42 protein-coding genes are annotated in these 48,267 nt (G+C 71.8%); 20 read left to right on the forward strand and 22 right to left on the reverse strand.

Translation table 11 applies throughout. The annotated features are described in order from the left end of the window. Positions 1-614: 614 nt before the first annotated feature. The 4 genes from HII36_RS20675 to HII36_RS20690 form a co-directional block, all read right to left on the reverse strand. Complete coding sequence (locus HII36_RS20675; RefSeq protein ID WP_328807802.1) at positions 615-1,319, reverse strand: DegV family protein; 705 nt, start codon at positions 1,317-1,319, stop codon at positions 615-617. 1,162 nt (positions 1,320-2,481) lie between these two features. Beyond that, a complete protein-coding gene (gene hutI / locus HII36_RS20680) occupies positions 2,482-3,690 on the reverse strand; it encodes an imidazolonepropionase (protein WP_173524876.1) in 1,209 nt (402 codons plus the stop codon). A gap of 426 nt (positions 3,691-4,116) precedes the next feature. Further along, complete coding sequence (gene hflX / locus HII36_RS20685; RefSeq protein WP_173524910.1) at positions 4,117-5,529, reverse strand: GTPase HflX; 1,413 nt, start codon at positions 5,527-5,529, stop codon at positions 4,117-4,119. An 82-nt stretch (positions 5,530-5,611) separates the two neighbouring features. Next, positions 5,612-6,301 carry a DUF4097 family beta strand repeat-containing protein gene (locus HII36_RS20690; RefSeq protein WP_173524877.1) on the reverse strand — a complete coding sequence of 230 codons (690 nt, stop codon included), beginning with the start codon at positions 6,299-6,301 and terminating at the stop codon, positions 5,612-5,614. A gap of 156 nt (positions 6,302-6,457) precedes the next feature. On the opposite strand from HII36_RS20690, the gene aceB reads away from it, so the two are divergent. The 5 genes from aceB (at position 6,458) to HII36_RS58710 (ending at position 12,739) form a co-directional block, all read left to right on the forward strand. Continuing rightward, on the forward strand, positions 6,458-8,035 hold the full coding sequence (aceB, locus tag HII36_RS20695) for a malate synthase A (protein ID WP_173524878.1): 1,578 nt from the start codon (positions 6,458-6,460) through the stop codon (positions 8,033-8,035). 75 nt (positions 8,036-8,110) lie between these two features. Beyond that, positions 8,111-9,550, forward strand: coding sequence for an FAD-linked oxidase C-terminal domain-containing protein (locus HII36_RS20700; protein ID WP_173524879.1), 1,440 nt, complete (start codon positions 8,111-8,113; stop codon positions 9,548-9,550). A gap of 25 nt (positions 9,551-9,575) precedes the next feature. Beyond that, a complete protein-coding gene (locus HII36_RS20705; RefSeq protein ID WP_173524880.1) occupies positions 9,576-10,772 on the forward strand; it encodes an FAD-binding oxidoreductase in 1,197 nt (398 codons plus the stop codon). Between the two features lies 1 nt (position 10,773). Continuing rightward, a complete protein-coding gene (locus HII36_RS20710; protein WP_173524881.1) occupies positions 10,774-11,976 on the forward strand; it encodes a (Fe-S)-binding protein in 1,203 nt (400 codons plus the stop codon). A gap of 28 nt (positions 11,977-12,004) precedes the next feature. Beyond that, positions 12,005-12,739 carry an IclR family transcriptional regulator gene (locus tag HII36_RS58710; protein ID WP_407940820.1) on the forward strand — a complete coding sequence of 245 codons (735 nt, stop codon included), beginning with the start codon at positions 12,005-12,007 and terminating at the stop codon, positions 12,737-12,739. Here the strand turns inward: HII36_RS58710 and HII36_RS20720 are convergent. Beyond that, entirely contained in the window at positions 12,736-13,503 is a 768-nt protein-coding gene (locus HII36_RS20720; RefSeq protein ID WP_173524883.1) for a VOC family protein, read from the reverse strand. The genes HII36_RS58710 and HII36_RS20720 overlap by 4 nt on opposite strands. 46 nt (positions 13,504-13,549) lie before the next feature. Here HII36_RS20720 and HII36_RS20725 point away from each other — a divergent pair, with 46 nt between their 5' ends. The 3 genes from HII36_RS20725 to HII36_RS20735 are packed head-to-tail and all read left to right on the forward strand — an operon-like array spanning position 13,550 to position 16,476. Then, positions 13,550-14,287 carry an IclR family transcriptional regulator gene (locus tag HII36_RS20725; protein WP_173524884.1) on the forward strand — a complete coding sequence of 246 codons (738 nt, stop codon included), beginning with the start codon at positions 13,550-13,552 and terminating at the stop codon, positions 14,285-14,287. A gap of 3 nt (positions 14,288-14,290) precedes the next feature. Further along, on the forward strand, positions 14,291-14,503 hold the full coding sequence (locus HII36_RS20730) for a DUF2277 domain-containing protein (RefSeq protein ID WP_173524885.1): 213 nt from the start codon (positions 14,291-14,293) through the stop codon (positions 14,501-14,503). 59 nt (positions 14,504-14,562) lie between these two features. Further along, positions 14,563-16,476, forward strand: coding sequence for a hypothetical protein (locus tag HII36_RS20735; RefSeq protein ID WP_173524886.1), 1,914 nt, complete (start codon positions 14,563-14,565; stop codon positions 16,474-16,476). Between the two features lie 37 nt (positions 16,477-16,513). Here the strand turns inward: HII36_RS20735 and HII36_RS20740 are convergent, their stop codons facing one another. Then, positions 16,514-16,975, reverse strand: coding sequence for a hypothetical protein (locus tag HII36_RS20740; protein WP_173524887.1), 462 nt, complete (start codon positions 16,973-16,975; stop codon positions 16,514-16,516). A 93-nt stretch (positions 16,976-17,068) separates the two neighbouring features. Here HII36_RS20740 and HII36_RS20745 point away from each other — a divergent pair, with 93 nt between their 5' ends. From HII36_RS20745 to HII36_RS20755, 3 genes are all read left to right on the forward strand, one after another. Beyond that, positions 17,069-17,746: a response regulator transcription factor gene (locus tag HII36_RS20745; protein ID WP_173524888.1), complete on the forward strand. Its 678-nt coding sequence runs from the start codon at positions 17,069-17,071 to the stop codon at positions 17,744-17,746. Between the two features lie 77 nt (positions 17,747-17,823). After that, the gene (locus tag HII36_RS20750) at positions 17,824-19,053 is read left to right on the forward strand and encodes a sensor histidine kinase (protein WP_173524889.1); all 1,230 of its coding nucleotides are present in this window, start codon (positions 17,824-17,826) and stop codon (positions 19,051-19,053) included. Positions 19,054-19,089: 36 nt separating this feature from the next. Then, complete coding sequence (locus tag HII36_RS20755; protein ID WP_173524890.1) at positions 19,090-19,437, forward strand: PepSY domain-containing protein; 348 nt, start codon at positions 19,090-19,092, stop codon at positions 19,435-19,437. Positions 19,438-19,522: 85 nt separating this feature from the next. Here the strand turns inward: HII36_RS20755 and HII36_RS20760 are convergent, their stop codons facing one another. The 6 genes from HII36_RS20760 to HII36_RS20780 form a co-directional block, all read right to left on the reverse strand. Beyond that, a complete protein-coding gene (locus tag HII36_RS20760) occupies positions 19,523-20,308 on the reverse strand; it encodes a hypothetical protein (RefSeq protein ID WP_173524891.1) in 786 nt (261 codons plus the stop codon). 154 nt (positions 20,309-20,462) lie between these two features. After that, the gene (locus tag HII36_RS20765) at positions 20,463-21,113 is read right to left on the reverse strand and encodes an HNH endonuclease family protein (protein WP_236003691.1); all 651 of its coding nucleotides are present in this window, start codon (positions 21,111-21,113) and stop codon (positions 20,463-20,465) included. Between the two features lie 59 nt (positions 21,114-21,172). Next, a complete protein-coding gene (locus tag HII36_RS20770) occupies positions 21,173-24,328 on the reverse strand; it encodes a 2Fe-2S iron-sulfur cluster-binding protein (protein WP_217369747.1) in 3,156 nt (1,051 codons plus the stop codon). Continuing rightward, complete coding sequence (locus HII36_RS55740) at positions 24,325-24,567, reverse strand: sarcosine oxidase subunit delta (RefSeq protein WP_217369748.1); 243 nt, start codon at positions 24,565-24,567, stop codon at positions 24,325-24,327. Before HII36_RS55740 ends, HII36_RS20770 begins: the two co-directional genes overlap by 4 nt. Continuing rightward, the gene (locus HII36_RS20775; protein ID WP_173524892.1) at positions 24,567-25,769 is read right to left on the reverse strand and encodes a sarcosine oxidase subunit beta family protein; all 1,203 of its coding nucleotides are present in this window, start codon (positions 25,767-25,769) and stop codon (positions 24,567-24,569) included. The genes HII36_RS55740 and HII36_RS20775 overlap by 1 nt, the downstream gene beginning before the upstream one ends. Next, positions 25,766-28,183: a GcvT family protein gene (locus tag HII36_RS20780; protein WP_173524893.1), complete on the reverse strand. Its 2,418-nt coding sequence runs from the start codon at positions 28,181-28,183 to the stop codon at positions 25,766-25,768. Before HII36_RS20780 ends, HII36_RS20775 begins: the two co-directional genes overlap by 4 nt. 138 nt (positions 28,184-28,321) lie before the next feature. Between HII36_RS20780 and HII36_RS20785 the strand changes: the two genes are divergently transcribed. Next, the gene (locus HII36_RS20785) at positions 28,322-29,803 is read left to right on the forward strand and encodes an MFS transporter (RefSeq protein ID WP_173524894.1); all 1,482 of its coding nucleotides are present in this window, start codon (positions 28,322-28,324) and stop codon (positions 29,801-29,803) included. Here the strand turns inward: HII36_RS20785 and HII36_RS20790 are convergent. From HII36_RS20790 to HII36_RS20815, 6 genes are read right to left on the reverse strand one after another with little or no spacing between them, the layout of a single operon-like run. Beyond that, entirely contained in the window at positions 29,796-30,554 is a 759-nt protein-coding gene (locus HII36_RS20790; RefSeq protein ID WP_173524895.1) for an SDR family NAD(P)-dependent oxidoreductase, read from the reverse strand. The genes HII36_RS20785 and HII36_RS20790 overlap by 8 nt on opposite strands. 17 nt (positions 30,555-30,571) lie before the next feature. After that, positions 30,572-32,848, reverse strand: coding sequence for a tetratricopeptide repeat protein (locus HII36_RS20795; protein WP_173524896.1), 2,277 nt, complete (start codon positions 32,846-32,848; stop codon positions 30,572-30,574). Between the two features lie 19 nt (positions 32,849-32,867). Then, positions 32,868-33,623, reverse strand: coding sequence for an SCO6745 family protein (locus HII36_RS20800; RefSeq protein ID WP_236003692.1), 756 nt, complete (start codon positions 33,621-33,623; stop codon positions 32,868-32,870). A gap of 50 nt (positions 33,624-33,673) precedes the next feature. Beyond that, positions 33,674-34,486 carry a diaminopimelate epimerase gene (gene dapF, locus HII36_RS20805; RefSeq protein ID WP_173524897.1) on the reverse strand — a complete coding sequence of 271 codons (813 nt, stop codon included), beginning with the start codon at positions 34,484-34,486 and terminating at the stop codon, positions 33,674-33,676. A 9-nt stretch (positions 34,487-34,495) separates the two neighbouring features. After that, entirely contained in the window at positions 34,496-35,401 is a 906-nt protein-coding gene (miaA, locus tag HII36_RS20810; protein ID WP_173524898.1) for a tRNA (adenosine(37)-N6)-dimethylallyltransferase MiaA, read from the reverse strand. 36 nt (positions 35,402-35,437) lie between these two features. Further along, positions 35,438-35,953: a methylated-DNA--[protein]-cysteine S-methyltransferase gene (locus HII36_RS20815; RefSeq protein ID WP_173524899.1), complete on the reverse strand. Its 516-nt coding sequence runs from the start codon at positions 35,951-35,953 to the stop codon at positions 35,438-35,440. Here HII36_RS20815 and HII36_RS20820 point away from each other — a divergent pair. Next, positions 35,952-36,872, forward strand: a complete 921-nt coding sequence (locus HII36_RS20820; RefSeq protein ID WP_173524900.1) for a ribonuclease Z — start codon at positions 35,952-35,954, stop codon at positions 36,870-36,872. The genes HII36_RS20815 and HII36_RS20820 overlap by 2 nt on opposite strands. Here the strand turns inward: HII36_RS20820 and HII36_RS20825 are convergent. The 3 genes from HII36_RS20825 to HII36_RS20835 form a co-directional block, all read right to left on the reverse strand. Then, a complete protein-coding gene (locus tag HII36_RS20825) occupies positions 36,848-37,492 on the reverse strand; it encodes a class III extradiol ring-cleavage dioxygenase family protein (protein WP_173524901.1) in 645 nt (214 codons plus the stop codon). The genes HII36_RS20820 and HII36_RS20825 overlap by 25 nt on opposite strands. A 94-nt stretch (positions 37,493-37,586) precedes the next feature. Beyond that, positions 37,587-38,327, reverse strand: a complete 741-nt coding sequence (locus HII36_RS20830; RefSeq protein ID WP_173524902.1) for an isocitrate lyase/PEP mutase family protein — start codon at positions 38,325-38,327, stop codon at positions 37,587-37,589. Positions 38,328-38,412: 85 nt separating this feature from the next. Further along, positions 38,413-38,949, reverse strand: coding sequence for a flagellar basal body-associated FliL family protein (locus HII36_RS20835; RefSeq protein WP_173524903.1), 537 nt, complete (start codon positions 38,947-38,949; stop codon positions 38,413-38,415). Between the two features lie 630 nt (positions 38,950-39,579). Between HII36_RS20835 and HII36_RS57965 the strand changes: the two genes are divergently transcribed. Next, positions 39,580-39,708, forward strand: coding sequence for a hypothetical protein (locus HII36_RS57965; RefSeq protein WP_268959569.1), 129 nt, complete (start codon positions 39,580-39,582; stop codon positions 39,706-39,708). Positions 39,709-39,760: 52 nt separating this feature from the next. On the opposite strand, the gene miaB is transcribed toward HII36_RS57965, so the two are convergent. Next, positions 39,761-41,257, reverse strand: coding sequence for a tRNA (N6-isopentenyl adenosine(37)-C2)-methylthiotransferase MiaB (miaB, locus tag HII36_RS20840; RefSeq protein ID WP_173524904.1), 1,497 nt, complete (start codon positions 41,255-41,257; stop codon positions 39,761-39,763). A 162-nt stretch (positions 41,258-41,419) separates the two neighbouring features. On the opposite strand from miaB, the gene HII36_RS20845 reads away from it, so the two are divergent. The 6 genes from HII36_RS20845 to HII36_RS20870 all read left to right on the forward strand — a co-directional run. Beyond that, positions 41,420-42,175 carry an amino acid ABC transporter ATP-binding protein gene (locus tag HII36_RS20845; RefSeq protein WP_328807803.1) on the forward strand — a complete coding sequence of 252 codons (756 nt, stop codon included), beginning with the start codon at positions 41,420-41,422 and terminating at the stop codon, positions 42,173-42,175. 32 nt (positions 42,176-42,207) lie between these two features. Beyond that, the gene (locus tag HII36_RS20850; protein ID WP_173524905.1) at positions 42,208-43,068 is read left to right on the forward strand and encodes a glutamate ABC transporter substrate-binding protein; all 861 of its coding nucleotides are present in this window, start codon (positions 42,208-42,210) and stop codon (positions 43,066-43,068) included. Positions 43,069-43,125: 57 nt separating this feature from the next. Beyond that, a complete protein-coding gene (locus HII36_RS20855; protein ID WP_173524906.1) occupies positions 43,126-43,797 on the forward strand; it encodes an amino acid ABC transporter permease in 672 nt (223 codons plus the stop codon). Further along, on the forward strand, positions 43,794-44,693 hold the full coding sequence (locus tag HII36_RS20860) for an amino acid ABC transporter permease (protein WP_173524907.1): 900 nt from the start codon (positions 43,794-43,796) through the stop codon (positions 44,691-44,693). Before HII36_RS20855 ends, HII36_RS20860 begins: the two co-directional genes overlap by 4 nt. 201 nt (positions 44,694-44,894) lie before the next feature. Continuing rightward, entirely contained in the window at positions 44,895-46,754 is a 1,860-nt protein-coding gene (locus HII36_RS20865; protein WP_236003693.1) for a S9 family peptidase, read from the forward strand. A 94-nt stretch (positions 46,755-46,848) separates the two neighbouring features. Beyond that, positions 46,849-48,267, forward strand: a 1,419-nt coding sequence (locus HII36_RS20870) for a serine/threonine-protein kinase (protein ID WP_173524909.1), incomplete at its 3' end; no start/stop codon positions are given.

Here is a 48,267-nt window from a genome sequence, read left to right on the forward strand (position 1 = left end):
GGCGGGACTTGTGCGTGGGCGCGAGGATCGACCGCAGCCGGGATTCGGCTATGGCTTGCTCCACGGTTGGGGGTTGGGCGCGCACGTGGAGAACCTAAGTGTTCGGGGCGCGCCGCTCTGGCTTCGAACGGGGTTCTGGGGATAAGTCGGCGGCGGGTTCGAGTGGTTGTGGACGGCGGTGTTGGATTGGCTGAGTGCTCGCAATTGCGGGGTCTGGCTGACTGTCGCTGATGAGTCAGCCGTTGCCGCTGATGAGCCGCCCGCTGCTGCTGACGAGTCACCGGCTCCTCACACGCCTCCTGCTGCAGGGCCTCCTGGTAAAGGGCCTCCCGGTGAAGGGCCTCCTAGGGAAAGGCTTCTCGCTGCGGGCCTCTGCATGAAGAGCTTCCGATTGAAGCGCTTCCAGTTGCTGGGCCTGTCGTCTGTGGCGGCTACCGGCTTTCATCGGTGAAGCTCAAGCGGCCGGTTTCGCTTTGCTGCCGGGCGCCTCGCCGCTGGGCCTCCCCCTCCGCCCGGTCTTTCCCGCTGGCTGCCGCTTCTGTTGGTCGCAGGGGTTCCTGGGGACGGAGGCCGGTGTTGCTCGGGCGGTGTGGGGTTCTGAGCGAGTGCGGTCCTTACGTGGACGCGGGGGTGACGGTCAGGCCGAGGAGGCCGGGGCCGACGTGGACGCCGATCACCGTGCCCATCTCCACCACTCGCAGTTCCACCAGGCCGGGCAACCGTTTGGGGAGGCGTTCGGCCAGGGCTTCTGCTCGTTCCCGTGCGGCGAGGTGTTGCACAGCGACCTCCACCGGGCCGTCGCCTGCCGCCGCGACGGCCAGGTCTTCGAGACGGGCGATGGCGCGGGCGGACGTACGGACCTTCTCCAGCAGGGTGATGCGGCCGTCGGTGAGGTGCAGCAGGGGTTTGATCATGAGGGCCGAGCCGAGCAAGGAGGCGGCCGTGCCGATGCGGCCGCTGCGGCGCAGGTATTCGAGGGTGTCGACGTAGAAGAACGTCCGGGTGGCGGCGGCTTGGCGGCGGGCCGTCCTGGCGACCGACTCCAGCGTGCCGCCTGCCGCGGCCTCCCTGGCGGCGGCCAGTACGGGGTAGCCGAGGCCCATGGCGATCGAACGGCTGTCGATGACCTCCACCGGGATGGGGGCGTCCTTGGCGGCCAGCATCGCGGACTCGACTGTGCCGGACAGTTCGCCTGATAGGTGGATCGAGACCACTCCTGTGGCGCCGGCCTCGGCGAGTGCGGCGTAGCAGGCGGCGAAGCGGGACGGTGACGGGCGGGACGTGGTGGCGGCGGACAAGTCCCCTACGATGCCGCTCACACTCCCACGACGCTCCTCGTGACCATCCCTACGGCCTTCCCCGTGGCCTTCCCCGCGAACTTCCCCATGATCCTCTCTCTGGGCTTCCCTCTGAGCTTCCCTGCGGCCTTCCTCAGGCCCGCTCCCAGGCCAGTTCCCGGGCCCGTTCCCAGGTCCCTTCAGGGGGCCTCTCTCCAAATGGCCCACAGAATCGCCTGCCGAGGGCCCTGTGGTCATGTCCGCAGCGGCTGCCGTGTCCATGGCTGAAGAGGCTGTGGAGGCTGTGGAGGCGGAAGTGCAGGTGTGGGGGCGACCGTCATCACCTCGGGGGTGGCCGTCAGCTTGGGACCCGCTCTCGGCATGAGGGTAGCCGCCGCTTTCGGGGTCGTCCTCGGCGTGGGGGTAGCCGCCGGTCTGGGAGCGACCCTCCCTACGAAGCCCGCCCTCAGCATGGGAGCGACCACCGGTGTGGGGACCGCCCTCGGCGTGGGAACCGTCCGCGGCGTGCGGGTAACCGACAGTTTGGGGACCCATGGCGTGGGAGCCACCCCCGGCTTGGGGCTGGTCGCCGGCTTGGGCGTGACCCTCCGTTCGCTGGCCACCCTCAGCACGGGAACCGCCCTCAGCATGGGAACTGCCATCGGCACGGGAACTGCCATCGGCACGGGAGCGACCACCGGTGTTGGGGCCACCCTGGGCATGGGCACCGCCCTCGGCGTGCGAGCGGCCCTCTACGTGCGGGTGGCCGTCGGTGTGCGAACGACCATCGGTGTGGGGGCCGCTCTCGGCGTGAAGGCCGCCCTCCACGCGGGCACCGCCGTCCACACGGGCACCGCCGTCGGCACGCGCATCGCGGTCCGCACGCAACCGGCCGCTAGCGGGGAGGCCTTCCGGGTGCTCGGCCTCGGCGTGAACGTGGCCGTGCGCGCGGAAACGACCGCCCGCATCGGGACGAACGTCCCCCGCCACGGACACACTCTCCCAGCCCAAAGCGTCCTCGTCGTACGACTCGCCATCGGACAGCACCTGTACCGGCACCACCACGACCCCCGGCACAGCAGGCAGGTAAGCGGTCGAATCCGTGACGATGAACACCGAAGGCGGCATACTCCGAGATTAGCCACTCGACGGGATCAGCCACCCGGCGAGATCAGCTACCCGGCCGATCGCCCAGCGAGCCCGGCTACTGCACCGGCGTCCCGCCCCGCCACACCCGGCGCGGCTTCAGTCCGAACGACCACGCGAACGCGCCTTCGTGGTCGGCGTCCCACTGGACGATGTCCGCCAGCCGCCCCGGCGCCAGCACGCCGCGGTCCGGCGCGCCCAGCACGGTGGCCCCGCCCAGCGTCGCGGCGCGCAGCGCGTCGTTGACGCTGATGCCGAAGGCCGACACCGCCATCGCGATGACCAGCGACATCGACGTGATGCCGCAGTATCCGGGGTTGTGGTCGCTGCCGAGCGCGATCTGCACGCCGTGCTTGATCATCTGGCGGACCGGCGGCAGGTGGCCGCGCTGGAGCGCCGTCGCGGGGCAGACCACGGCGGGCACCCCGTACCTGGACATGATCGCGATGTCCTCGTCGGACATGTGGTGCAGGCCGTCGGCGGAGGCGCAGCCGAGTTCGGCGGCGAGTTGGACGGCGCCGCGGCGGCTGTACTGGCCGGCGTGGATGCGCGGCAGCAGTCCGACGTTGCGGCCGGAGGCGAGGACCCAGCGGGATTCCTCGGTGGTGAAGTGGCCCTCGTCGCAGTAGACGTCGACGCTGTCGGCCCCGGCGGCGGCCGCGTCGGCGCACCAGGCGCCCACGGCCTCGACGTATTCGCGCTGACGGCCGAAGTATTCCGGCGGGACGACGTGCGCCGCGAGGAAGGTGACGTGCACCCGCGGCATCATCGGCTCCTTCTCCAGCTCGCGCAGGAGCCGGACGTCGGCCAGTTCGCCGTCGCGGGTCAGGTGGTAGCCGGTCTTGGCCTCGACCGTGGTGGTGCCGCTGAGCAGCCAGCCGCGCAGGCGTTCGCGCACGCCGTTGCACAGGGTCCACGGGTCGGTGCCGCGGGTCACGGTGACGGTGGAGCCCACGCCGCCGCCGGCCGCGGTAATGGACGCCGCGCTGGAGCCGCCGGTGCGGATGGCGAGCTCGGCGTAGCGGTTGCCGGCGTAGACCGGGTGGGTGTGCGCGTCGATGAGCCCGGGCGTTACGAGCGCGCCGCCGAGGTTCTCGACGTGGTCGACGTCCACGATGTCGTCGACGACGCCGGGCACGCTCTGCGGCAGGTCGGGCGCGCGCCCGACCCAGGCGATGCGGTCGTTGTGCACCAGGATGGCCGCGTTGCTCAGGACTTCGTTGCCGGTCCAGAGCCGGCCGATGTTGGTCAGCAGCCGAACGGTCACGGCATCACCGCCCCGCGCGGACGCGGCACCCAGCGCACGGCCTGGGCCGCGCCCACTGAGTCCGCTCCGGGTCCGGACGACATGGGGGGTCTCCTGCTCTCATCCGCGAAAAGCTGTGCGGTGACCGTATCGCCGGAAGCCATGATCCGGCGATTTCAGTTCAGTTACGTTATTTCACAGGTGGGCTTGCTGTACAGGGTTATTCGGAAGAAAGACCACTCATCCCAACCGTCACCCAGCCCCACCTTGTCACCACTGCCCCCGCTGTCGATGTGTTGTGCAGCAGGCATCATCCGTACCAAAGAAGCTAGAACACCCAAGACCAGCCCAATATCAGGTCTGGTCTAGACAATCCTATCAACCCACAGGTTCTGGGACCACTGCGGCATTTGGGCAGCTCTGACATCAGAGCTGCCCAAAAAGGGACTAAAAGACCCTTTCGACCGGCTTACCCACCCGCTCAAGTTCCTGGAACAGGCTGGGCAGCACGCGGGCGTGCAGGATCGTGCCGTCCTCGACGTGCTCGACCGCGAGCACCTCGCCCTCCTTGTGGGCCCGGGAGATCAGGTCGCCCCGCTGGTACGGCACCAGGAGCAGCACCTCGTGGTCGAGCCTGGGCAGCTCGCGCTCGATCAGCGCCATCAGCTCGGGGACGCCCTTGCCGGTGCGCGCGGAGACCACGATGCTGTCGCGCTCGCGGCGCATGATCCGGTCGAGCACCTCCTGGTCGGCGGCGTCGGCCTTGTTGATCACGACGATCTCGCGGACGTCGGACGCGCCCTCGATGTCGGCGAACACCTCGCGCACGGCGGCCAGCTGGCCCTCCGGGTCGGGGTGCGAGCCGTCGACCACGTGCAGGATCAGGTCGGCGTCGGCGACCTCCTCCAGCGTGGAGCGGAACGCCTCGACGAGCTGGTGCGGCAGGTGGCGCACGAAGCCGACGGTGTCGGCGATCGTGAAGAGCCTGCCTTCCGGCGTGCGCGCCCGGCGCACGGTCGGGTCGAGGGTGGCGAACAGCGCGTCCTCGACCAGCACGCCCGCACCGGTGATGCGGTTGAGCAGCGAGGACTTGCCGGCGTTGGTGTAACCGGCGATCGCCACGGCGGGCACCTCGCGGCTCTGGCGCCGCTGGCGCATGGTGTCGCGCGAGGTGGACATGCCGGCGATCTGGCGGCGCAGCTTGGACATGCGCTCGCGGATGCGGCGCCGGTCGAGCTCGATCTTGGTCTCACCCGGGCCACGGCCGCCGATGCCCACGCCGCCCGCGGCGCGGCCGCCGACCTGCCTGGACAGGTTGCCACCCCAGCCGCGCAGGCGCGGCAGCAGGTACTGCAACTGGGCCAGCTCGACCTGGGCCTTGCCCTCGCGGCTCTTGGCGTGCTGGGCGAAGATGTCGAGGATCAGCGCGGTGCGGTCGATGACCTTCACCTTGACGATGTCTTCGAGCTGGCGGAGCTGACCCGGGGTCAGCTCGCCGTCGCAGATCACCGTGTCGGCGCCGGTCGACTCGACCACGTCACGCAGCTCAAGGGCCTTGCCCGAGCCGATGTAGGTGGCCGGGTCGGGCTTCTGGCGACGCTGGACGAGCCCTTCGAGCACCTCGGAACCCGCGGTCTCGGCCAGCAGCTTCAGCTCCAGCAGCGAGTTGTCCGCGTCTTCCACGGTGCCTGAGGTCCAGACGCCGACCAAGACGACCCGCTCGAGCCGCAGCTTCCGGTATTCGACCTCGGAGACATCCTGGAGTTCGGTGGAGAGGCCCGCCACGCGGCGCAGCGCCTGGCGCTCCTCGAGGTCCATGTCGCCGTTCTCGAACTCGTCGAGCGCGGTGTATTCGTGCATTCGTGTCATCTCTATGAGGGAACGTCTGGACACCTCGGTGTCTTCCCACATCGTGGCAGACATCCCCGAGGTAATCACCCGGTTATCCGGCCAACACGCTGACGTCGCCGGACCCCGACCGAAGCGTCATCGCGCGCGGCGCACCAGGGTCGTTCTTGACGTCGACCTTGGTGTCGCCCGAGCCCAGGTCGGTCCGCACGTTGTAGCCCTCGTTGGGCACGCGCAGCGTGATGTCGCCCGAGCCGGTCTCGACCTCGACGCTCTCCGGCGCCGAGGCGTACTTCAGCTCCAGGTTGCCAGAACCGCTCTCGGCCAGGAACTTCTTGCCCGCCAGCCCGTTGCCGTCGATCTCCCCCGAGCCCACGTTGACCTCGAGGTCACCGCTCAGCGACCGGAGCGTGAGGTCGCCCGAGCCGGAGTCCAGTTTGACGCGCAGCCCCTTGGGCACCTCGATCACGTAGTTCACGCCACAGTTGCCCCAGCTGCTCGGGCACTTGTAGCTGACCACCAGCGTGTCGCCCTCGACCCGGTGCTCGGCCTCGGGCTTGTCGTCGTTCCAGTAGAGGTTCTCGGTGACCTTGATCTCGGTGGTCCCCGTCTCGGTGATCTCGACGTCACCCGCGCCGGTCTCGACGCGCAGCGTGGCCACCTTCTCCTTGACCGCGTACGAGACGTTGTCGTGGTTGGTGGGACCGCCGATGGCGGAGATGCCGCAGCCCGTGAGCAGAGCCGCGGAAGCCAGGAAGCCGCCCGCGATCAGAGTCTTCTTCATGCCTGCCATCCTCGCGCGATCCCGGCCGCCCGGCATCCGGGATCACCCCGACCCGACCCAGGGCCGACCCCCTGACCTTTGACCGGGATCCCCCTATGAAGTAGCTTCACTTCCATCATTCAGAACTCGTTTTCCATATAGCGGAAAGGGGCCATCGTGGAGATCACCGGCCCGATGCTCGACCGGTTCGACGAGATCCTCACGCCGCAGGCGCTCGACTTCGTCGCGACGCTGCAGCGGGAGTTCGGCGCCAGACGGCTGGAGCTGCTCGACGCCCGTCAGGCGCGGCAGGCGGAGCTGTCGGCGGGCGGCATGCTCGACTTCCTGCCGGAGACCAAGGAGGTCAGGGAGTCCGACTGGCAGGTCGCGCCCCCCGCGCCCGGCCTGGAGGACCGCCGCGTCGAGATCACCGGCCCGGTCGACCGCAAGATGACCATCAACGCGCTCAACTCCGGCGCCAAGGTGTGGCTGGCCGACTTCGAGGACGCCAACTCCCCGCTCTGGGAGAACTGCGTCGCCGGCCACGTCAACCTGCGTGACGCGCTCGACCGGACGATCGACTTCGAGTCCGGCGGCAAGACGTACGCGCTCAGGCCGGACGCCGAGCTGGCCACGATCGTGGTGCGGCCGCGCGGCTGGCACCTGGACGAGAAGCACGCCCAAGTCGACGGGCGGCCGGTGGCGGCCTCCCTGTTCGACTTCGGCCTCTACTTCTTCCACTGCGCCAAGCGGCAGATCGACAAGGGCAAGGGGCCGTACTTCTACCTGCCCAAGATGGAGTCGCACCTGGAGGCGCGGCTCTGGAACGAGGTGTTCACGCGCGCCCAGGACCTGCTCGGCATCCCCCGGGGGACGATCAGGGCGACCGTGCTGATCGAGACGTACCCGGCGGCGTTCGAGATGGAGGAGATCCTCCACGAACTGCGCGACCACTCGGCGGGGCTGAACGCCGGCCGCTGGGACTACCTGTTCAGCGTGATCAAGAAGTTCCGCACCAGGGGCCGCGAGTTCCTGCTGCCCGAGCGCAACGCGGTCACGATGACCGCGCCGTTCATGCGGGCCTACACCGAGCTGCTGGTGCGCACCTGTCACAAGCGCGGCGCGCACGCGATCGGCGGGATGGCGGCGTTCATCCCCTCGCGGCGCGACGCCGAGGTGAACGCGGTGGCGCTGGAGAAGGTGCGGGCGGACAAGACGCGCGAGTCCGGCGACGGGTTCGACGGCTCGTGGGTGGCACACCCCGACCTGGTGCCGGTCTGCCGCGAGGTGTTCGACGGCGTGCTCGGCTCGCGCCCGAACCAGCTCGACCGGCTGCGCGAGGACGTCGCCGTCTCGGCCGCCGACCTGCTGGCCGTCTCACAGACCCCGGGCGACATCACCGAGGCGGGGCTGCGCAACAACGTGGACGTGGCGCTGCGCTACCTGGCCGCCTGGATGGGCGGGCTGGGCGCGGTCGCGATCCACAACCTCATGGAGGACGCCGCCACGGCCGAGATCTCCCGTTCGCAGATCTGGCAGTGGATACACAACGACATCACCCTGGCCGACACCGGGCAGACCGTGACGAAGGAACTGGTCGAGCGGATCATCGGCGAGGAACTGGCCAAACTCGCCGCCGAGCCCGGCTACGACGAGGCCCTGTACGCCCAGGCCACGGCCCTGTTCAAGCAGGTGGCCCTGGACGACGACTTCGCCGAGTTCCTGACCCTGCCGGCGTACGAGCAGATGCCCTGACCGTACCGGTATAACCAGAGATGACCGGCCCCACCCCGGGGCCGGTCACGGGACGGCGATCGCGCGGGAGGCACCATGCTCGACACGCTGACGGCGGCGCTGCGCACCCTGCTGCCCGCCGACTCGGTGATCACCGATCCGGTGCGCCTGCGTACCTACGAGTGCGACGGCCTGACCAACCACCGGGCCACCCCGGGCGTGGTGGTGCTGCCGGAGACCGCCGAGCAGATCGCCAGGATCGTCCGGGTCTGCAATGACTTCGGGGTGCCCTTCGTGGCCCGCGGCTCGGGCACCGGGCTGTCGGGCGGCGCGCTGCCGCACGAGGACGGCGTCCTCATCGTCACCTCCAGGATGCGCCGGATCCTGGAGATCGACCTGCCCAACCGGCGCGCGGTCGTCGAGCCCGGCGTGACCAACCTGGCCATCACCGAGGCCGTGCGCGACCAGGGCTACTACTACGCCCCCGACCCCTCCAGCCAGCAGATCTGCTCGATCGGCGGCAACGTGGCGGAGAACTCGGGCGGCGCGCACTGCCTCAAGTACGGCTTCACCGTCAATCATGTCGAGGCGTGCGAGATCGTCACGCCGGAGGGCGACCTGGTCACGCTCGACCGGATGGACCCCGGCTACGACCTGCTCGGCGCGTTCGTCGGCGCGGAGGGCACGCTCGGCATCGCCACCAGGATCACCGTCCGGCTCAGCCGCGCGCCGCAGGCCGTCACCACGGTGCTGGCCGCGTTCGAGAGCATCGAGCAGGGCGGCAAGGCGGTCTCGGCGATCATCGGCGCGGGCATCGTGCCCGCCGCGATCGAGATGATGGACGCGCTGTCCATCGAGGCCGCCGAGGCGGCCGTGGCCTGCTCCTACCCGCGCGGGGCCGGCGCGGTGCTGATCGTGGAGCTCGACGGGCCCGAGCCCGAGGTGGCCGGGCAGTTCGAGCAGCTCAGGGAGATCTGCTCGGCGGCGTTCGAGCTGCGGGTGGCCGCAGGCGCCGAGGAGCGGGCGGCGATCTGGAAGGGCCGCAAGTCGGCGTTCGCGGCGGTCGGGCGCATCAGCCCGGCCTACATCGTCCAGGACGGGGTGGTGCCCAGGACGTCGCTGCCCGCGGTGCTGGCCGCCATCGACCGGCTGTCGGCCGAGCACGGCATCAGGGTGGCCAACGTCTTCCACGCCGGAGACGGGAACCTGCATCCGCTGGTGCTGTTCGACGACGCCGAGCCTGGCGCGGCCGAGCGGGCGGAGACGGTCTCCGGCGCGATCCTGGACCTGTGCATCGAGCACGGCGGCTCGATCACGGGCGAGCACGGGGTTGGGGTGGATAAATCCCGATATATGCCCAAAATGTTTACGGACGATGACCTGGACACGATGCAGCTCGTCCGGTGCGCGTTCGATCCGCGCGGCCTGTCGAACCCGGGCAAGGTGTTCCCCACGCCCCGGCTGTGCGGCGAGGTCCCCGGGGTACGCAAAGGCGTGCATCCGCTGGTCGAGTCGGGAAAGGCGGAACAGTTCTGATGTCGGGGAAGGCGGAACAGTTCTGATGCCCGACGAGGCGCTCTCGCGCACGGGTGTGACCCTCAGGCGGGCCGGCGCCGACGACGCGGTGGCCGGCGTTCGGCCGCGCTGGGTGGCGCTCCCCGAGTCCGTCGAGGAGATCGCCGCCGTCCTGCGTGCCTGCGCCGAGCACGACCTCGCGGTGGTCCCCGCCGGCGGCGGCACCAAGCTGCACTGGGGACACCCGCCCGAGCGGTGCGACGTGCTGCTCGACCTGTGCTGCATGAACGAGATCCTGGAACACGCCGCGGGCGACCTCGTGGTGCGGGTGCAGGCCGGGGTGACGATGTCCGCGCTGGCCGAGACCCTGGCGGGCGAGGGCCAGGAGCTGGCGCTGGACGTGCCGTTCACCGAGCACACGACGGTCGGCGGCACGCTGGCGACCGCGACGGACGGCCCGCGCGCGTTCCGCCACGGCGGCGCCCGCGACCTGCTCATCGGCATCACGGTCGTGCTGCCCGACGGCACGATCGCCAGGTCGGGCGGCAAGGTGGTCAAGAACGTCGCCGGCTACGACCTGGGCAAGCTGTTCACCGGCTCGTACGGCACGCTCGGCGTGATCGCCGAGGCCACGTTCCGCCTGCACCCGCTGCCTGCCGACCGCCGCTGGTTGGTCGCCGAAACCAGGGCGGCCGAGCTGTCCGACGACCTGCTCGGCGCGCTGGCCGCCGCTCAGGCCGAGCCGGCCGCGGTCGAGATCGACTGCCTGGACGGCCGCCAGGCGACGCTGGCCGTGCTGGTGGAGGGCGCGGCGGCCGAGCAGCGCGCGCTGGCCCTGCGCGACGTGCTCGGCCGGGGCACGCTGACCACCGAACCGCCCGAGTGGTGGGGCCTGGTCCTCAACGACGACCTGCTGATCGAGCTGCGCTTCCCGCCCGCGTGCGCCGGCCGGGTGCTGGCCGAGGTCGCCGGCACCGGCTTCTCGCCGCGCGGCTCGTCCGCGCGCGGCCGCTTCCGCCTGGAGCTGTGGGGCGACATCGAGCCCGGCGCGCTGAACGCCGCGGTCGCCGGGCTGCGCGAACGGCTCGAACCGCTGGGCGGCCGGGTGGTCGTGCTCGCCACGCCGCACGACGACGTCGACCGGTGGGGGCAGGTGAGCGCCCTGCCGCTGATGCGGCGGGTCAAGGAACGGTTCGACCCGGGGCGCAGGATGTCTCCCGGCCGGTTCACGGGAGGCATCTGAAGTGGACCCGAAACTGATCAACGACTGCGTGCACTGCGGGTTCTGCCTGCCCACCTGCCCCACGTACGTGTTGTGGGGCGAGGAGATGGACTCGCCGCGCGGCCGGATCCACCTGATGCGACAGCACGTCGAGGGCACTCCGGTGACCCCGGAGATGGCCGGGCACTTCGACGCCTGCCTGGGCTGCATGGCCTGCGTCACGGCCTGCCCTTCCGGGGTGAAGTACGACCGGCTGATCGAGCTGACCAGGGCCGAGGTGGAACGCACGCACGTGCGCGACCCGCAGGAGCGTGCCGTGCGCGGCCTGGTGTTCGGCCTGTTCCCCTACCCGCGCAGGCTCAGGCTGCTGCGCCCGGGGATGGGGCTGGCCGGGCGGCTGGCGCCGTTCCTGGCGCGGGCGCATCCGAGCCTCGGGGCGATGGCCGCGCTCGCGCCCCGGGTGACGCGCCGCCAGCGGCTGCCCCGGCTGGTGCGGGCCAGGGGTGAGCGCCGCGCGGTGGTGGGGATGCTCACCGGCTGCGTGCAGGGCGAGTTCTTCCCGCAGGTCAACGCGGCCACCGCGCGGGTGCTCGCGCTGGAGGGCTGCGACGTGCTCATCCCGCCGGGCCAGGGGTGCTGCGGCGCGCTCAGCGTCCATTCCGGACGTACCGACCAGGCGAAACGGCTCGCCAGGCGGACGATCAGGGCGTTCGAGCGGGCCGGAGTCGACACGGTCGTGGTCAACGCGGCCGGGTGCGGATCGTCCATGAAGGAATACCGCGACCTGCTCGGCGCCGAGCCCGGGTTCCGGGTCGCCGACCTGTCGGAGTTCCTGGCCGAGCTGGGACCCGTGGCCGAGCGGCATCCGCTGCCGCTGACCGTCGCCTACCACGACGCCTGCCACCTGGCCCACGCGCAGGGCGTCCGGGCGCAGCCGCGCGAGCTGCTGTCGGCCATCCCGGAGCTGGAGCTGCGCGAGGTTCCCGAGTCGGCGATCTGCTGCGGCTCGGCGGGCACGTACAACATCTTCCAGCCCGAGGCGGCCCGCGACCTGGGCGACAGGAAGGCCAAAGCCGTCGGCTCGACCGGCGCGCAGCTGCTGGTGTCGGCCAACCCCGGCTGCACCATGCAGATCGCGGCCGCGATGCGCAGAGGCGGGGCGGACATCAAGGTGGCGCACACGGCCGAGGTGCTGGACGCCTCGCTGCGCGGGGTGCGCCTGTGAACGGGGAATCGGGGGTGTGCGCGTGAGCGTGCAGTCGGTCGAGCGAGCGCTCGACGTGCTCGAGGCGCTGGCCGAGCACGGCGGCGAGGCCGGGCTGTCGGAGATCGCGGCCAGGACCGGGCTGCCGTACGGGACCATTCACCGGCTGTTGCAGACCCTGCTGTCACGCGGGTACGTGCGCCAGGAGTCGGACCGGCGCTACGCGCTGGGCGGCGGCCTGGTCCGGCTGGGCGGCATCGCCGAGAGCATGGTCGCGGTGTGGGCGCAGCCGTACCTGTCGAGGATGGTGGAGCTGTCGGGCGAGACCGCGAACCTGGCCGTGCTCGAAGGCGACTTCATCGTCTACGTGGCGCAGGTGCCCTCGCCGCGCAGGCTGCGCATGTTCGCCGAGGTCGGCAGGCGGGTGCTGCCGCACAGCACGGCCGTGGGCAAGGTGGTGCTGGCCTGGCGGCCGGCCGCCGAGGCGGTCACGGTCTTCGAGCGTACGGGCATGCCGCGGCGCACGCCGAACACCATCACCGACGTCGCCGCCATGCGCACCGAGCTCGACCTGGTCAGGTCTCGCGGCTACGCGATGGACCTGGGCGAGGAGGAGCTGGGCGTGCACTGCCTGGCGGTGCCGGTGTGGGACGGAGACCGGGTGATCGCGGCCATGTCGGTGTCGGGCCCGGCCGAGCGCATCGACGCGCTGGACCGCGACGAACTGGCCGAGGGCATGCGGAAGATCGCGCTCGACTTCGGCGCCGAACTCAGCCCGCCCTAGGCGTGTTCGGGACCCGCGGGCTGGCGCAGGGTGAGGAAGCCGCCGGTCGGGTCGTTGACGACGGCCAGCCGGCCGTGCGGCGTGTCGAACGCGGGCACCGGGACCGCCCCGCCCAGCTCGGCCACCTTGGCCGTGGCGGCGGCGAGGTCGGCCACGTCGAAGTAGATCATCCAGTGCGGCGGCACGCCCGCCCAGTGCTCGTCCATGAGCAGCCGCCCGGACACGGCCCGGCCGCCGGCGGAGTAGACCGCGTAGTCGATGCCGCCGGGCACCTGCTCGTGCTCGTAGGAGAAGAGCGCGGTGTAGAAGGCGTCGGCGGCCGAGCCGTCGGGCACGTTGACCTCGGCCCAGCTCATCGCGCCCGGCTCGGCCAGCGCGCCGGCCCCGGCGAACGCGCCGGGCTGCAACAGCGCGAACGTGGCCCCGGCCGGGTCGGCGACCAGCGCGTAGCCCTCAGCGTGGCCCTCGACCGTGCCTTGGACCGGGCCTTCGAGCGGCTTGCCGCCCCCGGCCTCGACCCTGGCCAGCGCGGCGGTGAGGTCGGCGGTGGCCAGATGGACCGTCCAGGCCGCGCGGTCGGCGGCCGGATCAGGGGTGATGGCGGCCACCGGGCGGCCGCCCAGCAGGCACATCGCCCAGCCGCCCCGGTCGCGGCACTCCCAGCCGAACAGCCCGGCGTAGAAGCGCTCGGCGGCGCCGGCGTCTCGGGTGAGCAGCTGCGCCCAGCAGGGCGCGCCATCGGGATGACCGATTGTCTCTGCCATGGAATCGAGGCTCTCACAGCCCGCCGACAGATTATCCTGTTGCGCTATGAGCAACAGCTCGGTTCAGTCCGTCGATCGGGCCATCGCGATCCTGGAGATCCTGGCCCGTGAGGGCGCGACGCGGGTGACGGACCTCGCGATCGAGCTCGACGTGCACAAGTCCACCGCGTTCCGGCTGCTGGCCGCGCTGGAGCAGGGCGGCCTGGTGGAGCAGAGCGGCGACCGGGGGCGCTACCGGCTCGGGTTCGGCGTCGTACGCCTGGCCGGGGCCGCCACCGCCCAGCTCGACCTGTCGCGCGAGAGCCGGCCGGTGTGCCTGCGCCTGGCCGAGTCCATCGGCGAGACCGTCAACATCGCGGTGCCCCAGGACGGCGACGCGGTGAACGTCAGCCAGGTCCGCGGACCGGCCGCGATCAGCGGGCACAACTGGGTCGGCCAGCGCACCCCCTCGCACGCCACCTCCAGCGGCAAGGTGCTGCTGGCCTTCGGCGCGCTGCTGCTGGCGGCCGAACTGGAACGCTACACCCCGCGTACGATCACCTCGGCCGCCGCGCTCGGGCTGGAGGAGATCAGGCAGCGCGGCTGGGCCGTCACCGTGGAGGAGCTGGAGGTCGGGCTGAACGCGGTGGCCGCGCCGATCCGGGGCGGCGACGGGGCCGTGGTGGCCGCCGTGAGCGCGTCGGGGCCGTCGTACCGGCTGACGCCCGAGCGGCTGCCCGAGGTGGGCGCGTTGCTCGCCGAGGGCGCGCGGGAGATAAGCCAGCGAATCGGCTATTACCGTTGAGGCATGTGCAGGAGCATCAAGACACTTCGCCCGCCGTACACCGAGGACGTCACGGAAGAGGACGTCCGCGCCGCGGCTCTGCAGTACGTCAGGAAGATCTCCGGATTCCGCGCGCCCGCCGCGCACAACGCCGAGGCGTTCGACCGGGCCGTTGAGACAATCACCAAGGCCTCCGAGGAACTGCTCGCGGCGCTGCAGGTGCGCGGGAGCCGTTGACATGGCGGGTCGTCGGGAGAAGTCTCCCGGGTAGGACGACGATTCCCCAGGGAGCTGCCATGATCAGCGGGCTGTACCAGGGACAGGACGGCGACTCGCGGCTGGAGCTCAGGGTCGACGTCGACGGCACCCGTCCGACCGGGCGGGTCAGCGGTGACCTGTTCACCGTGGCCGGCGCGACGACCTCGTACGCCGGCTCGTTCGTGGTCGGCTCCCCCACCGTCCAGGCCGAGGGCGAGCAGGCGCGCATCGAGGGCCGGGGCGTCTTCACGTTCGCCACCCCGGCCAAGGACGTCGGCATCACGATCACCGGCGGGTCGGGGCGGGCCGAGGTGGCCGGGCGGACGTACGAGGTGGCGTTCGCCTCGCCGTTCTTCCGCAGCGTGCTGCTCGAACAGGACTCGGTGCTGGGGACCGTGCCGTTCGTCTCGTACGACACGGGCACCCTGCCCGGGCCGACCGGCTCGCCGGCGCGCCCGCTGGACGTGGCGGCGGCGTGGGCCGAGGCGGGCGTCGAGCTGACCGTGGCCGAGCCGGGCGTGATCCCGGTCGACGGCTCGGGCGCCGACCTGGCCTGGGACGACGCCGAGCTGCACCACGCGATGACCCAGCAGTTCAGCAGGTTCGGCGACGCCGTGGCGTGGCGGGTGTGGCTGCTGGTCGCCGACAAGCACGTGGGCGGCTACCGGGGCATCATGTTCGACTACAACGACGGCCACCAGCGGCAGGGCGCGGCCGTGTTCTACGACGCGATCAAGGGCGACTCGCCGCAGGCGCAGCGGGCCCAGTTACGCACGTACGTGCACGAACTCGGGCACGCGTTCAACCTGCTGCACTCCTGGCAGAAGAACCTGGCCAGGCCGCCGCAGCCGCTCGGGCCGCACGGCGGGTTCGGCGACCTGTCGTGGATGAACTACGTGCAGAACTACCAGCCGGGCGGCGAGCCCGGCTACTGGGCGGCGTTCCCGTTCCAGTTCACCGAGGCCGAGCTGGTGCACCTGCGCCACGGCTTCTACCGCGACGTGGCGATGGGCGCCAACGCGTTCGGCACCGGGGCGGCCGAGATCGAGCCGTTCGAGCAGCCCGTCGAGGACCACTCCGGGCTGCGGCTGGAGCTGCGGGCCAAGGAGTCGTTCGCGTTCGGCGAGCCGGTGGTGGTCGAGCTGCGGCTGTCGTGCGCGGGCGAGCCGCGCGTGGCGCACGGCCACCTGCATCCCGACACCGAGTTCACCCAGGTGTGCATCACCCGTCCAGGCGGCGGGACCGTGCTGTACCGGCCGATGATCAGGCACTGCGTCGACACCGCGACGTCGGTGCGGCTCGACGCGGGCAACCCGGCCATGTACCGCAGCGCCTACATCGGGCACGGCCGCGACGGTCACTACTTCCAGCAGCCCGGCGACTATCACGTGCGCGCCCAGTACGTGGCCGCCGACGGCTCGCGCATCGTCTCGCCCGACTGCCTGATCAGGGTCGGCTACCCGGTAACCGGCGACGACCACCGGGTCGCCGAGCTGATGCTGGGCGAGGACCAGGGCAAGCTGTTCTCGCTGCTCGGCTCGGACTCGCCGGTGCTGCGCGCGGGCAACGCGGCGCTCGACGAGCTGATCGACAGGTACGGCACGCACCCGCTGACCACGTACGCCCGCATGGTCAAGGGGCTCAACGCCGAACGCGAGTTCAAGGCGCTGACGCCGGGCAGCCGGCTGCGGGTCAGGCCGCCCGACCCCAAGCAGGGCATCGAGCAGCTCACGGCGGTGGCCCGCGAGGCCCGCATCGACAACATCACGCTGAACCTGGTGATGCGCCGCCTGGCCAGGGCCGAGGCCAGGCAGGGCGAGTTGGGACGGGCGAACGCGGTGCTCGACGAGATGGTGGCCGTGTTCGAGTCGAAGGGACTGAACCCGATCGTGCTCGCCCAGATCAGGCGGCAGGCCGAGCTGACCAAGGCGGCACTGAGCGCGGAGGCGTGACGGCGCGTGCTGAGCGCGGAGGCGTGACAGCGCGCGGTCAGGTTCTGCGGGCGACCGGGCGGCCCGACACGCAGGTGATCCTCAGCTCCACGTCGTCGCCCTCGTCCGGTTCGAACTCGACCTTGGCCGTGGTGGCCGGGCCGGGCTCGACGCCGTCCACCGAGTAGCCCTGCGCCGGGCTCCACGAGCGGAGGGTGACGAGATCGCCCGCGCAGGTGGCCACCACGGTGCCGCCGGCGCTGCGCAGCAACCGGCCCGCCGCCGACGGCTCCGCACTCGGCCCGTCGGTGGGAGTGGCGGTGGCAGTGGCAGTGGGCGTGGGAGTGGCGGTAACGGTGACGGTCGCCGTCGCCGACGCCAGGGCGGCGCGGGCCTCCGGCTGGCTGATCACCCGCTGGGACGTGCCGCTCAGCCCGGTGCCGAGCAGGCCGAGCACCGCCACTCCCGCGCCGGTGGCGGCGATGGCGGTGACGGCCCAGGCCAGCACGAGTCGCTTCACCGCTCCAGCTTCCCCCACGCCGGGCTAAGACCGGGTTAAGACGACGATAAGGCGGCCCGCCGCGGCCCCCGCGCCGGGCTACGGTTTGGGGTAATGGCTGACATCCTGCTCATCGAGGACGACGTGGCGATCCGCATGGCCCTGACCAGGGGTCTGCGGGAGCTCGGCCATGCCGTCTCCTCCTCCCCCACGGCCATGGACGGGTTGCGGCTCGCCGTCCAGGATCGTCCTGACCTGATCGTGCTCGACCTGGGGCTGCCCGACCTCGACGGCGCGGAGCTGCTGCGGATGTTGCGCGCGGTGAGCCGTATCCCGGTGATCGTGGCGACCGCCCGCGACGGCGACGCCGAGATGGTGCCGGTGCTGGACGCGGGGGCCGACGACTACGTGGTCAAGCCGTACAGCGCGGCGCAGCTCGACGCCAGGATCAGGGCGGTGCTGCGCAGGACGGGCGGCGCCGCGCCGGAGCCGTTGCAGGTGGGGGCGCTGCGGGTGGATCCGCGCGCCCGCACGGCCACGCTCGACGGCGCGCCGCTGGACCTGACGCCGCGCGAGTTCGACGTGTTGCACTACCTGGCCGCGCGTCCCGGCGAGGTCGTCACCAAGCGCGAGCTGCTGACGGAGGTGTGGCAGCTCCCCTACGGCGGCGCCGACAAGACGGTGGACGTGCACCTGTCGTGGCTGCGCAGGAAGCTCGGCGAGACCGCGGCGGAACCGCGCTACCTGCACACCGTGCGCGGCGTCGGGGTCAAACTGACGGAGCCCGCGTGACCAGGGCGGCGACGTGAGACGGTGTTCGGCGCTGCTGGGGGCGACGTGAGACGGTGGCCGACGCCGCTGGGGGCGGCGTGAGACGGTGGCTGGCGCTGCTGGTGGCGGCGACGACCTCGCTGGTGCTGATCGCGCTGCTGGTGCCGATGGCGCTGCTGATCCGCGCCGTGGCCGAGAACGGCGCGATGAGCCGGGCCACCGCGGCGGCCGAGTCCGTGGCCGTGTCGCCCGATCCGGCGCTGGCCGCGCAGCAGGCGTCGGGTCCCGTGACGGTCTTCCTGCCCGGCGGGCAGACCGTGGGCGTGCCGGCCCGGCGTTCCGACGCGGTGCGGCTGGCCGCAACGGGCCGCAGCGTCACGGCCGAGGTCGAGGGCGGCAGGGAGGTCCTGATGTCGGCGCAGTCGCCGCAGGGCACGGCCGTGGTCAGGGTGTTCGTGAGCGAGGCGGAGCTGACGCGCGGCGTGGGCGCGGCCTGGCTGGCGCTGCTGCTGCTCGGGCTGGCGCTGGTGGTGCTGGGCATCGTGCTGGCCGACCGGCTGGCGCTGGCCGTCACCCGGCCGGTGGACGGGCTGGCCAAGGTCTCGCACCGGCTGGCCGGCGGCGACCTGGCGGCCAGGGCCGAGCCAGGCGGTCCGCCCGAGGTCCGTTCCGTGGCGCTCGCGCTCAACCATCTGGCCGGGCGCATCGGCGACCTGCTCGCGGCCGAGCGCGAGTCTGCGGCCGATCTCTCGCACCGCCTGCGTACGCCGCTGACCGGCCTGCGCCTGGACGCCGAGTCGCTGCGTGACCCCGAGGAGGCCGCCAGGCTGGGTGCCAGGGTGGACGACCTGGAACGCGCGGTCAGCGCCGTCATCACCGAGGCCCGCCGCCGCACGGCCGAGCGCGGCGCCTGCGACGCGACCGAGGTGGTGCGTGACCGGATCCGCTTCTGGTCGGTACTGGCCGAGGACCAGGGCAGGCAGGTCGAGGTCGCCCTGCCCGACGGCCCGCTGCCGGTGCGGGTGAGCGCCGCGGACCTGGCCGCCTGTGTCGACGCCCTGCTCGGCAACGTCTTCGCGCACACCCCGGAGGGGGTGGCCATGTCCGTACGTCTCGCGTCTCACCCGGACGGCGCCCTGCTGACGGTCGCCGACTCCGGGCCCGGGTTCGACCCCTCGTTGCTCGACCGGGGCACCAGCGGGGCCGGCTCGACCGGTCTCGGGCTCGACATCGCCAGGCGCACGGCCGAGTCCACCGGCGGACGGCTGTCCGTCGCCGCGCCGCCGGGCGGCGGGGCACGCGTTGACGTGGTGTTAACTGCTCCTTAGCGTGCGATTACCATCATTCGCGGTTTCTTTGCAGACATGAGAATCAACAAGAAGTTCCTGGCCGCCGGTGCCGGCGCCGTCGTCCTGGTCGCGGGCGGAGGGGCCGCCTACGCCGCCACCGCCGCCCCGGCCCCCGCGCCGAAGGTCACCGCGGAGCAGGCCATCGAGATCGCGCACCGGGAGGTCCCCGGGGCCTGGGTGCGCGGGGTCGAGCACGACCGCCGCGGCACCCGGCCGGACGTGTGGGAGGTCGAGCTGGTCAAGTCCGGCACGGAGCACGAGCTGGACATCGACTCCGCCAGCGGCAAGCTGCTCGACCACGACCAGCACGCCGACGACGACGACAAGCACGACGGCAAGCACGACGACCACGACGACGACTGACCGACCCTCCGGGGGGACGCCCTGCCGTCCGGCGCGCGCCGGACGGCAGGAGGAGCGGCCAGAACGCAGAGAACAGCAGGGCCGGTCAGAACTGCCGGTCGGTCTCGCAGCTGAACGGCGTGGGGTCGAGCGGGGCCTTGTCCCTGATGACCTCGTCGACGCCCAGGCCGCAGTTCAGCTCGGTGTCCTTGGCCAGGTCCTTGGCCAGGAGCTGGTCGTTGCCGCCCAGGCCGATGAGCCTGTCACCGGCGCCGCCGGCGTCGTCGATCACGTTCCTGCCCGAGTTGCCCACCAGCACGTCGCCGCCGAGCGTGGTGCCGACGATGTTCTCCACGTCGCCGCCGACGTTGTCGGCGTCGATGTTGCGGCCGTCGTTGGCGACGCCGTCCAGGCTGACCCGCACCGACAGCTCGCTGCTCTTGTACGACATCGTGTCGGTCCCGGTGCCGCCTAGCCAGGTGATCGCGCGCGGGGCGTTCTGCTTGGTGCTGCCGATGAGCGTGTCGTTGCCGTCGCCGCCGTTGACCTTGCCGGGGAAGTTGACGCCGACGCTGAAGGAGTCGTTCATGTCGCCGAGGTCGGCCTCGAACTGCGTGGCGGTGGTGCCGCAGGTGATGGCGCGCGGGCTGAGCCGCTGGCAGTCGCCGGTGAAGTTGAGCGGCTCGGTGTCGAAGACGGTGATGAGGCCGTTGAAGACGGTGAGCGAAGCGCTGTTGATCCCGCCGACGCCGGCGGTGTAGGTGATCTTCCCGTTCGTCAGGTCGACGGTGCCGGGTGAGGCCGCGTGACCGGGTCCGGCCGATAGGCCGAGCACCGCGGCGGAGGCCGCTGTCAGGAGCGTCAGTCGGGTAAGCTGCTTAGCGGAACGCATGATCTGTGTCCTTGACCTTGAAATGGTTCCCGGCGCGCGCTTGTGGCCCGCACCGGCTTGCACACAGATAAAACCGCCATCTTGCTCAATTAACCGTGCCAAAAGACACATAAGAGCACTTATGCGTCAAAGGACGCATAAGTGGAAATTTCTCCTAGCACGCGTCGAGAATGGTCTCCATCGCGCTCTTCTCCGCCGCGGTGACCCAGAGCTCGTATTTCGCCTTCACGTCGATCTGCCTGCTGATGTAGGCGCACCGGTACGCCTTGCGCGGCGGCAGCCAGGTGGCGGCGTCGGCGTCGCTCTTCTGGTTGTTCAGCGGCCCGTCCACGGCCAGCAGGTTCAGCGGGTCGTTGGCGAACTCCTTGCGCTTGGTCTCGCTCCACCGCTGGGCGCCCTTCTGCCAGGCGTCCGACAGCGGGATCAGGTGGTCGATCTGGACGTCCATGCTGGTGTCCTGGCCACGCTTGAAGTCGATCGTCTTGCCGCCGTACGGGTCGCGCAGCGTGCCGGTCAGCACGATGCAGTCGTGGGTGCCCGGCTTGAACGTCTCGTCCTCCAGGTCCCGCTTGAGTATGTCGTTACGGGTGTCGCAGCCGTTGCGATCGACGTCGGCCCAGGCCGGGCCGAACTCGTCGCGGTCGAAGCCGGTCTTCGGCGCGCGGCCCTTGACCGCCAGGTCGGCCAGCTTCTTGCGGGCGTCCGCGACCTCGCCCTTGTCGGCCTTACCTCCTCCCGCGGTGTCCGGGCCGGCGGACTGCACGTCCAGACCAGCACAGCCGGTGAGCATCACCGCCGTCGACAAACCTGCCAAGAACGCCCGAACACGCACCCCGAACCCCCAGACTCCTGATTTCGTAAAGTCTAGGTATAGAAGTACCCGTCAACGGCGTCGAGCAGCCACTCGGCCAGATAACCGGCGAAAGAGGACCTGACCAGCACCTGATACGTGTCGGTCCCGATGCGCCGCAGGATGACCGGGACCTTGGCCAGCAACGTCTGGGCGTGGCCGGTGAACACCGCCGGGTGCAGGTCGATCGGGCAGCCGGTGATCAGCACGTCCAGGGCCGCCGGGCCGGCCAGCTCGATGATCGTGCGCTGGTCCGACACGTCCACCCAGCCGGGGCCCGGCTCGGCGGCGCCCGTCACCAGCCACCACCCGGGACCCAGCGACAGCCCGTCGGCCTCGGCCCCGCGCACCTCCCACATCGGGACGCCGGGCACCTCGCGCAGGCGCAGCCCCGGCGTGCTCGCCGCGGCGAACCGCGCGGCGAAGGCGGCCCCGGCGAACTCCGGCCGCGCCGCCTCCACCGGAGTCGCGGCGGGCTCGGTGAGCGGGTCGCCGTCGCGGCGGGCGTTGCCTGGGTCGTAGAAGACCGGTTCGACCACCGTCACCGCGTGCGCCGTGCCGTTCGAGACGGCCGTGAGCCGGTCGCCGGGCGTCACGTCCCTGGCCATGGCCAGGTTGAACGTGCGGCCGAGCACCGCGCTGCGATAGCTCGACGTCACGTGCCCGAGCATCGGCACCGGCGGCACGCTCCCGGCGTGCTCGGCGACCAGTTGCGCGCCCTCATCCACGAAGGCGGCGGGGTCGTCGGTGAGCAGGCCGACCAGCCGCTTGCGCCCGTCCCTGGCGGTGTCGGGCCTGGCGTGCGAGCGCTTGCCCACGAAGTCCGGCTTGCGCTTGGCCACGATCCACGACATCCCCAGGTCCTGCGGCGTGACCGTGCCGTCGGTCTCCTGCCCGACGATCGCGAAGCCCTTCTCGGCCCGCAGCACGTGCATGGTCTCCGTCCCGTACGGGGTCGCGCCCAGCCCCAGCACGGCCTCCCACAGCGCCCGGCCGTAGCGCCAGGGCACGTTCACCTCGTACGCCAGCTCGCCGGAGAAGCTGATCCTGAACACCCGGCCGGCCACGCCCAGCACCGGCGTGCCCGCGTAGCGCATGAAGGCCAGGTCCACCGCGCCCGGCGCGATCGCCGCGATGACCTCGCGGGCGCGCGGGCCGACGACGGCGACCGTCGCCCAGTGGTCGGTGACGGAGGTGAACGAGACGTCCAGCGACGGCCATTCGGTCTGACGCCACTCCTCCAGCCAGTCGAGCACGGCGGCGGCCTTGCCGGTGGTCGTGGTCATCAGGTAGTGGTCGCCGGCGAGCCTGGTCGTGGTGCCGTCGTCGAAGACCATGCCGTCGGCGGTGCACATCAGGCCGTAGCGGCAGGCGCCGACGGCGAGCGTGGAGTAGGTGTTGGTGTAGATCCGGTCCAGGAACTCGCCCGCGTCGGCGCCTCTGATGTCGATCTTGCCGAGGGTGGAGGCGTCCATGGCGGCGATGCCGGTGCGGGCCGCCCGGCATTCGCGCCGCACCGCCTCGGCCATGCACTCGCCGTCCTGGGGGAAGTACCAGGGGCGTTTCCACTGGCCGACGTCCTCGAACACGGCGCCGCGCGCCACGTGCGAGGCGTGCATGGACGTCGTCCTGACCGGGTCGGACAGCTCGCCGCGGTCGCGTCCGGCGAGGGTGGCGAAGGAGACCGGCGTGTACGGCGGGCGGAACGTGGTCGTGCCCACCTGGCCGGGGCTCGCCCCGAGCAGCGCGGACATCACGCCCACCACCACCGCGCCCGACGTCTTGCCCTGGTCGGCGCCGGTGCCCGCGGTGGTGAAGCGCTTGACGTGCTCGACCGAGCGCATGCCGGTGCCCGCGGCCCTGGCCACGTCGTCGACGGTGACGTCGCGCTGGAGGTCGACGAAGGCGGGCTGCTCGCCCCGGGTCCCGGTCAGCCAGAGCGCGGCCGGTGGGCGCGGCACGTCCTCGTCGCTCTCGGGGACGCGGGGCGCGGGACCGCGCTCGAACCCGGCCAGTTCGGCGGCCTCCGCGCCTGCCGCGTGGCCGTCCGCGATGACGAGCGCGGTGGCGTAGCGGCCCGCGCACGCGCCGGCCGAGCGCTGCGCCTGCGCCGGCTCCCCCGGCACGAACGCCTGCAAGTCCTCGTCGAACCCGGCCCGCCCCTGCGACTGGCTGAACAGGTGCACGGCCGGGTTCCAGCCGCCGGCCACCGCCAGCAGGTCGGCCTCGATGATCCGCTCGCCCACCCGGACCCCGGCCAGCAGCCCGCCGGCGTCGGCCACGGCCTCGGTGACCAGCTGCCCGGCCAGCACCTCCACGTCCATGGGCAGGCCCTGGGGGCGCGGGTCGACCACGGCCACCACCTCGACGCCGGCCGCCGACAGGTCGCGTGCGGCCTCGTAGCCGGAGTCGGCGCAGGCGAACACCACCGCGCGCCGTCCGGCCCGCACGCCGTACCTGTTGGCGTAGGCGCGGGCGGCGCCGGCCAGCATCACGCCGGGCAGGTCGTTGCCGGGGAAGGCGACCGATCGCTCGTGCGCGCCGGTGGCGAGCACCACGCGCCGGGCCCGCAGGTGCCACAGCCGCTCGCCGCGCGCCCGCCGCTGCACGGCCACCAGATAGTTGTGGTCGTAGTAGCCGATGGCGGTGGTCCTGGTCAGCACCCTGACCTCGGGCAGATCGGCCAGCCGGGCGGACGTCGCGCCGGCCCAGTCGAGCGCGGGCGCGCCGTCGAGCCTGGTCCTGCCGTTGAGCAGGTCGCCGCCGAGCACCGGCTGGTCGTCCAGCAGGATCACCCTGGCCCCGGCCAGGCCCGCGGCCAGCGCCGCCGACAGCCCGGCCGGGCCGCCGCCCACCACGAGCACGTCGCAGTGCAGGTAGCCCTTGTCGCAGCGGCGCTCGTCCACGGCGTCGGGATCGATGCGGCCCTTGCCGCGCAGGCTCCACGCCGCCAGCCCCTCGTGCAGCTCCACCGTGGTGGCCGCCAGCATCGGGTCGGCGCCCACCCTGACCAGGGCGTTCGGCTCTTCGGGACCGGCGGAGAAGACGCCGCGCGGTCGGCCGTGCTCGACGCTGCGGCCCACCACGCGCACGCCGTTGCGCAGCAGCGCGGCGGCCAGCGTGTCGCCCGGCTCCCCCGCGTAGGACCGGCCGTCGAAGGTGAACCTCATCGGGGCTTCCTGATCTCGTGGGTGACGGTGTGGCGTTCGACGCCGAACCAGGCGCGGCAGCCGTGCACGTGGAACCAGCGCTCGTGGAACCAGCCCTTGGGGTTGTCGCGCAGGAACACGTACTCGGCCCACTCCTCGTCGGTCACCGGCCGGGTGGGGTAGGCGATGCCGGCCTGGCCGCCGTAGTGGAACTCGTTCTCGTCGCGTGGGCCGCAGTGCGGGCAGTCGATGAGCAGCATCAGTGCGCCACCGCCGCCGCGCCGTGCTCGTCGATGAGCGCCCCGGTGGTGAAGCGTTCCAGCGCGAACGGCTCGGCCAGCGGATGCGGCGCGCCGTGCGCGATCGTGTGCGCGTAGACCCAGCCGGAGCCCGGAGTGGCCTTGAAGCCGCCGGTGCCCCAGCCCGCGTTGATGTACAGCCCGTCCACCGGAGTGGTGCCGATGATCGGGGAGGCGTCGGGTGAGACGTCCACGATGCCGGCCCAGGTACGCAGCACCCGGACCCGGCTGAAGATCGGGAACAGCTCCAGCGCCGCCGCCATCTGCGCCTCGATGACGTGGAAGGCGCCGCGCTGGCCGTAGGAGTTGTAGGCGTCGATGCCCGCGCCCATGACGAGTTCGCCCTTGTGCGCCTGGCTGACGTACACGTGCACGGCGTTCGACATGACCACGCAGTCGAGCACCGGCTCCAGCAGCTCCGAGACCAGCGCCTGCAGCGGGTGCGACTGCAGCGGCAGCCTGATCCCGGCCCGCTCGGCCAGCACGGAGGTGTGCCCGGCGGAGGCGAGCGCGACCTTGCCCGCCGCGATCCGGCCGCGCGAGGTCCGCACGGCCGTCACCCGGCCGCCGGTGATCTCGAACCCGGTGACCTCGCAGCCCTGGATCAGGTCGACGCCGTGGGAGTCGGCGGCGCGGGCCAGCGCCCAGGCCACGTGGTCGTGCTTGGCGATGCCGCCGCGCCGTTGCAGCGTGGCGCCCATGACCGGATACCTGGCCCGGTCCGACACGTTGATGATCGGGCAGAACTTCTTCACCTCTGCGGGTTCCAGCCATTCTGCGTCGACGCCGTTGAGCCGGTTGGCGTTGACGCGCCGCCTGCCCTCGCGCACGTCGCCCAGGTTGTGCGCCAGGTTGAGCACGCCGCGCTGGCTGAACTGCAGGTCGTAGTCGAGTTCGGCGCTCAGGCCCTCCCACAGCTTGAGCGAGTGCTCGTAGATGGCCGCGCTCTCGTCCCACAGGTAGTTGGAGCGGATGATCGTGGTGTTGCGTGCCATGTTGCCGCCGGCCAGCCAGCCCTTCTCCAGGACGGCGACGTTCGTGATGCCGTGGTTCCTGGCCAGGTAGTAGGCGGTGGCCAGGCCGTGCCCACCGCCGCCGACGATGACGACGTCGTAGGCGGGCCTGGGTTCGGGGTTGCGCCAGAGGAAGTCGGGATGGGTCACCGGCGGATCTTCTCCATCTGGGGGTCGAACAGCGGCTCGGCGGCGACCTCCGCGGGAACCCGCCGCCCGAAGTACGAAATTTCCACGTGTGTTCCGGGGGTGGTCAGCTCGATCGGCAACCAGGCGTAGGCGATGGGCCGCTGGATCGTGTGGCCGTAGGCGGCGCTGGTGACGTAGCCGACCGTGCGGCCCTGGTGCCGTACCGGCTCCTTGCCCATGACCACCTCGGCGCTGAGCAGCGGCACGAGCTTGCGGGTGAGCCCATTGGCGTGCGCGGCGGACAGCGCGTCGCGACCGACGAAGTCCTTGTCGTCCCTGACCGCGAACCCCAGCCCCGCCTCGTACGGGTTGTGCTCGGGCGTCATGTCCACGCCCCAGAGCCGGTAGCCCTTCTCCACCCGCAGGCTGTTGAACGCGGCCCGGCCGCCCGCGATCGGCAGGCCGGTGGCCCAGAGCGTGTCCCACAGCTTGAGCCCCAGGTCGGCGGTGGTGTAGAGCTCCCAGCCCAGCTCGCCGACGTAGGAGACCCGCATGGCCAGCACCGGGACCTGCCCGACATATCCGGATCTGCAGCTGAAGTAGCGGAAGTTCGCGTGCGACAGGTCGAGGTCGGTGAGCGGCTGCACCAGCTCTCTGGCCCGCGGCCCCCAGACCCCGATGCAGCAGGTGCCCGGCGTGATGTCGCGTACGTGCACGCCGCCCGGCGCGTGCCTGGTCAGCCAGTCGAGGTCGAGGTTGCCGTTGGCGCCGATCTGGAACCTGTCGTCGTCCAGCCGGGCGACGGTCAGGTCGGACCTGATGCCGCCGGCCGCGTCGAGCAGCAGCGTGTAGGTGACCGAGCCCGGCTTCTTGTCCACGTTGTTGGTGGTCATGCGCTGCAGGAACGTCGCCGCGCCGGCTCCGGTGACCTCGATGCGCTTGAGCGGGGTCATGTCGTACAGGGCGACCTGTTCCCTGGTGGCCCGCGACTCGGCGGCGGCGATGGGCGACCAGTGGCGGCTCGCCCAGGCGTCGCGTGACGCCGCGCCGAGCCCCGGCTCGTCCAGGCCCGCCAGCAGCAGCGCGTTCGACTCGAACCAGTGCGGCCGCTCCCACCCGGCCGCCTCCAGGAAGTACGCCCCCAGCTCCCGCTGCCTGACGTGGAACGGGCTGGTCCGCATCGGGCGCGGCGACTCCATCGGCTGCAGCGGGTGGATGACGTCGTAGACCTCGACGAAGTTCTGCTTTCCCCGCTCCTCGACGAACGCCGGCGCCAGCTGCACGGGCTCGAACCGGTTGAGCTCGCATTCGTGCAGGTCGAAGCTCGAATGCCCGGCGACGAGCAGCTCCGCGACGGCCTTGGCCACCCCGGCCGAGTGCGTCACCCAGACGGCCTCGGCCAGCCAGAACCCGTCGAGCTCCGGCGCCTCGCCGATGAGCGGGAACCCGTCGGGGGTGAAGGAGAAGATCCCGTTGATGCCGTCCTCGTACTTGGTCTCGGCCAGGGCCGGGAGCAGTTCGACGGCGTCGCGCCAGGCGGGGTCGAAGTCCGCCTCGGTGAACGCCTGCACCGACGGCATGACCGTGCCCTTGGAGACGATCTCGTGCTGGGCCACCGGCATCGGCCGGTGCGCGTACGAGCCGACGCCGACCCGGTCGCCGTGCAGCCGGAAGTACAGGTCCCGGTCCTGGTGGCGGAGGATGGGCGCGGTGCCGGGCAGCCTGATCGGGCCGGACTTGGCGTACTGGTGGGCCAGCGGCAGCAGCGGCACCCGCAGCCCGGCCATCGCCCCGATCGACGGGCCCCAGAACCCGGCGGCGCACACCACGACGTCGGCGGGGATGACGCGGTACTCGTCCCGCGTCTCGACCGCGACGCCGGTGACCCGGCCGCCGTGCTGTTCGAGCCCGACCACGGTGTGCCCGGGCAGGAACGCGGCGCCGCGTTCCATCGCCCGCTGCGCCTGCGCCTCGCCGCAGGCCACGGCGGCGGCCAGGCCGTCGGTTGGCACGTGGTAGCCGCCGAGCACCCGGCCCTGGTCGAGCGCGGGCCACAGCTCGGCGCATCGGGCGGCGTCGACCAGGTGGCCTTCGACGCCCCACGACTCGGCCCAGCCCCGCCGCCGGCTCAGGTCGGTCAGCCGTTCCTCGGTGGTGGCCACCTCCAGCCCGCCGACCTGCAGGAAGCACGGCGTGCCGCGCAGCGACAGACCGGTGTACTTGCGCACTGTGTAGGCGGCGAACTCCGTCATGGCCTTGGACGGGTTGGTCTGGAAGACGAGCCCGGGGGCGTGCGAGCTCGACCCGCCGGCGGCGAACAGCGGGCCCTGCTCGACCACGGTGACGTCGGTCCACCCCCGTTCGGTGAGCTCGTCGGCCAGGGCACAGCCCACGATGCCCGCTCCGATGATCACCAGCCGTGGCCAACCCGCCATGAGCCCTCCGGTTGTTCCTTAATACGCAACACATACCGGACTACGCAACGAACATAAGGCCCTGCGCATCCACGGACAAGAGCTCCGGACGGCCGGATCCTTGACCTCATCCTTGGTCGAGGTTTCACGCTGAGACGCATGACCCGAACGACCTCACGCGCCCTGGCCGGCCGGCGCGAATGGATCGGGCTGGCCGTGCTCGCGCTGCCCGCCCTGCTGGCCTCGCTGGAACTGACCGTCACCAACCTGGCCCTGCCCGCCATCGGCGCGGACCTGCGCGCGAGCAGCACCCAACTGCTGTGGATCGTGGACGTCTACGCCTTCCTGCTGTCCGGCTCGCTCATCACGATGGGCGCCTGGGGCGACAGGATCGGCCGCCGCCGGCTGTTGCTGATCGGCGCGGCCGCGTACGGTGTCGCCTCGGTGCTGGCCGCCTACGCCCCGGACGCCTGGAGCCTGATCGCCGCCCGCGCGCTCATGGGCGTCACCGGCGCGACCCTGATGCCCTCGACGTTATCGCTGGTCACGTCCATGTTCACGGATTCACGCCAGCGCGCGGTGGCGGTCGGCGTGATCGTCGCCGCCGTCTCGGCGGGCACCGCGATCGGGCCGCTGGCCGGCGGCTGGCTGCTGGAGCGCTTCTGGTGGGGGTCGGCGTTCCTGGCGGCGGTGCCGGTCATGGCGGTGCTGGTGATCGTCGGGCCGCTGCTGCTGCCCGAGCACCGCGATCCCGGCGGCGGCAGGCTGGACGTGGTCAGCTCGCTGCTGTCACTGGCCGCGGTGCTCCCGGTGATCTACGGGCTCAAGCAGGTCGCGGCCGGCGGGCCGGCGCCTTACGCGGCCGTGGCGGTCCTGGCCGGGGCGCTCGCCGCCTGGCTGTTCGTCCGCAGGCAGCTCCGGCTGCCCGATCCGTTCATCGACGTGCGGCTGTTCCGCGACAGGACGTTCGGCGCCGCCTCGGCCACGCTGGCGCTGGGCATCTTCGTGTTGTGGGGCTCGAACTACGCCCTGGCCCAGTACCTGCAGCTGGTGCACGGGCTGTCGCCGCTGCAGGCCGGGCTGTGGACGGCGCCGTCCGCGGTGGGCGTCATCGTGGGCTCCACGCTCGCGCCCAGGATCGTCCGGGTGGTGCGTCCCGCCACCGTGATCGGGGCCGGGCTGGCCGTCTCGGCGGCCGGGTTCGCCGTGCTCACCCAGACGGGCGGCGGGCTGGGCGTGCTGGTCACCGGGGCGGTCGTGGTGTCGGCCGGGCTCGGCCCGATGATGGCGCTGGCCACGGACCTGGTCATCGGCGCGGCCCCGGCCGAGCGGGCCGGCGCGGCGGCGGCGATCGCGTCCACCGCGCCGCAGCTCGGCGGGGCGATCGGCATCGCGATCATCGGCAGCGTCGTCACGGCCGTCTACCGGGCCGCGCTGCCGCCTGGCGAGGTGCCGGAACAGGCCCGCGAGAGCCTGCACGCGGCGGTCGGCACCGCGGACCCGGCGGTGGTCGCGGCCGCGCGGGCGGCGTTCGTCGACGGGTTCCACCTGGCCTCGGCGATCAACGCGCTGCTCATGGCGGCGATCGCGTTGCTGGTGGCGGCCCTGCTCAGGCCGCCCGGCGCCCGGCCGCTCAGGTGATCAGGATCCCGCCGTCGACCGGCAGCGTCACCCCGGTGATGTACGACGACGCGTCGCTGGCCAGGAAGATCGCCGCGGCCACCAGTTCCTCCGGATCGCCTGGACGCCTCATCGGCACCCGCAGCTCCATCATCCGCTCCAGGTAGCCGGGCTGGTACTGCTCGGTCATCTCCGAGGCGAAGAAGCCCGGCTCCAGGCAGTTGACCCGGATGCCGCGCCGGCCAGTCCACTGCTGGGCCAGGTCGCGGGTGAGCCCGATGACGGCCGCCTTGGAGGCGCTGTAGGCGGCCTGCGGCAGCCCGGCCGTGGTCTCGCCCAGGATGCTGCCGATGTTCACGATCGACGAGCCGGGCCGCATCACCCGCGCGCACGCCTGCGCCATCCAGTACGTGCCGTGCAGGTTGATGTCGACGACCTGGCGGAACTCCGCGGGCGTCTCGCGGACGGCGGGCACGGCCGTGCCGACCCCGGCGTTGTTGATCAGCACGTCGACCGCGCCGAGCTCGGCCACCGCGGCGGCGACCAGCGCCTCGCAGTCCTCCGGCCTGGTCACGTCGGTCGGGACGGCCACGCACCGCCGGCCGGTCCGCTCGACCAGCAGGCGGGTCTCCTCCAGCCGGTCTTTGCGCCGGGCGCCGATCGCCACGTCGGCCCCGGCCTCGGCGAGACCGCGGGCGAACGCCACGCCCAGCCCCGAAGACGCGCCGGTGACGACGGCCACTTTGCCTTCGAGGCTGAAGCGCTGCAGCATCTCGCTCCCTACAGTTCCTACAGTCCGTATTCCTTGACGATGCGCTCGTGCCGCTCGACCTCGACGTCGATCTCGCGGGCCAGGTCGAGCCAGGCCAGCGGGTGCACCCATCGCTCGGTGGCGTCGTCGAGGAGGGCGTCGACCTCGGCGGGCGCGACGTCCGGCGGCACGGCCACCCAGCCGAACACGCCGGGCAGCGGCTCGCCGCTGGTCGGGTGGGTCACCGTGTAGTTCTCGTCGCTGTAGACCCACATCGGCCAGCCGCGCTCGGCCATGACCTCGGTGAACTCCGACCAGTCGGACTCGCTCGGCGCGGCGCCGTCGAAGAAGTAGCTGGTGTAGCCGCCGGGACGGAGAATGCGCACCGCCGCGAACGGCGGCACGAAGTTCTGCTGCTCCTTGGGGTCTTCCGGCATCGGCTCGAGCAGCTGCGGGTCGAACACGACCAGGTCACCGGCGTTGTAGTCCATGCCGCGCGGCTGCGGCAGCGCCAGCCTGGCGGTGGCCGGGCCGGTGCGGATCGACAGGACCTGCCGCTGACCGCCGTCGGGGGCCGGGAGGATGACCCTGATCAGGCCCATCTCCTCCTCGATCGGGCCCTCCTTGGACTTGATCGGCATGCCGATCTTGGCCGCGCCCTTGCGCACGGTCTCCCAGTCTTCGGCCGAGGTGGCCATGACGACCATGCGCCACAGGTCTTCCTCGGTGAGCTCGTCGATCACCTCGAGCAGCACGGCGGCCGCCCGCTCGTTCTGGTCGAGCTGCTGGGCCGAGCCCGACACCAGGCGGCGGGCCTCGATGCCGGCGCCGGCGGCCACCGCGTGCTCGGCCGCGTCGAGCGTCTCCGGCCAGCGCTCGCGGGCGCTGTGCAGCCGGGCCAGCGCCAGGTGCTGGGCGTCGTGCGGGAGCATCGCGGCCATCTGCTCCAGCCGCTCGTCCTGACGGGCGTCGACGAGCAGCGTGGTCAGGTAGGCGACGTCGTCGGACTCGGCGGTGGCGATGCGGCCGGAGTCGACCAGCATCTTCCAGTAGATGTCGGCGCCGGCCGACGGGTAGCCGAGGAAGCCGAGCGTGGTGGTGTGGCGGCGGGTGGCCTCCAGGTCCTCGCCCGACAGCGGGGCGAGCCAGCCGACCCACTTCTCCGGGTCGGCGTTGAAGCCGTCGGCGGCGTCGAAGTAGGAGACGCGCTCCTCCAGCGGGCCCGGGGCCTCGGGCTCGGGGGCGGTGTTGGCGGCCTCGCGCAGCGCGGCGATGCGCTCGATCAGGCCGTCGGTGTCGCGCAGCTCGGCGGCGGCGGACTCGGCCAGGTCGGCCAGCAGCCTGGCCTGCCACCCGCCCTGCCTGGCCACGGCCAGGTCGCCGGCCACCAGGGCCAGCTCGACGCGGGCGCGGTAGCCGCCCATCATGCCGAAGTAGTCGATCCACTGGCGCAGCACGCGGCCGAGCTGCCAGGTGTTGGTGATCTGGGAGGAGTCGGCCAGCAGGCGCACGGCCCGCGACCACTCCACGAACGAGCGCGGGTGCTCGCCGACCACGTCGAGGTCGGGCAGCGCGTCGACGCTCTCGGCGATCCGGCCGAGCGTGGCCAGGATCAGCGCCCTGCGCACGCCGTCGCGGTGCGGCTTGGCGACCGGGTCGTCGGCCTGGAGGTCGGCGGCGGCCTGCAGCGCGGTCAGCGCGTCTTCGGCCCGGCCGGCGGCCAGCAGCGCCCGCGCACTCTCCGCGCCCAGCTCCCAGCTCGCCTCGTGGCCCCCGGTGCGCAGCCGCTCGACGGCGGCCTCGGCGTAGGCGACGGCCTCGCCCGGCTTGCCGGCGTCGATGAGCGCCGACACGTACTGGGTGACCAGTCCGGAGAAGGCCGGCCGCTCGGGGCTCATGTCCTCCAGGAACGCGCCGACGGTCTCCAGCCGGTCGGTGGCGTAGCCGGGGCCGTCGGTGTTGGCCCACACGACGGCCAGCGCCTCGACCGCGGCCGGCGTGGCCGGGCACTCACGCACGTCTTCGCGCTGGGCGAACGCGAGCAGTTGCTTGGCGTCGTCGATGGCGACCGCGCCCTGCGCGCGGTCGCCGATGCGGCCGATCAGGTGCCAGTAGCGGGCGTAGAACTCGAGCCACGGCAGCTCCAGGGTCTCCGCCTGCTGCGCGATGGCCGGGGCCATGACGTCGAGCTGCGGATATCGGCCCTCGTAGGCCTGTGCGGGAAGGTCTCCCAGCGCCATGGCGAGGCCAACGTTGCCCGCCTCGGAAAGCTGCTGCTGGGTTTCTCCGACCCAGGCCCAGATGTCCACGTCCATGGGCAGTCAGTCTGCCAGGTCAATGAGCGTGCCCAAAACGCAGAAGGTCGATGAGCTCGTCCGATTCGTCGCTGTTGAGGACCGAAAATACCGGTGCCATCAGGTCGTCGGTCGTCTCTTCGACGGCCGCGCGGCGTGCTTTCGTCTCGGGCGCGGGCTGCTGGTAGGGCTCGGGCCAGGTGAAGAACTTCGCGATGAGCTCGCCCGCGGCGTGTCCGAACGGGGTGCCGTCGTGGTCTGCGGCGAGCGTGGCGTCGAGCGGGTGCAGGCCGGCCGCGAGCACCGCGTTGGCGTGCAGGCCGCCGCGCAGCTCCCGCAGGACGTGCATGAGCTGCGTGGCGCGCGCGGGCGCGTCGTCGGGCAGCGGGACCGCGCGCCAGCCGGCGAACAGCGGCGCGCCGACGGAAGACGCCTGACGCACGACGGGTTCGAGCAGCTCGGCGATGCGGGCGCAGCCGTCGTAGCCGCCCAGCTTGCGCCGGCCCCACTGCCCGCACGCCTCGGCGTAGAGCTCGACGGCCTGTTCCACGGGCAGCTTGCGCCCGCCGTTCCAGTTCTCCTCGACGTGCTCGCGCGGGAAGAAGACCGCCACGGACGTGACCACGTCGGCGTCGCAGTCGCCGAGCACGCCGAAGCGGCCGCGGAAGTACAGCTCGCGCGGGCCGAGCCCGTGCGCCTCGCAGATGGCCTTGGCCTCCCGGGAGATCATCCATCCGCCGCCGTAGTGGCCCACGGGTCCTTTGACCTCTACCGCGGTCGTACGCGGGTCCGCCATGTCCGCCCCTCTCGGTTCGTCAGATAGACCCAGCATCCCCCGGAAGAACTTTATTCTGCAAGAGTGAGATTCCCGGACGCGACGATCATCGCCGGGCCGGACAGGTAGCTGGTGTCCTCGTCGAGGATCACGGTGAGGGTGCCGCCCAGCACCTCGACCGTCCAGCGGCCGGTGGTCTCGCCGGACATGCGCGCCGCGGCGACGGCGGTGGCGACCGCGCCGGTGCCGCACGAGCGGGTCTCGCCCGAGCCGCGCTCGTAGACCCGCATCACCGCGCGGGTGGTGCCGACCGGGTTGAACAGCTCGATGTTGACGCCGTGCGGGAACACGCCCGGGTCGAAGCCGGGCTGGCGCGCCAGGTCGAGCTGGGCGACCGGATCGCCGATGGCGCAGGCCAGGTGCGGGTTGCCCATGTCGACCTGGACGCCGCGATACTCCTGGTTGCCCAGCGTGGCCACGCTCTCCCTGCCGACGACCGGCTTGCCCATGTCGACGGTGATGTCGCCGTTCTCCTCGACCCTGGCCTGCCTGACGCCGCCCCTGGTGGCGATGCCGAACTCGCTCGCGTCGGTCAGCCCGGCGTCGAGCAGGTAGCGCGCGAAGACCCGCACCCCGTTGCCGCACATCTCGGCCACGCTGCCGTCGGCGTTGCGGTAGTCCATGAACCACTCCGCCCGCGCCGCCTGCCCGGCCACCTCGGGGTGCTGCTTGGTGCGCACCACACGGAGCACGCCGTCGGCGCCGATGCCGGCCCGCCTGTCGCAGATCTTGGCGACGAGCGCGGCCGACAGGTCGAGCTCGGCGTCGGGATCGGGCAGGATGACGAAGTCGTTCTCGGTGCCGTGCCCCTTGAGAAAGCGCATTTCAGAATTCTATGTGCGGCCGTGGCCCGCGATCAGCGTCAGGGATCGTTCGAGCAGGTCAGGGGCGTCATACGGGAGCCAGACCACCCTCGGGTCGCGGCGGAACCACGACTCCTGGCGGCGGGCGAAACGCCGCGTGGCCCGCACCGTCTCCTCGACGGCCCGCTCCTGGCTCCACTCCCCGTCCAGGAACTTGATCACCTGGGCGTAGCCGAGCGCGCGGCTCGCCGTGCGCCCCTCGGCCAGGCCCTGCCCGAGCAGCCCGCGCACCTCCTCGACCAGGCCCGCCTGCCACATGCGGGTCACCCGCAGCGCGATGCGCTCGTCCAGCTCGGGCCTGGGCACCTCCAGGCCGATCTGCACGCTCGGAACGCCGCCCTCGTACGACGGCATCGTGGCCGAGAACGGCCGGCCCGAGTGCTCGATCACCTCCAGCGCGCGCACGATGCGCCGGCCGTTGCTGGGCAGGATGGCCGCCGCGGCCGCCGGGTCGAGCTCGCGCAGCCGCTCGTGGAGCGGGGCCGTGCCGGTCTCGGCCAGCTCGGACTCCAGCCTGGCCCTGATCTCCGGGTCGGTGCCGGGGAACTCCAGGTCGTCGATGGCCGCGCGGACGTACAGGCCGCTGCCGCCGACCAGCACGGGCACGTCGATCGTGGCGAACAGTTTCCTGGCCAGCCGCTGGTACTCGGCGGCGCTGGCCGTGACCGTGACGTCCCAGATGTCCAGCAGGTGGTGCGGCACGCCGCGCTGCTCGGCCGGGGTGAGCTTGGCCGTGCCGATGTCCATGCCGCGGTAGAGCTGCATGGAGTCGGCGTTGACGCACTCGCCCCCGAGCCTGAGCGCGAGGTCGACGGCGAGATCGGACTTTCCTGCCGCCGTGGGACCCACCACGGCGATGACTGGCTGCTGACGCACACCGACAAGTGTGTCAGCAGGCCGGCGCGCTCCAGGTCACCACAGGTCGAGCAGGGTGGGCTGGAGGTAACCCTCGTGGGTCAGCAGCCAGCGCTTGGTCTCCACGCCGACGCCGCCGCTGAACCCGCCGAGCCCGTTGCCGGCGATCACCCGGTGGCAGGGCACCACGATCGGGATCGGGTTGGAGCCCATGATCGAGCCGATCCCCCGCGCGGGGACGCTCGTGCCGCTGCGTCCGGCCAGCTCGCCGTAGGTGACCGCGCTGCCGTACGGCACCCGGTGCAGCGCCTGGAGCACCAGCAGCCGCGAGCCCGACATGAGCCGCCAGTCGATCGGGGTCTCGAACGTCCGCAGGTCACCGGCGAAATAATGGGTGAGCTCCGAAACGATCGAGGCCGTACGATCCGCATCATGAACCTCAGTCAGGCCGAGGCGCTCGCTCAGCCGCGAACGGGCGCCCCATCCCGACGCGACGAGCCCGACCTCGGTGACCGCCAGCACGAACGGGCCGACCGGCGTCGGAACCTCGGCGAACGCGACCGTATCCATCATGTCCTCACGTGAGCTCGTGGTGCTGGGCACCTCCAGCGCGGTGCCCACCCGACACCGTAACCACAACGGGTACCTTCTGCGCTGGGACGGGCAAGGCTTCCTTTTCGACCCGGGCGAGGGCACGCAGCGGCAGATGGCCTACGCCGGGGCGAGCGCGAGCGACGTGCACTGGCTGTGCGTGACCCACTTCCACGGCGACCACTGCCTGGGTGTGCCCGGGGTGGTCCAGCGCATCGCCAGGGACCGGGTCAGGCACCCGGTGCGTGCCGTCTTCCCCGCCTCGGGCGAGGCGTACTGGCGGCGGCTGCGGCACGCCGCTGCGTTCGCCGACACGTCCGCCATCGAGGAGTGCCCCGTCAGCGGGGAACTCGACTCGGCGGGCCCGCTGATCGCGCGCCGCCTGTCGCACCCCGTCGAGGCGTACGGCTACCGCCTGCAGGAGCCGTCAGGGCGCCAGATGCTGCCGGAGAAGCTGGCCGAGTACGGCATCCGCGGCCCCGAGGTCGGCGAGCTGCAGCGGACCGGTTCGGTGCGCGGCATCACGCTCGACCAGTGCAGCCTCCCGCGTCCCGGCCAGAGCTTCGCGTTCGTCATGGACACGCGGCTGTGCGACTCGGTGTTCGAGCTGGCCGCCGGGGTGGACATGCTGGTCATCGAGACCACGTTCCTGTCCGCGGAGAGCGCGCTGGCCACCGAGTACGGCCACCTGACCGCGTTCGAGGCCGGGCGGGTGGCCGCCGAGGCCGGCGTGCGCAAGCTGGTGATCACGCACTTCTCCGAGCGGTACACGCCGGACGACGAGCCGGTGTTCCTCGACGAGGTGCGGCGCAGCTTCGACGGCGAGGTCGTGGCCGCCAGGGACCTGATGACGGTCCCGGTGCCGCGCCGCGCCCGTCAGCTCCAGATCCCGGCGAAGTAGCCCACGCCGTACGGCTCCGACTGGGCGAGCAGGCGGCCGGTGAACGCGGCCGGGCCGGCCGCCCCGGCGAGCACCTGGAGCGCCGGGCGGCCGCTCACCCAGAGGCGGTCGGCCCGCTCGGGGTCGAGCCCGGCCAGCGCGGCCTGGTCGGCCTCGGCGACGGCGGTCGCGATCAGGTCGTTGACCGGCTTGGCGTCGTCGTCGTACTTGCCCGGGGCCCGGGACGACAGGCAGGCCGAGCCGTCGGCCATGACCAGCAGCGCCACCCGGTCGCCGCGGGCGGCCAGCTCGGCGCCGAGCGCCAGGCAGCCGGCCGGCGGCGTGTCATGCGCGATTGCCTGGCCCGGGGCGTCGCCTTGGAGCAGCAGGCGGCCGACGGTGAGCGACAGCGGGAGCACCGGCTCGCCCTCGCCGATCGTGTCGTCCAGGCCCCAGGGGCGCAGGGTGCCCGCGGCCCGGGCGTCGTAGGCGGCGGTGGACTCGGCCGGGCCGACCACGATCAGCGTGTCGGGCCTGGCGGCACGCAGCGCGGCGATCGCGGTGTGGCAGGCGGAGCGGAGGTCGGGCAGCTGGGACACGATCAGCGGGGTTTGCGGGCAGACGGCCGCGGCGACAAGCACGACGAAAAGCGTACGTCAGCAGGACATATCCCCGATCACCGGGCAACCCGCACCGCCCGGTCCCGCCGCCCGGTCTCGCGGCTTCGTTTCGTGATCAGTAGGGGCTGCGGCCCTCCTTGATCGCCGCGAGCAGCCCTCGGGCGTAGACCTCGGTCGCCTGGTGCAGGCCGTGGCCGTAGCTGACCCTGGCCACGCCCAGCCCGGCCAGCCGCGCCAGGCTCGGCGTGCCCGGCCTGAACAGGATGTTCACCGGCCCGCCCACCTCGCGCACGAACGACTCGATCGCCCGCTCGTCGCCGAGCCCGATCGGGTACACGCAGTCGGCCCCCGACTCCAGGTACCGCCGCGCCCGCGCCACCGCCGCCTCGTGGGCCTCGGGGTCGCGCAGGTAGACGTCCACCCTGGCGTTGATCACCAGCGCGTCGCCGGCGGCGGCGCGCAGCTCGGCCAGGAAGTCCGCCTGGACCTCGGGGTCGACGAGCTCGCCCGCGCCCGGTTCCGAGTCCTCCACGTTGCAGCCGGACGCCCCCGCCTCGGCCAGGCGCTCGGCCAGCTCGGCGGGCTTGAGCCCGTAGCCGCGCTCGACGTCGGCGGTGACCGGGACGTCCACGACCCGCGCGATGCGGGCCACGGCGGCCATCATCTCGGCGACCGGGGTGCGCTCGCCGTCCTCGTGGCCCAGCACCCTGGCGACCGCCGCGCTCCCGGTCGCGATCGCCGGGAACCCGGCCTCGCGCACGGCGCGGGCGGAGGCCGCGTCCCAGACGTTGGGCAGGATCAGCGGGTCGCCGGGCACGTGCAGGGCCCGCAGGCGGGCGGCCATCTCAGCAGTCATGGGCCGGACTCTAGGGAGCCGGCCGGCATACTCCCAGGCCCAATGGCGGTGATTTACGGCAAGCCACTTCGCGCCCGCGAGGTGGTCAGCAGCCGCTCTTGGCGCACTGGCCGGAGAGCTCGCCGGCCGGGCCGTCCGCCGGGTTCTCCGCGGGGGGCTCGGCGGGGGTCGTGGGCGTGCCGGGCTTGTTCCCGGTACTGCCGTTCTTGCCGGTACTGCCGGTGTTCCCCGTGTTGCCGGTCTGGGACGTGCCGCGCGAGTTCGTGTCCGCGGGCGTGTCGCCGTCGGTCACCGCGTCGCCCATGCTGCTGTCGTCCTCGGCGCCGGTGGACAGGTCGTCGCCGGGGGCGTCCGTGGTGGCGTCGCCCATCGTGGCCTCGTCGTCCTGAAGCTCCTGCGCCTCGCCGGGGCTCTGCGTCGGCGCGGGACGGCCGGCTCCCGGCTGCTGCGCGGACTCTCCGGAACCCCCGGCGAGCGAGAATCCGACACCGCCGACGGCGAGAATCGCGACGAGCGCGGAAACGGCGATGATGACGATCTTTTTCTGGTTCTTCGGGGCTCGGCGGGAATGTCCCGGCCCGGACAGGATCTCCTGGCGATCCGGCTCGATCGGATCTTGCATGGCGTTACAGCTCCCTGCGGTCGTATCGGGAAAGCTCTCCGGCTTCCGCGGGCGATGGACCACACTAGCCGCAACAGTCGAATGCTCGCGCAACAATCACGGAGGAATCACGACTTGTCCCCCTTGAGAGCAATCCTCCCAGCTAAGGCCGTCCGGCTCGCCCCGGCGGCGGGGGCCGTGGTGGTGGCGTCCACGGCCGGAGCCGGTATTTTCCTGGCAATCCCCAGCACGGACGACACGCCTTCACAAGCGCACCAAAAGCCCTATCAGATAACCGCGCTTTCCCCACCGGGAACGCTCCAACCGCCGATCACCTTCAGCCCGGCGGTCACCATCACTCCGGCGACGCCTTCGCGCGTTCAGTCGCCTTCGCCGTATTCGCCGGGTGGCCCGGGCGGAAACGCGGCCTGGCCGCTGCCCGTCCCCTCCCCCGGTGGCGGGCTCGACCTGGTGGATCCCGGCGCTCCTGTCACGGGGCTCGAGGTCGTCCGTCCCAGTGCTCCGGCTCCCGTCCCCGCGCCTCCTCCGACGTCCTGGCGCAAGGAACGCGCGAGCGAGCCCCCGCCCGTCTCAGCCCCGGTTCCCTCGCGGCAGCCGGACGTCCCGCGGCCCAGAACGCCCGAACCGGACGTGCGCAGGAACGCGCCCCCGCCCGAGCCGCCGCCGGCCGCGCGCCGGGTGGGCCCCGACCCCTGCGCCACCTTCCACGACTTCCGCCGGGAACCCTGCTACAGGCTGCTCGACGACCTCACCCGATGAGCTCACGCGAACGGCCCCGCCGGAGAATCCGGCGGGGCCGTCCGTCGATGGCTCAGTGCGCGGCGCAGCCGCCGGTGGCGGGCGCGGGCTGCGCGGCCGAGCGGCCGATGGACGGCATGCCCAGCAGCACCCCCTTGGCCTGCTCGGGACGCTCCTGACGAGCCTGCCAGGCATCGCCGGCACGGGTGCGGCGCACCGACGTGACCGGCCCGTCGGCCACCAGGTGGTGCGGAGCCGCGTACGTGACCTCCACGGTCACCATGTCACCGGGCCGCGGCGTCTCCTCGCCCACGGCGAAGTGCACCAGCCGGTTGTCGGGCGCGCGGCCGGACAGGCGGCGGGTGGCCTCGTCCTTACGGCCTTCGCCCTCGGCGACCAGCACCTCCAGGGTCTTGCCGACCTGCTTCTTGTTCTCCGCCCAGGAGATCTCCTCCTGCAGCGCGACCAGCCGCTCGTAGCGCTCCTGCACCACTTCCTTGGGGATCTGGTCGTCCATGGTGGCGGCCGGGGTGCCGGGGCGGATGGAGTACTGGAAGGTGAAGGCGTTGGCGAAGCGGCTCTCGCGCACGACGTCGAGCGTCTGCTGGAAGTCCTCCTCGGTCTCGCCCGGGAAGCCGACGATGATGTCGGTGGAGATCGCCGCGTCGGGCATCGCGGCCCGCACCCGCTCGATGATGCCCAGGTAGCGCTCGGCCCGGTACGAGCGGCGCATCGCCTTGAGAATCCGCGACGAGCCGGACTGCAGCGGCATGTGCAGCTGGTGCATCACGTTCGGCGTCTCGGCCATGGCGGCGATCACGTCGTCGGTGAACGCGGCCGGGTGCGGCGAGGTGAACCGCACCCGCTCCAGCCCCTCGACGGAGCCGCACGAGCGCAGCAGCTTGCCGAACGCCAGCCGGTCGCCGAACTCGACGCCGTAGGTGTTGACGTTCTGGCCGAGCAGCGTGATCTCCAGGACGCCCTGGTCGACCAGCGTGCGCACCTCGGCCAGGATGTCGCCGGGCCGGCGGTCCTTCTCCTTGCCGCGCAGCGAGGGGACGATGCAGAAGGTGCAGGTGTTGTTGCAGCCGACCGAGATCGACACCCAGGCCGCGTAGGCGGACTCGCGCTTGGTCGGCAGGGTCGAGGGGAAGACCTCCAGCGACTCCTTCAGCTCGACCTGCGCCTCGCCCGCGATGCGCGCGCGCTCCAGCAGCACCGGCAGAGATCCGATGTTGTGGGTGCCGAACACCACGTCGACCCACGGCGCGCGGCGGACGATCTCGCCCTGGTCCTTCTGCGCCAGGCAGCCGCCCACGGCGATCTGCATGCGCGGGTTGCTCACCTTGGCCGGGCGCAGGTGGCCGAGGTTGCCGTAGAGGCGGTTGTCGGCGTTCTCGCGGACGGCACACGTGTTGAACACCACCACGTCGGCGGTCCGGCCGTCGGCGGCCGGCACGTAGCCGGCATCCTCCAGCAGGCCTGACAGCCGCTCGGAGTCGTGCACGTTCATCTGGCACCCGTATGTGCGCACTTCGTACGTGCGGGCGCTCTCCTGGGTCACAGTCATGGCAGGTTCAAGGGTAGTCGTTCCACGGGATGGCGGTGGTCGGGTGTCAATGCGTCCTGAGCCTCTGCCGAAGGTAAAAGACCAGCTTGGTGGCGCGATGTGATCGGATCGGTACCGCTCGGTTAGTGACCAGCGTCTTGAGACCCTTTACCGTCTGTATCCATGACGGAAAACGGGGACGACGCTCCGCTGGTGAGGCTGGAGAACGTCAACAAGCACTTCGGGGCGCTGCACGTCCTGAAGGACATCAACTTGACCGTCTCCCGTGGCGAGGTCCTGGTCGTGATCGGCCCCTCGGGTGGCGGGAAGTCCACCCTGTGCCGGGCCATCAACCGGCTCGAGACCATCGACGGCGGTCAGATCGTCTTCGACGGCGAGCCGTTGCCCGACGAGGGCAAGGCGCTGGCGAGGCTGCGCTCCGACGTCGGCATGGTCTTCCAGTCCTTCAACCTGTTCGCGCACAAGACGATCCGGGAGAACGTCACGCTCGGGCCGATCAGGGTGCGCAGGAAAGCACGTGAAGCCGCTGACAAGCGGGCCATGGAGCTGCTCGAACGGGTCGGCATCGCCGCGCAGGCGGACAAGTACCCGGCGCAGCTGTCGGGCGGCCAGCAGCAGCGCGTGGCCATCGCCAGGGCGCTGGCCATGGATCCGAAGATGATCCTCTTCGACGAGCCGACCTCCGCGCTCGACCCGGAGATGGTGCAAGAGGTGCTGGACGTCATGATCGGTCTCGCCAGAGACGGGATGACGATGATGGTCGTCACACACGAAATGGGGTTCGCCAGGAGGGCCGCCAACCGCGTCGTCTTCATGGCGGATGGTCAGATCGTCGAGGAGAACACCCCCGACGAGTTCTTCACCAACGCCCAGACCGACCGGGCGAAGGACTTCCTGTCCAAGATCCTCACGCATTGAAGCCAGCCCGTAGGAAGATTGAGGTAACCGCAATGCAGATGCGTCGAACGGGGGCGGTGCTCGCCACTGGCGCCATGGCGCTTGGCCTGGCCGCGTGTGGCAGTGGGGGCTCGTACTCCACCGTCGTCGACAAGATCAAGGGTGCCAAGGAGATCACCGTCGGCACCAAGTGGGACCAGCCGAGCCTGGGCCTGAAGAAGCCGGGCGCGGCCGACCCCGAGGGGTTCGACGTCGACGTGGCCAAGGCGGTCATCGCGAAGATGGCCGGCGGGGAGAACATCAAGATCACCTGGAAGGAGTCGCCCTCGTCCAACCGCGAGGCGCTGCTCCAGAACGGCACGGTCGACATCATCTTCGCGACCTACTCCATCACCGAGGCCCGCAAGCCCAAGGTCACCTTCGGCGGCCCGTACGTCGTCGTCCACCAGGACACGATGGTGCGCGCGTCCGACTCGGCGATCGCGAAGGCGACCGACCTGAAGGACAAGCGGATCTGCCAGGCGCAGGGCTCCAACTCCTACAAGCGCATCACCGACCCGCCGCCGGACGGCAAGCTGGGCCTGCCCGCCAAGCTGGTCGGCGCGAGCAACTACTCCGAGTGCGTGCAGAAGCTCGGCGGCAACAACCTCGACGCCGTCACCACCGACAACCTGATCCTGGCCGGCTTCGCCGCGCAGGAGCCGGGCAAGTACAAGCTGCTCAACGACCCGTTCACCGATGAGAAGTACGGCATCGGGCTGAAGAAGGGCGACAAGACCACCTGCGAGGCCGTCAACAAGGCGGTCGCGGAGCTGTGGGCCGACGGCACCATGACCAAGCTGCTCCAGCAGTGGTTCGGCAAGACCGACCTCCAGCTGCCCACCTCCGCCCCACCGGCCGAGGGTTGCGCCTGATCCTCAAACGCGCGGCGGCCGGTGATCCGGCCGCCGCCGTCTCATTGGTGGAGCACTATGGACGAACTCATTGAATACGCGCCATTTCTGGCCGAAGGTTTTGTCAACAATCTGAAGCTCTCGGTGGTCATCGCGATCTTCTCGCTGGTCCTCGGCACGGTCCTGGCGGCGATGCGGGTCTCGCCGACGCCGGTGCTGCGGGCCGCGGGCAGCGCGTACGTGAACATCCTGCGCAACACCCCGCTCACGCTCGTCCTGGCCTTCTGCTACCTGGGCCTGAGCGACACGCTCGGCCTGGTGTTCTCGCACGAGGTGCCGCTGACGAACTCGTTCTGGCTGGCCGTGCTCGGCATGTCGGCCTACACCGCGGCGTTCGTCTGCGAGGTGCTGCGCTCCGGCATCAACACGGTGCCGATGGGCCAGGCCGAGGCGGCCCGGGCGATCGGGCTCACGTTCATCCAGTCACTCACCCTGGTGATCTTCCCGCAGGCGTTCCGCTCGGTGATCGCGCCGCTGGCCAGCGTGCTGATCGCGATGATCAAGAACACCACGGTGGTGGCGGCGGCCGGCTACACGATCGACGTGGCGGCGCGGATGCGGGAGACGTTCGACACGACCGGTGTCTCGATCCCCATCTTCCTCGGCATCGTGCTCGCGTTCCTGGTGGTCATCCTGCCGATCGGCTACTTCTCCGGGCGGCTGGCCCAGAAACTGGCGGTGGCCCGATGAGCCAGGCCTCGGTTCTCTTCGACGCGCCAGGACGTCGCGGCCGGCTGCGCAACCACCTGCTCACCGGCGTGTCCACGCTGGCGCTGCTGGCCATCGCGGGCTGGGTGCTTCTCAAGCTCCAGGAGAAGGGGCAGCTCAACCCCGACCTGTGGGCGCCGTTCTTCGCCGCCGACACCTGGAACGACTTCATCATCCCCGGCCTGATCGGCACGCTCACGGCCGCCGTGCTCGGCGCGGTCTTCGCGCTGCTGTTCGGCGCCGTGTTCGGCATCGCCAGGCTGTCCGACCACCGGTGGATCAGAATCCCGGCCGGGGTGATCGTGGAGCTGTTCCGCGCCATCCCGCTGCTGCTGCTGATCTTCTTCATCTGGTTCCTGGCGCCGACCGTCCTGCAGCCCGGCGACTACGCGCTGTTCGCCATCGTGCTCGGCCTGACGCTCTACAACGGCTCGGTGCTGGCCGAGGTGTTCAGGGCGGGTATCCAGGCGGTGCCGCGCGGGCAGTCCGAGGCGGCGTACGCGATCGGCCTGCGCAAGGGCGGCGTGATGCGGCTGATCCTGCTGCCGCAGGCGCTGACCGCGATGATGCCGGCGGTGGTGAGCCAGCTCGTGGTCCTGCTCAAGGACACCGCGCTCGGCTACTTCATCGTCTACGTCGACCTGCTGAACATGGGCTTCAAGACGCTGCCCTCGTCCCTGCCCGGCACGAAGCTGATCTCGGCGGTCGTCATCGGCGTGATCTACATCCTGCTGGCCATGGCGCTGAGCTGGGTGGCGCACTGGCTGGAGAAGCGCAGCCGGCGCAGCCGCAAGACGGCGGCCGGCCCGATCGAGCCGCCCGGCGGCGCGCCCGGGCTGACCGCGCAGCCGGGCGCGGGCATGCCCGCCGTCGACTGACGTGCGTCCCCGGGGGCCGCTGCGCTCCCGGGGATGACCCTCGCGCTCCCGGGGTGACCCTTGTGCTTCGGGGGTGGCCCTGGTGCTCCCGGGGGCGCGCTCGTCCCGGGATCCGCGGTGTCATCCCTGACCATCGCGCACGCTCGGCGATCTTCCGGCAAGATTCCTCCTATGCCATATCGGCCGTCCCCCCTGTCGACCATGACCGTGGCCCGCGCCGGGCTGCGCCTCGGCTGGCCCACCGCCCGCGACGGCCGGGTGTGGTGGACCGAGGACCGTCCCGACGAGGGCGGGCGCACCACGATCATGCGGCTCGCCGCCGACGGCGTCCGCCGCGAGCTGCTGCCCGCGCCGTGGAACGCGCGCACCCGGGTGCACGAGTACGGCGGCCGGCCGTACGCGATCACCCCCGACGGCGACGTGATCTTCGCCAACCACGCCGACCAGCGGCTCTACCGGCTCGGCACCGGCGACCCCACCCCCATCACGCCCGAGGGCGACGGCTCGCGGTACGCGGACCTGCTCGTCCACGACGGCCAGGTGTGGTGCGTACGCGAGCGGCACGCGGAAGACGGCAAGATCACCCGGGCGGTCGTGGCGATCCCGCTCGACGGCGGCCAGGCCCGCGAATGGGCCACCGGCTGCGACTTCTACGCCTCTCCCGCGCTCTCCCCCGACGGCCGGCACCTGGCCTACGTCTGCTGGAACCACCCCCGCATGCCGTGGAACGGCACCGAGCTGCGGGTCACCCGCCTGTCCGACGGCGCCTACTGGACGGTCGCCGGCGGCCCGTCTGAGTCCGTGCTCGCCCCGCAGTGGAAGGACGACAGCCGCCTCTACCTGGTCTCCGACCGGTCCGGCTGGTGGAACCTGGACGAGATCGGCCTCGACGGCACCGCCCGCAGGCCGCTGCACCCGGCCGAGGAGGAGTTCGCGGCCCCGCCGTGGCAGCTCGGCGGGGCGCCGTACCTGGTGCTGGGCGACGGGCGGCTCGCGGTCCTGCACGGGCGCGGCGACCTGCGCCTGGGCCTGCTCGACCCGGATACGGGCGCGCTGCGCGACCTCGACGTGCCCTGGTCCGGCTGGCAGGCGGCGCTGGCCGCCGACGGCGGTTCACCGGCCGCCGACGGCGGTTCGCTGAGCCCCGACGGCGGTTCACTGGGCGCCGACGGCGGGTCGCTGGTCGGCGTCGGGTATGCGCCCACCGTCCCGACCTCGGTGGTCCGCGTCTCGGTGGAGACCGGGCAGACCGAGACGCTCAGCGCCGGGCTCGACGAGTTGCCCGACACCGTTCCCCTGCCGCTGCCGCGCGCCATACGCAGCCACGGTGACGTGCACGGCTACCTCTACCCGCCGGCCGCGGGCCAGGAGCCCGACGACGACCGCCCGCCACCGTACGTGATCTTCGTGCACGGCGGGCCGACCTCACACGCGCGCACCGAGCTCGACCTGGAGAAGGTGTTCCTGACCTCGCGCGGCATCGGCGTGCTCGACCTCAACTACGGCGGCTCCACCGGCTACGGCCGCGCCTACCGCGACAGGCTCAAGGGCGAGTGGGGCGTGGTGGACGTGGCCGACGCGGTCGCCGCCGCGCGCTGGCTGGCCGAGGACGGCCTGGCCGACCCGGCACGCATCGCGATCCGCGGCGGCAGCGCGGGCGGCTGGACCGTGATGGCCGCCTGCTGCCGGTCCGACGTGTTCGCGGGCGGCGTGTCGTACTTCGGGGTGAGCGCGCTCGGCCCGCTGGTGGCCCACACGCACGACTTCGAGTCGCGGTACGTGGAATGGCTGGTCGGTCCGGAGGATCCGCAGGTGTACGCGAGCCGGGAGCCGCTGGCGCTGGTCGACGGCGTGTCCTGCCCGATGCTGCTCCTGCAGGGGCTCGACGACCCGGTGGTGCCGCCCGCGCAGTCGGCCGCCTTCGCCGACGCGCTGGCCGAGCGCGGCGTGCCGTGCACGTACCTGGCCTTCGACGGCGAGTCGCACGGCTTCCGCCGCACCGAGACCCGGGCCGCGGCGCTGGCCGCCGAGCTGGCGTTCTATCAGCAGCTCTTCGGCTGACGTCCCCGGTTTCCCCACCGCCTCGGCAACCCCGTAAGTCGTCGTCCGCATTACCAGACTCACGGGGGTCGCTGTCGCTATCATGATCCGCAATATGGACAATTCGCTCGGTAGCGCCTACCAGCTCATGGAAATCCTCGGCGAGGGTGGCATGGGCACGGTCTGGCGCGCCCTCGATCGCCGCACCGGCGAACAGGTGGCCGCCAAGCTCCTGCAGCCCCGGTTGAGCCGTGACGCCGACGTGGTGGCGAAGTTCGTCCGCGAACGTACCGTCCTGGTGCGGCTGCGGCACGCGGGCATCGTGTCGATCCGCGACTTCGTCCTGGAGGGCGAGCGGATCGCCATCGTCATGGACCTGGTGTCGGGCGGCGACCTCGGGGCCCTGGTACGCAGGCACGGCACGCTCCCGCCCGCCATGGCCGCGCGCATGACCGCGTCCCTGGCCGAGGCGCTCGACTACGCGCACGCGCAGGACGTCGTCCACTGCGACGTGAAGCCGGCCAACGTGCTGGTCGACGAGGCCACCGGGGCGCTGAAGCTGACCGACTTCGGGGTCTCACGCATCCTGCACGGCGCCACCGGGCACACCACCGGGACCGTCGCGGGCACGCCGGTCTACATCGCGCCCGAGATCCTCAGCGGCTCCCGTCCCACCCCGGCCGTGGACGTGTACGCCCTCGGCATGGTGCTGTACGAACTGCTGGCCGGACGGGCGCCGTTCGCCGGCGGGCACGGGCTGAGCGCGCTGCACTCGGCGTTCCACATGGTGCCGCGCCGGCTCGACGGGATGCCTGACGCGCTGTGGACGGTGATCACCGCGTGCACGGCCAAGGAGCCTTCGGCGCGTCCGCCGCTCTCCCACGTGATCGCCATGCTGCGGGCCGCGGCGCCTGAGGTGGCGTCGGCGGGACGGATCGCGCCGGTGTCGCGCGAACACCCACTGTCCGCAACAGCCGCGCCCCTCGCGGCCGGGACGGGGACGCCACTCCCGGGCGGGACAGGGGCGCCACTCGCGGCCGGGACGGGGACGCCGGGGATGCCGGGTGCGGCGGATCCGGGGGGCGCTGGAGCCGGTCCTGGCGGTGTGCCGGGAACCGGTCATGGCGGTGTGCCCGGCGGGCACGGTCACTTTGGCGGTGGTTCCACCTCACCGACGGGCCCCAGCCTCATGGGTGCCGATCCCGCCCAGACCGGCCCGGGACTGGCGGGCGGCGCGCACGGCCACACCACCGGCCCGACCTCGCCCTCGGGCGTCTTCCCCCAGCCACCGGGCGGCCCGCTGGGCAACGGCCCCGCACCCGCCGGGGACATCAGCGGGCCGTTGGGCAGCGTCTCCGCGCCCGCCGGGAACGTCGGCGCGTACCCCGGGCACACCGGCGACGTCCCCCTGAGCACGACGCTCGGCCCCTCGTCGTCGCCCGGTGAGCGCAAGCCGTCGAAGGCCAGGCAGACGTGGGTGGCGGCAGGCGCCAGCGTCGCCGCCGCGGCCGTGATCGCCGGGGTGTTCCTGCTG

Origin of the sequence: Nonomuraea antri (assembly GCF_013283785.1) — a bacterium.
GTDB classification, from domain to species: Bacteria; Actinomycetota; Actinomycetes; order Streptosporangiales; family Streptosporangiaceae; genus Nonomuraea; species Nonomuraea antri.

Excerpts from the sequence above, each read along its gene's own strand:
- HII36_RS20700 (WP_173524879.1), top strand. The coding sequence starts at position 8,111 with ATGCTCGACACGCTGACGGCGGCGCTGCGCACCCTGCTGCCCGCCGAC.
- HII36_RS20725 (WP_173524884.1), top strand. The coding sequence starts at position 13,550 with ATGAGCAACAGCTCGGTTCAGTCCGTCGATCGGGCCATCGCGATCCTG.
- HII36_RS20745 (WP_173524888.1), top strand. The coding sequence starts at position 17,069 with ATGGCTGACATCCTGCTCATCGAGGACGACGTGGCGATCCGCATGGCC.
- HII36_RS20780 (WP_173524893.1), bottom strand. The coding sequence starts at position 28,183 with ATGGCGGGTTGGCCACGGCTGGTGATCATCGGAGCGGGCATCGTGGGC.
- HII36_RS20855 (WP_173524906.1), top strand. The coding sequence starts at position 43,126 with ATGGACGAACTCATTGAATACGCGCCATTTCTGGCCGAAGGTTTTGTC.
- HII36_RS20760 (WP_173524891.1), bottom strand. The coding sequence starts at position 20,308 with ATGCGTTCCGCTAAGCAGCTTACCCGACTGACGCTCCTGACAGCGGCC.
- HII36_RS20820 (WP_173524900.1), top strand. The coding sequence starts at position 35,952 with ATGTCCTCACGTGAGCTCGTGGTGCTGGGCACCTCCAGCGCGGTGCCC.
- HII36_RS55740 (WP_217369748.1), bottom strand. The coding sequence starts at position 24,567 with ATGCTGCTCATCGACTGCCCGCACTGCGGCCCACGCGACGAGAACGAG.
- HII36_RS20690 (WP_173524877.1), bottom strand. The coding sequence starts at position 6,301 with ATGAAGAAGACTCTGATCGCGGGCGGCTTCCTGGCTTCCGCGGCTCTG.
- HII36_RS20720 (WP_173524883.1), bottom strand. The coding sequence starts at position 13,503 with ATGGCAGAGACAATCGGTCATCCCGATGGCGCGCCCTGCTGGGCGCAG.
- HII36_RS20785 (WP_173524894.1), top strand. The coding sequence starts at position 28,322 with ATGACCCGAACGACCTCACGCGCCCTGGCCGGCCGGCGCGAATGGATC.
- dapF (WP_173524897.1), bottom strand. The coding sequence starts at position 34,486 with ATGCGCTTTCTCAAGGGGCACGGCACCGAGAACGACTTCGTCATCCTG.
- hflX (WP_173524910.1), bottom strand. The coding sequence starts at position 5,529 with ATGCACGAATACACCGCGCTCGACGAGTTCGAGAACGGCGACATGGAC.
- HII36_RS20795 (WP_173524896.1), bottom strand. The coding sequence starts at position 32,848 with ATGGACGTGGACATCTGGGCCTGGGTCGGAGAAACCCAGCAGCAGCTT.
- HII36_RS20735 (WP_173524886.1), top strand. The coding sequence starts at position 14,563 with ATGATCAGCGGGCTGTACCAGGGACAGGACGGCGACTCGCGGCTGGAG.
- HII36_RS20790 (WP_173524895.1), bottom strand. The coding sequence starts at position 30,554 with ATGCTGCAGCGCTTCAGCCTCGAAGGCAAAGTGGCCGTCGTCACCGGC.
- miaB (WP_173524904.1), bottom strand. The coding sequence starts at position 41,257 with ATGACTGTGACCCAGGAGAGCGCCCGCACGTACGAAGTGCGCACATAC.
- HII36_RS20835 (WP_173524903.1), bottom strand. The coding sequence starts at position 38,949 with ATGCAAGATCCGATCGAGCCGGATCGCCAGGAGATCCTGTCCGGGCCG.
- HII36_RS20850 (WP_173524905.1), top strand. The coding sequence starts at position 42,208 with ATGCAGATGCGTCGAACGGGGGCGGTGCTCGCCACTGGCGCCATGGCG.
- HII36_RS20730 (WP_173524885.1), top strand. The coding sequence starts at position 14,291 with ATGTGCAGGAGCATCAAGACACTTCGCCCGCCGTACACCGAGGACGTC.
- HII36_RS20865 (WP_236003693.1), top strand. The coding sequence starts at position 44,895 with ATGACCGTGGCCCGCGCCGGGCTGCGCCTCGGCTGGCCCACCGCCCGC.
- HII36_RS20845 (WP_328807803.1), top strand. The coding sequence starts at position 41,420 with ATGACGGAAAACGGGGACGACGCTCCGCTGGTGAGGCTGGAGAACGTC.
- HII36_RS20860 (WP_173524907.1), top strand. The coding sequence starts at position 43,794 with ATGAGCCAGGCCTCGGTTCTCTTCGACGCGCCAGGACGTCGCGGCCGG.
- HII36_RS20705 (WP_173524880.1), top strand. The coding sequence starts at position 9,576 with ATGCCCGACGAGGCGCTCTCGCGCACGGGTGTGACCCTCAGGCGGGCC.
- HII36_RS20815 (WP_173524899.1), bottom strand. The coding sequence starts at position 35,953 with ATGATGGATACGGTCGCGTTCGCCGAGGTTCCGACGCCGGTCGGCCCG.
- HII36_RS20800 (WP_236003692.1), bottom strand. The coding sequence starts at position 33,623 with ATGGCGGACCCGCGTACGACCGCGGTAGAGGTCAAAGGACCCGTGGGC.
- HII36_RS20830 (WP_173524902.1), bottom strand. The coding sequence starts at position 38,327 with ATGACTGCTGAGATGGCCGCCCGCCTGCGGGCCCTGCACGTGCCCGGC.
- HII36_RS20755 (WP_173524890.1), top strand. The coding sequence starts at position 19,090 with ATGAGAATCAACAAGAAGTTCCTGGCCGCCGGTGCCGGCGCCGTCGTC.
- HII36_RS20770 (WP_217369747.1), bottom strand. The coding sequence starts at position 24,328 with ATGAGGTTCACCTTCGACGGCCGGTCCTACGCGGGGGAGCCGGGCGAC.